Raw genomic sequence first — 56,753 nt, 5'->3', positions numbered from 1 at the left:
GCGGTTGCCGCGCCGCCACCTTTGCAGTCGATCAGCCAGACGTCGTAGATTGGATGCTCGACCGCGTTGAGGCCGGGGCTTGCCGCGAACATCCAGCCGGAAAAGATCTGCTTCACGTCACCCTGCAACGTCACCTCGTCGACCTTGACGAAGGAGTCGGTGTTCGGCGCCTCGGTCGGCGGCCGCGTGTAGCAGACGCGCGGCGTCACCTGCAGCGCGCCGAACTGCACCGTCTCGTTGATCGCGACGTCGAAGGTGATGGTGCGGCCGGTGATCTTGTCGAGGCCGGTGAACACCGCCTTGGGATTTTCGATCTTCTGCTCGGGCGGCCGCACGACGATCTCGTCGTTCGGCTGCGTGTCCTCGCCCGGCAACTGACCCGGCTGCGGCTGGCCAGGCTGGGCCTGGCCCGGTTGCGGCTGGCCTTGCGCCGGCGGCAGTCCGGCATCCTGCGAGCCGCGCAGCGGCTGCTGCCCCTGCGGCGCGGCGGCGCCCGGCGGCGGCGCGAGCGGCTGCGACTGCACGCCGCCCGGCTGCGCACTTGAAGGAAACTGCTGGCCCTGCGGCGGCTGCTGCCCCGGAAATTGCTGGCCCGGAAACTGTTGGCCCTGCCCCTGTTGCTGCTGGTTCTCCGGCAGCAGATCGGGGTTCTGCCATTCCGATGGCGCGCGTTGCGCCGGTGGCCGCAACGACTGGAAAGTCGGCCGCTGCGCGTCGGCCGGCGGGCGCTGCACCGGCTGCTGTTGCGGCGGCGGCGGCGCGTTGCGCACGTCGGCGGGCGGCCGCGGCGGCTCGTCGCGGAAAATGCGGTCGAAAAACTGTGCCGAGGCCGGACCGACCAAAGCCGGCGCAACCGCACAGGCGGCCAGCACAACGGTCACGGACTGGATTGTTCGGCGCAACAAAGTGGTCCTGTGAGGACGCGTCCCTGAACGGCAAAAGCTGTCCGCCATTGGCCGTCCGTCATTTCAGCGCCGTCCGGTTAACATGGCGAATACGGCGGGGAAAGGGCGACAGGGATAAAGCCGCCGTCCAGCCGCCGATCGGGCGTCAAACGGAGCGTTCAGCGGCCGGAAATCACCGGTCGGGAGTCCAAGCCTGATAGTCGCCGGTCGCCTTCGGCCGCCGTCCCGTGGCGAGCGTCGAGCCGCTCGGGCGGTAGGCCTGCGCCGTGCCGGTCATGTTCGGCCGGTGCGGCTTCTGCCAGGACCGGCCGGCGTAGTTTTCCTGCGTCGGCGGCGTATCGACCGTGTGATGAATCCAGCCGTGCCAGGACGGCGGGATGGTCGAAGCCTCGGCATAGCCCGGATAGATCACCCAGCGCCGCTCGAAGCCGAGCGTCTTGTCCACCTTGCCGCCCTTGGTGCGGAAATAGCGGTTGCCGAATTCGTCTTCGCCGACGAACTCGCCATACAGCCAGGTCCAGAACTGCGTTCCGAAGGTCTGGCCATTCCACCAGGTGAAGATCTTGAGCAGGAAGGTTTTCATCGCGGGTGCCGCCGGGCGGCCGACATGCGGGACTGGGATCGCCGCGTTCTGCCACCCTGCGTCCTGAAAGTCCAGCCGCCACCCGGGAGCGTTTTCAAGCGAAGTGGGCACCGGTTCGCGTGAAGAAAACACGACCAAAGGCAGGAGGTGCGTTGCCGAATACGGCGGACGCCGATTATCGTGTGCCCCGCAATGACCGGCCGACCCTTCCCCCTCCCGCTGCACCTGTTCGCCGCCGTGCTTGTCGCGGCCGCGAGCCTGCCGCTTGGCGCACCGCTTCGCGCCCAACCAGCGCAGGCCGACAAGCCCGCGCAAGCAACGCCGTCCAAAGCGCCCAATCCTGCTGAAGCGCAAAAGCCTCCGGAAGCAACCAAGCCCGCGGAAGCGCCAAAGCCTGCCGAGGCGCAAAAACCGGAGACGCCCGCTCCCGGCAAGGCGGCGGAAAAGCCGCTCGACGAAAAAACGCCTGCGGAAAAACCGACCGCGGACAAACCGTGGGTGACGCTCGCGCCGCTGCCGCAGCCGGCGACCGACCTCGCCGGCGTCGCCGTCAACGGCAAGCTTTATCTGTTCGGCGGTCTCGACGGCATCCGTCCGAGCGGCCTCGCCTTCGAATACGACGCGGCCACCGACAGCTGGACGAAGAAAAAGCCGATGCCGGTCAACCTGCATCGCTTCGCGGTCGCCGCCTATGGCGACAGGATCTACCTGTTCGGCGGGTTCAAATATCCCGACAACGGCGCCAATGCGTGGCAGCCGGTCGATACCGCGTGGCGCTACGATCCGGCGAGCGACGAGTGGACCGCGCTCGCACCGATGCCGGGAGGCAAGCGCGGCGCGGCTTCGGCGGCCGTCGTCGACGGCAAGATTTTCGTGATCGGCGGCGCGACGACGCAGCCCGATACCAAGGACACCGCGATCGAGGCGAAGCGCCGCCACGCCATCGTCGGCGCGGTCGAGGAATACGATCCGAAGGCCAATTCGTGGCGCGTGCGCACGGCCCTGCCGACGCCGCGCGCGCAGGCCGCCGTCGCAGTCGTCGCCGGCAAGATCTACGTCATCGGCGGGCGCATCGCGTCCGCCTTCGCCGAGGACGCCAGCGATACCGATGTCGTCGAGGGCTACGACCCGGCGCGCGATCTGTGGAGCCGTCCTCTGGCGAAAATGCCCGCGCCGCGCAGCGCGATGGGCGTCGCCAGCTGGCGCAACCGCATCGTCATCGCCGGCGGCGAGACGACCGACGCCAGAGGCACCGTCAGCGCGTCCGATGCCGTCGCCAGCTACGAGCCTGAAACCAACGCATGGCGCGCCCTCGCCACCCTCCCGGCCGCGCGACGCGGCATCGCCACCGGGCTGATCGGCGACCGGCTTTATGTCGCCGGCGGCGCCGCGATGCCGCTGGCGGCTCCGGCGGCGGGCGATTCCACAAAGAAAATCGAGGCGCCGGCCGGCCGCGCCACGCTCGAGACGCTGCAACTCGACGTTTTGCGCTGATTTCGCAGCACCTTCGCAAAAGTCCCGGATTCACAGGCCGGGCGAGCGCCCGCCGATTTCCGCGGTTTCGGAGCATGACCGCTAACCGGCTGGCGGCATTGCGAGAATCACGGACCGGCGGCGGCGTTTTGCGCCGCTTGTCCAAGTCTTATCCCCGTCGCCGGCCTTAGGTATTTTTGCCGTGGACGGCGCGTAAATCCCGGTTTTGCGGTCATTTTGCTGTCACAGGGCGAGGAAAAAGAACCTAAGTCCCACCCTGGAGAAAAAGGCTTTCCGCTGCCGCCGGATCGCCCAATACTGACCGGGTCAAACGCGTCGCCGGACCCTGAACTTTCCGACTTAGCCACAACAGTTAGTATTTGATTCAGGGATACCGACTACAGCTTGACGTGTGAGACGAGTCCTCATAGCGTTGCGTTTATCCGGTGCGGGTGAGTTTGAGCTCTGCCGCGCCCCCACAACGACGCTGAATTGGCATCCCCCGTCCAAAAAGACGGTCCGGGAGCGGGATTTGTGTCGCTGTTACGGGCCGAACCGCATGTTTTGCGGCCGGGCGGAGAGTAACCGGTGCGGGATCACAGCACCGGACCTACATCAGGTGATGCGTCGCAGAGTTCAGAACGGAAACCAGGCGGACACGGGCAGGTCCGCTGAAGGATAATCGTCGGTGCAAGGTCCAACCTTTCGCACCGGCCGCGACAAGAAGGGGCTTGGAAGACCATGCGGATTGAACGGCGTTACACCAAGGACGGAGCTTCGGCCTACGCGGACATCGCGTTCCGGCTGACGACGAGCGAGATCCGCAATCCGGACGGTTCCGTGGTGTTCAAGCTCGACAATGTCGAGGTGCCGGAATTCTGGTCGCAGGTCGCCTCCGACGTGCTCGCCCAGAAATATTTCCGCAAGGCCGGCGTGCCCGCGCGGCTGCGCAAGGTTGAGGAAAACGACGTCCCCTCCTTCCTGTGGCGCTCGGTCGCCGACGAGGCCGCGCTCGCGCAACTGCCCGAAGCCGAACGCATGATCGGCGAGCATTCCTCCAAGCAGGTGTTCGACCGCCTGGCCGGCACCTGGACCTATTGGGGCTGGAAGGGCGGCTATTTCGACAGCGAGACCGACGCGCAGGCCTTCTTCGACGAGCTGCGCTACATGCTGGCCGCGCAGATGTGCGCGCCGAACTCGCCGCAGTGGTTCAACACCGGCCTGCACTGGGCCTATGGCATCGACGGCCCCGGCCAGGGCCACTTCTATGTCGATTACAAGACCGGCCAGCTCACCTCCTCGACCTCGGCCTACGAGCACCCGCAGCCGCACGCCTGCTTCATCCAGTCGATCTCGGACGATCTCGTCAACGAAGGCGGCATCATGGACCTGTGGGTCCGCGAGGCGCGGCTGTTCAAATACGGCTCCGGCACCGGCTCGAACTTCTCGAACCTGCGCGGCGAAGGCGAGCGCCTCTCCGGCGGCGGCAAGTCGTCGGGCCTGATGAGCTTCCTCAAGATCGGCGACCGCGCGGCGGGCGCGATCAAGTCGGGCGGCACCACGCGCCGCGCCGCCAAGATGGTCGTCGTCGACGTCGATCACCCGGATATCGAGAACTACATCGACTGGAAGGTGAAGGAGGAGCAGAAGGTCGCCGCGCTCGTCACCGGCTCCAAGATCAACCAGAAGCACCTCAAGGCCATCATGAAGGCCTGCGTGAACTGCGAGGGCTCGGGCGACGACTGCTTTACGCCGGAGAAAAATCCCGCGCTGAAACGCGAGATCAAGCTCGCCCGCAAGATGGGCGTCGCCGACAACTACATCAAACGCGTCATCCAGTTCGCGCGTCAGGGCTACAAGGACATCGACTTCCCCGTCTACGACACCGACTGGGACTCGGAAGCCTATCTCACCGTGTCGGGCCAGAACTCCAACAACTCGGTGCGCGTCACCGACGGCTTCCTGAAAGCCGTCGAGGCCGACGGCAACTGGGACCTGACCTACCGCAAGAACGGCAAGATCAGCGCCACCATGAAGGCGCGCGAGCTGTGGGAGAAGATCGGCTACGCCGCATGGGCTTCCGCCGATCCGGGCCTGCAATACCACACCACCGTCAACGACTGGCACACCTGCCCGGCCTCCGGCGAAATCCGCGCGTCGAACCCGTGCTCGGAATACATGTTCCTCGACGACACGGCCTGCAATCTCGCCTCGCTGAACCTGTTGAACTTCCGCGACGAGAAGACCGGCCGCTTCCAGATCGAGTCCTACGAACACGCCGTCCGCCTGTGGACCGTCGTGCTCGAGATCTCGGTACTGATGGCGCAGTTCCCGTCGCGCCAGATCGCGGAACTGTCCTACGAGTACCGCACGCTCGGCCTCGGCTACGCCAATATCGGCGGCCTGCTGATGACGTCAGGCTTGGCTTATGACTCGGCGGAAGGCCGCGCGATCTGCGGCGCGCTGACCGCGATCATGACCGGCGTGTGCTACGAGACCTCCGCCGAAATGGCCAAGGAACTCGGCCCCTTCCCCGGCTACGCCAAGAACCGCGACGCCATGCTGCGCGTGATCCGCAATCACCGCGCCGCCGCGCATGGCCGCAACTCCGGCTATGAGCGCCTGTCGATCGCGCCGGTGCCGCTCGACCATGCCTCGTGCAAGGCCGCGGGCGCCGCTTACGAAGACCTGATCGCGCACGCGACCGCCGCCTGGGACCGCGCGCTCGCGCTCGGCGAACAGCACGGCTATCGCAACGCGCAGACCACCGTGATCGCGCCGACCGGCACCATCGGCCTCGTGATGGATTGCGACACCACCGGCATCGAGCCGGACTTCGCGCTGGTGAAGTTCAAGAAGCTCGCCGGAGGCGGCTACTTCAAGATCATCAACCGCGCGGTGCCGGACGCGCTGCGCGCGCTCGGCTACAGCGAGGCGCAGATCGCCGAGATCGAGGCTTACGCGGTCGGTCACGGCACCATCGCGCAGGCCCCCGCGATCAATACCACGACGCTGCGCGCCAAGGGCTTCACCGACGAGGCGCTGGCGAAAGTCGAGAAGGCGCTGCCGACCGCCTTCGACATCAAGTTCGTCTTCAACAAGTGGACGCTGGGTGAAGAGTTCTGCCGCAACGTGCTGAAGATTTCGGCCGAGGACCTCGCCTCGCCGACGTTCGACCTCCTGGCCGCGCTCGGCTTCGGCAAGCGCGAGATCGAGGCCGCCAACATCCATGTCTGCGGCGCGATGACCGTCGAAGGCGCGCCGCACCTCAAGGCCGAGCACTATCCGGTGTTCGACTGCGCCAACCCGTGCGGCAAGATCGGCAAGCGCTATCTGTCGGTCGAGAGCCACATCCGCATGATGGCGGCGGCGCAGCCCTTCATCTCGGGCGCGATCTCCAAGACCATCAACATGCCGAACGACGCGACCGTCGAGGACTGCAAGAACGCCTACATGCTGTCCTGGAAACTGGCGCTGAAGGCCAACGCCCTCTACCGCGACGGCTCCAAGCTGTCGCAGCCCTTGAACGCGCAGCTCATTGCCGACGACGACGAAGAGGATGATGCGCAGGATTCAGTTGCGGCCTTCCTCGACAAGCCGGCTGCCGCGCGCGTCACCGCGACCGCCGAAAAGGTGGTCGAGCGCGTCGTCGAGCGCATCACCGTGCTGCGCGAGCGCGAGAAGATGCCGGACCGCCGCAAGGGCTACACCCAGAAGGCGGTGGTCGGCGGCCACAAGGTCTATCTGCGCACCGGCGAATATGACGACGGCCGGATCGGCGAGATCTTCATCGACATGCACAAGGAAGGCGCGGCGCTGCGCTCCTTCATCAACAACTTCGCGATCGCGGTGTCGCTCGGCCTGCAATACGGCGTGCCGCTCGACGAATATGTCGACGCCTTCACCTTCACGCGCTTCGAGCCGGCCGGCCCCGTGCAGGGCAACGACTCGATCAAGAACGCCACCTCGGTGCTCGACTACATCTTCCGCGAACTCGCGGTGAGCTACATGGGCCGCTACGACCTCGCCCATGTCGAGCCGAGCGAGAGCCAGTTCGACGCGCTCGGCAAGGGCGTCGAGGAAGGCAAGCCCTCGCCGGCCGAGCGTTACGTCTCGCGCGGCCTCACCCGCAACCGCACCGACAAGCTCGCGGTGGTGCCGGGCAACACCGTGAAGGCGCAAGGGACGGCAACTGGCACGACCGGCGGCACGACCGCTTCGGGCGGCTCGAACGTCACCGCGCTGCACGGCTCAGCGGCCCGCGCCGAAGGCGCGACCGCGCTCAAGGCCGAACTGGAAGCGAAGCTCTCGCCGGCGCAGGAACTCGAAGCGCGCGCCGACCTCAAGATCGAGCCGTCAGCGAAGGCTCTCGCTGCCGAGAAGCGCGCCGAGGCCAAGGCCCGCGGCTACGAAGGCGAAAGCTGCGGCGAATGCGGCAACTTCACCTTGGTGCGCAACGGCACCTGCATGAAGTGCGATACGTGCGGCGGCACGACGGGGTGTTCTTGATACTGCTCTGACTCGTCATGCCCGGGCTTGACACGGGCATCCACGACTTCAAAGGGCGGCCGAAAGGCCGCCTTTTTGTTTGCGGCTGCGCCTACAAGGACCCAGAAAAACACCTATATATTAATCAAGCTTAGAGATTCTAATTTCTTAAGGTGCTTTAATCGTCGAAGCACGCTAAAAAAGCACCACCACACACGCCGCATTGCAATCGGGGTCATGTGTGGTGGTTCACGCCTCTATACCAAGGAGGCAGCTTGTGCCCCTCATCTACGTGTCCCGTGCGAAGGATCGCGTCGAGAGGGTCTTGCCCCGATACAAGTCGGGGTAGCCATTCAGAAGCGGCGTCAGCTTTCGTTGACAGCCGCTTCTTGTTTTTCTTCATCCTCGCTTCCGCCGGCATCAGCTTCATTCGTTCCGCTTTTTGCCGCTTTCGGATACCAAGACAGCATCCCGAAACGGCCATTCGGGAGCTTGTGAAACGTCACCGTGTTCTTCGCTAAGGAGTTCCGCAGCGAGTTCTTCGAGACGTCCTCCGATTTTGTATTGAACAAATAGCCGCCGGCCACGAGCGCCTCGTAGATCTCGTTAATTGAGGCGGCACCCAAATTCTGTTGGCGGCGCATCTCCAAAATCGTTCGGACCGCCGACGCCAGCGGCTGACCGTAAAACTGGTCTGAGCGAATCGCGGTCGGCAGCGCGGCCTGCGCATCTTCGATCTGGTACATCGGTGCGCGGCCGTCGACCGCGCACAACGTGTTCACGGATTCCTTCTTCTTTCTCAGAGCTGCTTCATCCTGCGCGATCTCGTTCGCCAGCTCCGAAATGGCCTGTTCCAACGTCTTCGTCATCGCAACACCTCATCGCTATCGCGCACATTATGTAGAGGCGCCCGCCTCAAGATTCAAGGGTGAAAGATGTGAAACATGAGAACCAATATCAAATTTTTGATATTTGCATTTTTTACTCTGTGAATTCAATTGTTTAGATATCAGAAAATAGAACTAGTACCAAATCGGCCATATCATGGTGAAATGTATTGTCCGATAACGAGAGCGGTTCAACCAAGGCATTGAAATCAAATGCCCTTATTAGCCTTCCCTTTGGGTTTTCCTGGCGTTGTTGAATTTCGCAGATTTCGCATTTGACTTCGGTTGTATTGTGATTATATTCCCATCACCCCGCTCATCGAGGGGCGTCTTCCGGAAGACGTTCCAAAGGCGGAGCAGCCTCTTGTGAGGGCCGATATCGGGTAAACCCGACATCGGTTGAGACGGCCCCGCGCGCGAGGCTCGTAACCTCGCCCCGGGCGATGCCGCACCCCGCCCGGCCGGCACTACGACCGGCCCGCGAGGAGCTCGCTGACGCCGCGCTTCCCTTGAAAGCGCGGATGCAAAGCGCGGGCGGCATCGACAAGAGCCGTGCTGGAGCGCCACAAGGCGCAGCGCGTGTCGCAGACGCGCGCGGGCGAGATCGCAATCGCCCGCTGCGGGATCTCGCACATCCCGCAACGGTGTCCTCGCAAGACACCAGGCGCCTTGTGGCGCTCCACCCCCTCGCCCCTTCGTCCGGCGTCCTCCGCGCCGATCAAACAACAGGAGTGCACCCGCATGTCCGGTTTACCGGATATGCGGCAGTAGAAAGCGCATGTGCGGGCGCATGTCGGGTGTGCCCGATATGCGCATTCAAAGACGTCCGGATATGCGGCACTGGAAAGCGCATGGCCGGCATCGCTCCTCGCCGGCCGCCTCGCAAAGCGCGCAATCCCGCACTACGTGACGTAACGGGCGCAAGCGAAGGTGAGCGGCCATGCCGGTTGTGGAGTCCTCGGCCATCGAGCGCGTCGACTATGACGACGCCACGCGCGCCCTGTTCGTGCGCTTCATGAGCGGCCGGCGCTATCGCTACGACGACGTGCCGCGCGAGGTCTATCGCCGCTTCGTCGCGGCGGCTTCCAAGGGAGCGTTCTTCAACGCCGAGATCCGCGACCGCTACGGTTTCAGCGAAATCGTCTGACGGCCCTGCGACCATTGCGCCGCATGCCTTTCATCGGCGTCCGGTGCGCCTATATCGCGGGGCATGACAATGGCGACCGGAATGGCAATCGGCATGGTGCTGGGCGTTGCGATCGGCACGGCGCTGGACAGTCCCGCGGCGGGCATCGCGCTGGGCGCGGCGGTCGGCGCCGCCTTCGCGAGCGTCGGCGGCGGGTCCGACGGCGGCTCCTGCGGCTGATCCCGGGTTCCCGCGCCTTATGGCTAAAGCCCCGAAATCCTTAAAGTTTTAATCGCCTTTTAACCAAGAGCCGCGAGGGTAGCGCCTTCGCTCGTGCTGGCGCGGCTGTGCGTCCCGCGCCCGTCCGGGCGGGCGTCTTGTGGTGTGTGAGTTGGAATGGCGTTCCGCGTAACCTCGGCGTCCCCGCAAGGGGCGAGACATCAAGCGTTGCCCGCGCGCGCAAGCCGCCGCGGCGACCGCGCGCTCGCCCGCAACGCTCTTCTCGCCGGCGCAAGCCTGTGCAGCCTTGCCGTCATCGCCGCCGGCGTCGCGCTGTCGAGCCGCGGCTCCGCCTTCGATCCCGACGCCGACAATTCCACGCCGCGGGCCGCCTCGTTCCGCATGGCGCTGATCGATCCGGCCGCGCCGCCGGTCGTGCGGCGCGATCCGCGCGCGCCGCTGAAAACACCCGGTCCCTATCTCGCCGCCAACGCAAAGCCGCTCGCGCAAGTGGCCTTCGCCAAACCGCTGCACAAGCTGCCGCCGCACAAGCCGTCGGCGCTGGTCGCGGTCCAGCTCGCGGAAGCCGCCGCAACCAGCCAGCCCGCCCAGGATCCGATCGCGGTCGCCCAGGCGAAAGTCGAGGCCGAAGCCGAAGCCGCCGAGGTCATCAAGGATATCGGCAAGCCGCCTCAGAAATCACTTGAGGCGGCACTTGAGAAAACACTCGAGAAGCCGGAGACGGTAACGGCCGCGCCGCTTGAGCCCGCACAGCCTGTCCTCGCGTCAGCCGCGCCGACTGCCGAACCAACGGCCGAACCCGCGGTCGAAGCGGCGTCTGCGGCGGACGCTCCGGTGAAAACCGCCTCGGTCTATTTCGCCAGCGCCCCGCTCGCCGACAGCATGACGACCGGCTCGCTCGGCACGCTGCTGGACGGCGGCGTCGAAACCGCGAACGGCGAAAAAGCCGCGCCGAAAGCACCCGCTCCGGTGCTCGCCTCCGCGCTCGCCTATGCCGCGCCGGAACCGGCCCGCACGCGGACCGCCGAAAAGCTCGCGCTCGCGCCGGTGCTGCCGCCGAAAAAACCGGACAAGCCGAAGCTCGCGCACAAACTCACGGCCTATGAAAAACTCTACGGCGGCCCGGTGCGGCTCGCCTCGCTTGGTCCCATCAACATCAGCCGCGAAGACACCGGCGAATTGCCGCGCGCGCCGTACGACCGCCGCACCGCGGTCTATGTCATCACCGAGAAAAAGGTCTACCTGCCGGACGGCACCGTGCTCGAGGCGCATTCCGGCCTCGGCGACAAGATGGACAATCCGCGCTACGCCCATGTGCGCATGCGCGGCGTCACCCCGCCGCATGTCTACCGGCTGAAGATGCGCGAGGCGCTGTTCCACGGCGTCGAGGCGATCCGCATGCTGCCGCTCGGCGGCTCGGAAGCGATCCACGGCCGCGACGGCATTCTCGCCCACACCTACATGCTGGGTCCGAGCGGCCAGTCGAACGGCTGCGTGTCGTTCAAGGACTACGACACCTTCCTCGACGCCTTCAAGGACGGCAAGATCGACCGCATCGCGGTGATCGCGAATATCGACTGACGTAATCAGGCCCGCATCACCCACTCGCTTGCTGTCATCGCCCGCGAAGGCGGGCGATCCAGTAAACACCGTCGTTCAGTAGATTACTGGATGCCCCGCTTCCGCGGGGCATGACAATCGAGGATGTGTCACAAAGCTTCTCCTAACTCTCCTTCTCCGTCGTGAAGTAAAGCGGATAGCCCTTCGCCTTCCCCATCTCGGTGGCTTCCTTGGCCTTGGTTTCGGCGACGTCGCGGGTGTAGACCGCGATCACGCAGGCGCCCTTCTGGTGCGCCGTCAGCATCACCTTGGTGGCCTGGGCTTCGTTCATCCGGAACACCGCCTTGAGCACGACGACGACGAATTCGCGCGGCGTGAAGTCGTCGTTGAGCAGGATCACCTTCCACAGCGGCGGCTTCTGGATCCTGGTCTTCGGCCTGGTTTTCGGTTTGACAGTCGGATTGGCGGTCTCGCTCATGCGATGTCGCTCTGGCGTTCGCTCGACAAGTGCCGGTCGCGCATTATAACGCCGATGGCGCCGCGCCGTCGCCTATCCGCCTGCGGCGACGGAACTTTTTCGCGGCCCGGCCGTTATCGCCCTGAAAATTGGGCTGATTCTTGAATTTTGGGGGATTTTCCATGCCGACCAATCGCAATGTTCTGTATCTCATCGTCGGCGCGTTGTGCGTCGCGGTCGTCGGGCTCGGTTACAAGGTCTATCAGGACAACAAGGAGCCCAAGGGCGTTCAGCTCAACATCGGGCCATCGGGTATTTCCGTCGAAAAGAAATAGCGTCGCGTCTTCGCGCTGCATCAATCGCATGACGCATCATCGCGCGTGATCGATTCACGCCGTGGCGCACGGCGTGAATTGATTCAAACGCCAAAGATTTCCGTCGAAAAAACGTCATCATCGTCTGCCAAGGTCGCAAGCAGAGAGGCTGGCGTTGCGTTCCGCTCGACCGGCCCGGCAGAGGGATGGCAGGCGTCGAAACGAGTGCCGCGGAATTTCGCGGCCGAGAGGGAGAGACGGACATGAGCATGCTCACGCGCGACGGCGCCCGGCTGCGCCCGTTCCGCCCCACCATTGAATGTGCCCAGTGCGGAGAGTTGCTGTTCCTGCCCGAGTGGACGGAATACCACGACAACGGCCGCATCAAGCATCTGTGGGCCTGCGAGGCCTGCGGCTACAGCTTCGAGACAACCGTCCGTTACACCGCTGACGCAGCGTGATCGGGTGCGTTACGCCGCTGAAGCGGCGTAATCGGACGCCGCGTCTCGAAAGTCTTTTTGGTGATCGCGTTTTCCTGACGCGAACGATACCCGCTTCGCTTGAAAACGCTTTAGCGCTCCCACCAGAACAGGTCGGGATTTTCACGCTGCCATTGCGCGCGGCGTTCGCGATGCTCGCCGATGATGATGCCGAAGCGCACGCAGGCGCGCCGGTCGCCGCGTTCGCAGGCGTCGCGCAGGCCGTACATCTGCTCGCGGATGTCGTCCCGGCCGGGACCGGGCGGCGGACCCGGCGGACCGCCGAACCCTCGTCCGGTCACCGACAGCGACGAGATCTCGTCGTTGAAACCCTGATTGGCAAGGTTGGTGATGCTGCGGTCGTAGGTCGAACAGCGGCCAGCAAAGCCGTCGTGCTGGCAGACCCGAACGGAGAAGCCCGGCGCGACGGAGATCGACGACACCCGGTCATTCCAGAAATCACCGTATTGGCGGATGCGCGGGACGCTCTGCCCGGCGTGGAAGCACAGCTGGCGGCCGTTGAAGCCGGCATGCTCGTAAACGCAAACCGGGCCGCCGCCTTGTCCCCGGCCCTGCGCCGTTGCCGGCGCGGCGCACAACACGACGACAGACAACGCGCTCGCGAACGCACAAAAGGCATCACGAATCAGCTGCATCGGACGTCCCCCTGAGAAGCGCCCGCTGATACCTCCCGCCTTATTTGCAGACAAGGGCCGCGCTTGCGCAGTTCACACGCGCAACCTTCGCGGCGATGCCGCGCGCGGCGCGGACGTCATGCCGCATGGATAACTTCAAACCGGCGGGGGATTGCTGTTGACAGCACCGAATGCGGCGAACACCGCGCATAGCTTTAAGTGGCGGGCGGTATTGGCAAATCCGGCGCAATCCGCCCCGGCGGCAAAGTCAGTCCTGCGTTTCCTGCAATTGACGAATCGAGGACTGCGTGACGGTATCATTGTCACGATTTTCGACGTTCTGCGGTTGTGCCCAGCCCTGCCCTTCACGTCGGCACGCGCTGGCAGTCGGTTCCTCCCGCGTGGCGTTTAAACTGGGCGGCCGCAGTGGCCGCCCTTTTTCACGAACCGGCTTTCGCGGTGCGCCTGCGTCGCCTCTCATAAAAAAACCGCGCCGGACCCCACAAAAAAAACCGCGCCGGCCTGCCGGCTCAACGCCGGCTCGGCACGGACGCGGTTCGGCAAACCCTTGCGATCAGCCGCAGTAACGGCGCGACACGCGATGGTAGTCGCCGTTCGCGTGGCGGCGCCAGCAACGGCCGTCGTACCAGTAGTAACCGCTGCGCCGCGGCTCCATCTGCGAGCCGATCATCGCACCCGCCGCCGCGCCGATGATGCCGCCGGCAACCGCGCCGCCGGCCTTGCCGGTCGCCGCACCGCCAATGATGGCGCCTGCCGCGCCGCCGAGCAGCGCGCCGCCGACCGTGTTGTTCTGTGCCGATGCCGGCGCCGACGCGAGCGTCAGCGCAACAACCGCCGCGGCAGCCGATGCCGTGAAGGTCCGAATCATGGAGCCACCCCCTGTTGAGAACGCCCGACTCTTACGCAATCGCCCGGGGATTTTCAATTCGGCGCGGATCACGGCCGCCAACCGGCGGTTGCTAGCCGGCCGCGGCCGGCAGCGCTGGCGCCGCGCGCAGCAGGTCGGCGGCGGCTTGCGTCTTTTCCGGGTCGATCGCCTGCACGAGTTGCAGGAAGGACGAGCCCGGCAGCGGCGGCGCGAAAACGTAACCCTGCGCGTGGCGGATTCCGAGGTCGCGCAGATGCATCACCTGCTCGAAATTCTCGACGCCCTCGGCGATGATATCCATCCGCATGTTGTGCGCGAGGTCGACCAGCGTTTCGACGATGGTGGTCGAATTGCGGTCGGTGCCGATCGCATCCACGAACATCTTGTCGATCTTGATGATGTCGACGCCGAGCTTGAGCATGTAGGACAGGCCGGCGTGTCCGGTGCCGACGTCGTCGATGGCGATGCGTGCGCCGAGCCCCTGCAGAGCCGCGACCACGCGGCGCGTCTCGGTGAAATTCTCGATCGAGTCGCGCTCGGTCAGCTCGAACACCACCTGCGACAGCTTGATCGGCGAGCGGGCGAAAATATGCCGGACCTGATCGACGATGATGTCGTTGGCAAACAGCTTGGCGGCGAAGTTGAAGCTTATCTTCATGCCGCGGCGGCGGCCGATCTCCGGCCCCGCCTCCGCGCAGACCGACTTCATCAGTGCGAGCGTCATGTCGTGAATGAGACCGCTCGATTCCGCGAGCGGAATGAACGCGCTCGGCGGAATGATGGTGCCGTCCGGCTTGCGCCAGCGCATCAGCACTTCCGCGCCGCGCAGCTGTCCGGAGCGGATATCCACGATCGGCTGGTAGTAGGGAATGAACTCGCCATTCGCGAGCGCCTGGCGCATGTCGCGCACCGGGTTCTTCTCGTCCCGTCTCGGCCGCAGGCAGACAAAGGCCGCAAGCAGAAGGCCGACCGCGCTCACCGGAATGACGGTCAGCCACCGCAGCTCCGCGCGCCGCGCGTTCCACGCCGCCTGCGGCGTCGCGATGTCGACGGTGTAGCCGAACTTCTCCGATTGGCGCCGCGTGTGATCGTAATCCCGTGCGGCAACCCGGTGCTCGCCCATTCGGGCGATTTCCATGTCACTCGCCGTCGTCATCCGCAGGTGGATGGACGGCCTCTCGTCTTCCGACGACAGCCGCGGCAGGAACAGTTCGCTCGGGATCAGCGCGGCAAGCCCCTCGCCGACGCGGCGAATCCGGATCATGTCGTCGGCCTGATCGCCATCGACATCAATCAGTTCGATCGCGTAGCCGTCGCCGTTGGGCAGACGTTCGCCGGCCAGGATGCGATGGCCGTTTTCCAGCAGGCCATTCGACGTGCAGAGTACGCCGCCGTCATGGCCGAGAACGGAGATTTCCTTCAATGCGGGGCTTGTGAAAACCGCGGCGCGCAGCGTCGTGAGATAGTCCGGCGCGCATTCCGGCTTGCCGAATTGCGCGAGTTGCGAGAGAACGTCCATCGCCTGCGTGGTGCGCTTCTCGGCGAGGGCGAGCACCAGCCGGGCGGTGGCATCGGCATCGCGGCGCGCCTGATGCTCGACAAAGCTTGTCAGCGACTGGTCGAGCGCAAACACGGCGCTGGTGCCGAGCAAAGCACCGGCGACCACCGCAAACAGCTTTTTGCGGGTCATGTCAGGCAGGCCAATCAAGGAAGCAGAATCCCGTCCCCACGCTCTCGCCTCCAGCGTCGGGCATGCGCCTAAAGACCCGCTTAACCCTCAGCCGGCCTCCGCTCCCCGGATGCAAGGATGGTTAGCAACTGGTAAATATCCCGAGATGCGCGCCCGTTTGCGCGTCCAATCCGATGAGGTCTTCATGCGCGCGTTTCTGCCGATAGCCGCCATTGCCCTGCTGTTCGCCGGCCCGCCCGCAACGCGCGCCGACGAGCCGCTCGAAATCTTCGACGCGCATATGCACTACAACCAGGAGCCCAATCCCTTCTATCCGCTCGACAAGGTGCTGGAGCTCTATCGCACCAACCGCATCACCGGCGTGCTGGCGACCAGCCGGCCGAACAAGGGCACGCATCAGCTCATGGAAGCCGCGGCCGCCGGCAAGGCGCCGGGCCTCTGGGTCGTGCCGTTCATCCGGCCCTACCGCGTGCGGCCCGACATCCAGACCTGGTTCAACGATCCGTCGATTTTCGAGCTGATCCGGGAGGAATACAAACGCGGCTACTATCGCGGCATCGGCGAATTCCACCTCTACGGCAAGTCGGCGGACACCGAATGGGTCAAGAAAGCCGTCGACTTCGCGGTCGAGCGCAATCTTTTCCTGCATTGTCATTGCGACGAAGAAGCGCTGCTCATTCTCTTCAGGCACAACGCCAAGGCGCGCATCGTCTGGGCACATACGGGCTTTTCGACCGATCCGAAACGGGTCGGCAAACTGCTCGACGAGCACAAGGGCGCATTGTGGGGCGAATTGTCCTATCGCAGCGGCATCACCACCGGCGACGGCAAGCTGACGGGCGAATGGCGCGCGCTGTTCGCCAAACACTCCGACCGCTTCCTGCTCGGGTCCGACACCTGGATCAACGAGCGCTGGTTCAGCTACGCCGCCATCTTCAAGAGTTATCGTGGCTGGCTCGCACAATTGCCACCCGATCAGGCGAAGCGCATTGCATCCGGCAACGCCGTCGCCATATTCGGACCACGGCGCACCGAATAGTCGCCTGCCGTTTTCGCAAGGAGGTCGTCATGAGCTTTTTTCCCGGTCAGGATCCCGCCGCCGGCAATGCCTGGCAATGCGACGCGATCAAGCAGGTGATCGTGCCGCGCTCGGTCGATCTCGGCGACGGCTTCGCGGTGCGCCGCGCGCTTCCTTCGGCGCAGTCGCGTATGGTCGGTCCCTTCATCTTCTTCGATCATTTCGGCCCGGCGGAGTTTCGCGCCGGCCACGGCCTCGACGTGCGCCCGCACCCGCATATCGGGCTCGCCACCGTCTCCTACCTGTTCGACGGCGAAATCATGCACCGCGACAGCCTCGGCACCGCGCTGCCGATCAAGCCAGGCGAGGTCAACCTGATGACCGCCGGCCGCGGCATCGTGCATTCCGAGCGCACCGGCACCGAGATGCGCGAGACCGGCGGTCCGATCCACGGGCTGCAGATGTGGGTCGCGCTTCCCGCCGCCAAGGAGGAAATGGCGCCGCAATTTGCCCATCACGAGGTCGATGAATTTCCGATCGTGCGCAGCGACGGGCTGTTCGCCCGCGTCGTCATGGGCGAGGCCTATGGCGAAAAGTCGCCCGTGCCGACCACTTACGAAACGCTGTTCGTCAACATGGCGATGCGGCCGGGCGCGAGCGTGCCGCTCGACGCGGGCCACGAGGAGCGCGCGATCTACACCGTGCGCGGCACCATCGAGATCGCCGGCGACCGGTTCGAGCCGGGCCGCCTGCTCGTCTTCAAGCCGGGCGACAAGATCACCGTCAAGGCGATCGACGACGCTCATTTCGCCATCCTCGGCGGCGCGCCGATGGATGGTCCGCGTCACATCTGGTGGAACTTCGTCTCGTCGCGCAAGGATCGCATCGAGCAGGCCAAGGCCGAATGGAAGGCCGGCCACTTCGACAAGGTGCCGGGCGACGAGATCGAATTCATCCCGCTGCCGGACAAGTAACGCGCAACCCGCGCGTTACTTCTTCTCGGGCAAATTCAGCCGGATGTTCAGCTCGCGAAGCTGCTTCGCCGTCACTTCCGACGGCGCGCCCATCAGGAGATCCTCGGCGCGCTGGTTCATCGGGAACAGCACGACCTCGCGCAGGTTCTCCTCGCCGCAGAGCAGCATGACGATGCGGTCGATGCCGGGCGCGATGCCGCCATGCGGCGGCGCGCCGTAGGTCAGAGCGCGCAGCATGCCGCCGAACTTCGCTTCCAGTACGTCCTCGCCGTAGCCCGCGATGGCGAAGGCCTTCTTCATGATGTCGGGACGGTGGTTCCGGATCGCGCCGGACGACAGTTCGATGCCGTTGCAAACGACGTCATACTGGATCGCCTTGATGGCGAGCAGCTTGTCGGCATCGGCCGCTGGATCGAGCGAAAGGAACTCGTCCGCGTCCATGTTCGGCATCGAGAACGGGTTATGGGAGAAGTCGATCTTCTTCTCCTCCTCGTTCCATTCGTACATCGGGAAGTCCACGATCCAGCAGAAGTCGAAACGGTCCTGCTTGATGAGGCCGAGTTCCTCGCCCACTTTCGTGCGCGCAGGACCCGCGAACTTCACGAAGTCCTTGGGCTTGCCGGCGACGAAGAAGCAGGCATCGCCGACGCCGAGCTTCAACTGGTCCGCGATCTGCTTGGTGCGTTCGGGGCCGATGTTCTTGGCGAGCGGACCCGCGCCGCCCTCCTCGCCTTCGCGCCAGAAGATGTAGCCGAGGCCCGGCTGACCCTCGCCCTGTGCCCACGAATTCATGCGATCGCAGAAGGCGCGGTTGCCGCCGCCCGGCGCGGGGATCGCCCACACCGCGCTGTCGGCATTCTCGAGAATCCTGGCGAAGATCTTGAAGCCCGAGCCGCGGAATGCGTCGCTGACGTCGGCCATCTCGATCGGATTGCGCAAATCCGGCTTGTCGGTGCCGTATTTGCGCATGGCGTCGGCATAGGCGATGCGCGGAAACTTTGGCGTCACCGCCTTGCCGCCCGCGAACTCCTCGAACACGCCGCGCAGCACCGGCTCGACCGCGTTGAACACATCGTCCTGCGTGACGAAGCTCATCTCGATATCGAGCTGATAGAACTCGCCGGGCGAACGGTCGGCGCGCGCGTCCTCGTCGCGGAAGCACGGCGCGATCTGGAAGTAGCGGTCGAAGCCCGCGACCATGATCAGCTGCTTGAACTGCTGCGGCGCCTGCGGCAGCGCGTAGAACTTGCCCGGATGCAGCCGCGACGGCACCAGGAAGTCGCGCGCGCCTTCCGGCGACGAGGCCGTCAGGATCGGCGTCTGGAATTCAAAGAAGCCGCCGTCCTTCATGCGGCGGCGGATCGAGTCGATGATTTGCCCGCGCTTCATGATGTTGTCGTGCAGCTTGTCGCGGCGCAGATCGAGGAAGCGGTATTTGAGACGGATCTCTTCCGGGTAGTCCTGGTCGCCGAACACCGGCATCGGCAGCTCGGCGGCCGCGCCAAGCACCTCGACGTCCGAGATATAGACCTCGACCTGGCCCGTCGGCAGTTCGGGATTGTCGGTGCCCTCGGGCCGGCGGCGCACCTTGCCATCGATGCGAACGACCCATTCCGAGCGGAACTTCTCGACCTGCTTGAAGGCCGGGCTGTCGGGATCGGCGACCGCCTGGGTCAGCCCGTAATGGTCCCGCAGGTCGACGAACAGCACGCCGCCGTGGTCTCGGATGCGGTGGCACCAGCCTGAGAGGCGGACCTCCTTGCCGATGTCGCTCTCGCGGAGCGAGCCGCAGCTATGGGACCGGTAACGATGCATGGACGGAATCGCGCTTTTCGGGGGTTGATGGCGCGCGAAAAACGCATGGGGGGTCGGCTTTGTCAAGGCAAGGCGGCGGCCGGCCGAACCGCGGAATATCCCATGCGGCGCAAGCGTTTCCCTGCGCTATAGTGGCTGCGGGCGCAGCCATGTCGGCGCGCCAAGGCCCGACAGCGGGCGGCAAGGAGGCGCCGGAGATGCGAGGTTGGCTCATCCCTCCCGCCGTCGTGCTCACCTTGGCGCTCGCCCTTCCTGCCCAGCCGGCCACGGCCGGGGTCCTCGACCGCGTCAAGGAGACGGGCGTGTTCCGCATCGGCTACCGCGCCGACGCGCCGCCCTATTCCTATCAGGACTCCCGCGGCCGGCCGGCCGGCTACATCGTCGATCTGTGCCGCGAGGTTGCCGCCGCCCTCGGGTCCGGCGTCAAGCCGCAATACGTGCTGGTGCATGCCGGCGAGCGCTTCAAGGCGGTCCATGACGGCAAGATCGACATCCTGTGCGACCCGAGCTCGATCACCCTCGAACGGCGCGCGACGGTCGATTTCTCGATGCCGACATTCCTCGACGGCGCCGGCGTGCTGTCGCGGCAGAGCAAGCCGGTGCAGCGCTTCGAGGACCTCGACAGAAAGCGCGTCGGCGTGCTGATCGGCACCACCACCGAGCGGGTTCTGACGGACGCGCTGAAGTCGCTCGGCGTCAATGCCACCATCGTTCCGGTGCTCGATCATCGCAACGGCATGAAGATGGTCGAGGACACCGATCTCGACGCCTATGTTGCCGATCGCAGCATCCTCGCCGCCATGCTGCGCGAGGGCGGGCGTCCCGGCTTCGAACTCAGCCGGCGCTATTTCAGCTACGAGACCTACGGTCTCGCGCTGCCGCACAACGACAGCGCCTTCCGCCTTCTGGTGGACAAGACACTGGCGCAGCTTTATCGATCCGGGAGAATCAAAGCCATTCTGGCCAAGACTTTCGGCGATGCGCCGTCGGACGAGATGCTCGAAGCCATGTTCGTGATCAATTCGCTGCCTGAAAGGTAATTGTGACGTCAGTGCCGTCAGTTCGAAAAAAGCCGGCCGGGAAGAAACCACCGGCGCGCGCCAAAGCGGTTGAGATGACAACGGGTGAAGCGACGGTTGCCGCGCTCGTCGCCCACGGCCTCGATACGCTTTACGCCCTGCCCGGCGTGCAGAACGATCAGTTGTTCGACGCGCTGTTCAAGGCCTCCGACCGCCTGCGCACCGTCCACACCCGCCACGAACAGGGCGCGGCCTATATGGCGCTCGGCGCCGCGCTCGCGACCGGCAAGCCGCAGGCCTATGCCGTGGTGCCGGGTCCGGGTCTCCTGAATTCGAGCGCCGCGCTGCTCACCGCCTACAGCATGAATGCACAGGTGCTGGCGCTGGTCGGCGAGATCCCCGAGGCCGTGATCGGCCGCAACAAGGGATATCTGCACGAGTTGCGCGATCAGGCCGGCGTCCTCAAGCGGCTGGTAGACTTCTCCAGACGCCTTCGCAATGCCGGCGAGGCCCCCGGTCTTGTCGACAAGGCGATGCGCGCGATGGCGACCGGACGTCCCGGTCCCGCCGCGCTCGAATGCCCGATCGACGTCTGGGGCAAGCCCGGCAAGGTCGCAGCCGTCGGCGCGCCGAAGCCGCTGCCGCGCCCGCGCATCGACGAGGATGCGGTGCGCCGCGCCGCGCGCAAGCTCGGGGCCGCCAAGCGTCCGCTGATCTGCGTCGGCGGCGGCGCGCAGGATGCCTCGGCCGAGGTCACCGCGCTGTCGGAGATGTTGCAGGCGCCGGTCTATTGCGGCTTCCGCCGCGGCCAGGGCGTGCTCGACAGCCGCAGCCCGTTCGCCGTCACCAACCCGCTCGCGCACGAACTATGGGCCAAAGCCGATGTCGTGATCGGCATCGGCACGCGGATGTTCTTCCCGCTGGTCAACTGGGGCACCGACCGCGACCTTACCGTCATTCGCATCGACGCCGACGCGGCGGAAACCAAACGCCACGGCAAGCCGGACGTGGCGCTGATCGGCGATGCTGCGCCCATTCTCCGGCGGCTGCTCGACGTACTGCCCGCGTACAACAATGCGCGGCCATCGCGCCGCGAGGAGATGCAGGAGCGGCAAGCGAAGATGCGTGCGCGGTTCGAGTCGCAGATCGGCCCGCAACTCGGCTGGCTCGACGCGATCCGCGCCGAACTGCCGGAAGACGGCATCTTCGTCGACGAAGTGACGCAGATGGGCTTTGCCGCCCGCCTCGCCTTCCCGGTCTACAAGCCGCGCACGTTTCTCTCGCCCGGCTATCAGGACAATCTCGGGTGGGGCTTTGCCACCGCGCTCGGCGCGCAGGACGCGCGGCGCGACGTGCCGGTGGTGTCGATCAACGGCGACGGCGGCTTCATGTATACGGCGAACGAGATGGCGACCGCGGTCCGCCACCGCATTCCGCTCACGGCCATCGTCTTCAACGACGGCGCCTTCGGCAATGTCCGCCGCATCCAGGAAGAGGATTACGGCAACCGGCTCATCGCCAGCGACCTCGCCAATCCGGACTTCGTGAAATTCGCCGAAAGCTTCGGCGCCGCGGCCGAGCGTGCGCGCACGCCGGACGAGCTTCGCGGCGCGCTGCGGCGCGGCTTCGCCCGGCGCGACGGCCCAACCCTGATCGACGTGCCGGTCGGCCCCATGCCAAGCCCCTGGGAATTCATCCTGATGAAGCGGGTGCGCGGCACATGAAACCGATCACCGACACTGCGGAACTCACCGCTGTCTGCGAGCGGATGGCGAAGCACCCCTTCGTCACCGTCGATACCGAATTCCTGCGCGAGACGACCTACTATCCACTGCTCTGCGTCGCCCAGATGGCAACGACCGACGAAGCCGTCGTCATCGACGCGCTGGCCGAGGGTATCGACCTTACGCCTTTCTTCGAACTGCTCTCGAACGAAGCCGTCGTGAAGGTGTTCCATGCCGCGCGGCAGGACATCGAAATCGTCTGGAACATGGCGAAGTCGATCCCGCATCCGATCTTCGACACCCAGGTCGCGGCCATGGTGCTCGGCTATGGCGACTCGATTTCCTACGACCAGCTTGTCCAGCGCATCACCGGCGACACGCTCGACAAGTCGAGCCGCTTCACCGACTGGACGCGGCGGCCGCTGTCCGATCACCAGCTGAAATACGCGATCTCCGACGTCACCCATCTGCGCGACGTCTATCTCAAGCTCTCCGCCGACCTCGCCGCGCGCGGCCGCACCGACTGGGTCGAGGCCGAGATGAACGTGCTCACCTCGCCCGAAACCTATCGCATGGAGCCTGAGCGCGCCTGGGAGCGGCTGAAGAGCCGCGTCCGCAAGCCCAAGGAACTGTCCGTTCTGATCGAGGTTGCCGCCTGGCGCGAGCGCGAGGCGCAGAGCCGCGACGTGCCGCGCGGCCGCGTCATCAAGGATGACGTGATCGGCGACATCGCCGTGCAGGCGCCGACCAGCATCGAGCAACTCGGCAAGCTGCGCTCGCTGCCGAAGGGCTTCGAGCGCTCGCGCTGGGGCGAGGACATCATCGCCGCCGTCAAGCGTGCGCTCGAGCGCGATCCCAAGGACCTGCCGCGGCTCGACCGGTTCCGCCCGGCGCAGAACGGCGCGGCGACCGTCGAACTCCTCAAGGTGCTGCTGCGCATGGTCGCCGAGAAAAACGGCGTCGCCGCCAAGGTCATCGCAACGGTGGACGATCTCGACCGCATCGTTGCCGACGACAATGCCGACGTGCCGGCGCTCAAGGGCTGGCGCGGCGAACTGTTCGGCGCCAAGGCGCTGGCGCTCAAGCACGGCAAACTGGCGCTGGCGCTCGAGAAGGGCCGCGTCATTTCGATCGAGAAATAGTCCCTATTCGCCGATCATCGGCTCGCGGCCGATCAGCCGCGCGAGCTGCCGCAGCCTGCTGGCCACGCGGTCGCTGGCAAGCTTGGCATAGGGACCGGGCAGCCGCAGCACCAGCTTGCCGCGGGACACGGCCATCGGCGTCTTCAACAGCACGCCGCCCTCGCCCGCGGTCAGCAGATAGGCGACCCGCATCACCGCGCCGAGCACGCGGGCGCGGTCGAGCATCCGCGTGGTCGCAAGCTCGCGAAGGCGTGGCGACAGATCTTCCTCGCCGAGCCCCATGTGACGGAAGAACACTGTCAGCGCGAGGAAGGCCCGTCCCGGATGATCGATGCCGACAAAGGCGCCATGCGCGATGATGTTCATCGACTGCTCGCCACGATAATCGGGATGCGCACGCCAGCTGACGTCCGCAAGCAGACAGGCCGCATGGCGCAACCGGATTTCTTCCGCCGACTCGTCGAGACCGGACGAGGCAAAGAATTTGTCCGTCCACTTGATCAGCTCTTCGCCATGCAGCGGCGAGCGGGAGCGCAGCAGGTTCAATTCGGACGCCGCCGACAGCAGCGGATCGCGCTTCTGATCCTTCGCCTTGAGTTGCGAGTAAAGCAGCCCTTCGCGGACGCCCATCACGGAGATCACCACGTCACGGGGTTCGATCGCCCGCACGAGGTTTTCCAGCACCAGCGCCGCATAGGCCAGCAACGGACGCCGCGCCGCGTTGACGACGTCGATCTGCGACAGCGTCTCGGTGTCGACCCGGTGCACCAGCCGCGCAAATTCGAGCGCCTCGCGCGCCGAGATGCGATAGTTGTGCATGACATGGAACGGATAGCCGGTCTGCCACATGTGCAGCCGTGCCAGTGCGCGCCAGGTTCCGCCGACCGCGTAGAAGGTCCGGCCGCGCCCGCGCTTGAGAAGATCGACCTTGCCGATCGCCTGCTCGACGATCCGCTCGGCCTTCTTCACCGAACGGCCGGTCAGGTCCTGTAGCGCGAGGCCACCAAGCGGCAGCGTGAGCCCCGAGCGAAACCGCCGTCCGGAAATCTCCACCAGTTCGAGCGAGCCGCCGCCAAGGTCGCCGACGATGCCGTCCGGCTCATGGATGCCGGAGATCACGCCGAGCGCGGTCAGCTGCGCCTCGCGGCTGCCGGACAGGACCGAGATTTTGGTGCGGCAGATTTTCTCGGCCCGCGCGATGAATGCCGCGCCGTTGCGCGCGTCGCGGCAGGCGGCCGTCGCGATCGCCCACACTTTGCGCACATGCAGCGTGTCGCACAGCGCGCGGAACCGCGTCAGGGCGCCGATCGCCTTCTCGATAGCGTCGGCGGCCAGCAGCCCGGTCGACTGCACCTCGCGGCCGAGGCCGGCCAGCACTTTTTCGTTGAAAACCGGGGTCGGGCTGCGGACCAGCCCCTCGTAGATCACGAGACGGATCGAGTTCGAGCCGATATCGATGACGGCGACAAGCGGGCCGTGATCGAGCCGTCCCTGCGCGGAAGCGACCTTCGCCCTGCGCCTACGCGCTTTCGAGGCGCCGGATGAGGCTGCGCGGCTGCGATTCCTTGAGCGATTTGCCACGACCCGACAGGCTCGGATTGGTCATAAAGTAGTTGTGGGCGTTGAACGGTTCCTCGCCCGGTTCCGCCTTTATGCGCACAGAACTGCCGTCGGGCAAGAGGTCCCAGCTCTGCTCGTTATCGTTGAAATTCGCCACCATGATCTGCCCAAGAACCTGCTCGTGCACCGTCGGATTGAGAATCGGGCACAGCACCTCGACGCGGCGGTCGAGGTTACGCGGCATCATGTCGGCCGACGAGATGTAGACGCGCGCGGCCGGGTGCGGCAGCGCGTGACCGTTGCCGAAACAGTAGATACGGCCGTGTTCGAGAAAACGGCCGATGATCGATTTCACTCGGATGTTGTCCGAGAGACCCGGCACGCCGGGCCGCAGGCAGCAGATGCCGCGCACGACGAGATCGATCTCGACGCCGGCACGCGAGGCGCCATAAAGCGCGTCGATGATGTGAGGATCGACCAGCGCGTTCATCTTCATCCAGATCGCGGCCGGCTTGCCCGCTTTCGCGTTCGCCACCTCTTCCTCGATATGCTCCATGATCCGGCTGCGCAAATTGATCGGCGATACCGCGAGGCGCTTGAGCTCGTCGGGTTCCGCATAGCCGGTGATGTAGTTGAATACGCAGGCGGCGTCGTGCGCGATATCGGGGTCCGCCGTGAAATAGGACAGGTCGGTGTAGATGCGCGCCGTCACGGGGTGATAATTGCCGGTGCCCGCGTGAACATAGGTCGTCAGCGATCCGCCCTCCCGGCGTACCACCAATGACAGCTTGGCGTGCGTCTTCAGTTCGATGAAGCCGAATACGACCTGCGCGCCGGCACGTTCGAGATCGCGCGCCCAGCGAATATTGGCTTCCTCGTCGAACCGCGCCTTGAGTTCGACCAGCGCGGTCACCGACTTGCCGGCCTCCGCCGCCTCGACCAGCGCCTTGACGATGGGCGATTCCGCGGACGTCCGGTACAGCGTCTGCTTGATGGCGACCACATTGGGATCGCGCGCGGCCTGTTGCAGAAACTGCACCACCACGTCGAACGACTCGTAAGGATGATGGACGACCAGATCCTTCTGCCGGATCGCGGCAAAGCAGTCGCCGCCGTGGTCGCGGATGCGTTCCGGGTAGCGCGGATTGTACGGAACGAATTCGAGGTCGGGCCGGTCGAGCTGCGTCAGCTGCGACAACTCGTTGAGCGCCAGCACGCCGTCGACGAGGAAAACCTCGTCGTCCTGCACGGCAAACGCGCCCTGCACGAAGCGCCGCAGGTCCGCCGGCATGTCGGCCGTCATTTCGAGACGGATCGCCGAACCGCGGCGGCGGCGCTTCAGCGCCGTCTCGAACAGGCGGACGAGATCCTCGGCCTCTTCCTCGATTTCAAGGTCGGAGTCGCGGATGATGCGGAACGCGCCCTGCCCCTTCACGGCATAGCCGGGGAACAGCCGCGCGATGAACAGTGTCGTCGCCTGCTCCAGCGCGATGATGCGGATCGTCTGGTCCTGATCGTTCGGCAGCCGGATGAAACGCTCGATCTTCTGCGGCATGCGGATCAGCGCGTTCATCGCCTTGCCGTCCGGCTTGCGGGCAAGCTGGAGCGCCAGCGAGAAGCCGAGATTGGGAATGAACGGAAACGGATGCGCGGGGTCGATCGCGAGCGGCGTCAGCAGCGGAAAGATGCGCTGAAGGAAATGGTCCTCGAGCCAGCCGCGATCCGCCTTGCTCAGGTCCTTGACGTCGACGAGCACCACGCCGGCTTCGGCGAGCGCAGGCCGCAATTCGAGCCAGCGCTGCTGCTGGTCGCGCGCCAGTGCGGCAACCGCCTCGGTCAATTTGGCAAGCTGCTCGTGCGGCGTCAGGCCGTCGGGGCTGCGTTCGGTAATGCCCTCGCGGGTCTGCCCCTTGAGGCCCGCAACGCGCACCATGAAGAACTCGTCGAGATTGTTCGCCGAGATCGACAAAAACCGGACGCGCTCGAGCAGCGGGTGATTTTCGTTTTGCGCTTCTTCCAGAACGCGCCGGTTGAAGTGCAGCCAGGACAGTTCCCGGTTGATGAAACGCTCCGGACGCTCCGCGATCGACGGCTCAACCGATGAGAGCGCGGCCGGCGGTGTCGTCGGGGCAGCTTCGGGACGGGTTGCGGGTTTCTGACGCTGGCTCATGGACGGAAATGAATACGCGAGGCCGCACACTGTCCGGCTTTTGTGACAATGCCATGACGTATCACAAAACCCTGAATCTTGTCCTATCGCGGCGTTTCGTCGCGAAACAGCTCTGCCGCCAGCGCCCGCGTCACCGGCCGCTTTTGCTGCATGGCGGCATGATCGAGCCGCGCGATCGCCTGCTGGATGCCGGCGAACGAACGCTCCAGCCGGACGATCAGATAGTTAACCACGCTGTCGTCGAGGTCGAGTTGCCGGTCGGCCGCCAGCTTGATGAGCAGCGCCCGCAACAGCTTCTCGTCCGGCCGCGCCAGGCCGACGACCGGCAAGGCCCGCAGCCGCGACGCCAGATCGGGCGTCTGCAGCGCCCATCCGGCCGGCAGCGAGCGCGCCGTGATGAGCAGAGAGGCCCGCTCCTCGCGGACCAGATTGAGCAGATGGAACAGCGCATGTTCGTCGAACCTGTCGCCGGGTTCCAGATTTTCGATCACCAGCGCACCCGGCGAGAGCAAATCCGGCAAATCGGCTTTGCCGAGCGCAGCCGCCGCGAGGCCGCGCGCGCCGGAGCGCGCCGCCCAGATCGCAGCCAGATGCGATTTGCCGGATCCCTCCGGCCCGACCACGACGACAGCGCGGTCCGGCCAGTCCGGCCAGCGGTCGATCAGCGCGAGCGCCGCGGCATTTGCCTCGCCGCGAATGAAATCCTCGCGCGCAAAACTCGCGTCATGGCCGAGATCGAGCACGAGCTGGCGCTGCGCGGCGCTCGCCGACATACCCATTACTCCGCGCGGGTGCCGGTATAGAGGCTGCTGTCGAGGTAGCGCCGCAATGCAAAGCGGACCAGCACGCCGATGGTGGCGGCAAGCGGTACCGCAACCAGCAAGCCGACAAAGCCAAGCAGGTAACCGAAGGCGAGCAGCGCGAAGATCAGCCACACCGGATGCAGGCCGACGCTGTCGCCGACCAGTTTCGGCGAGAGGATATTGCCCTCGATGAACTGACCGACGAGGAAAATGCCGAGCACGACGACGATCCAGGTCCATTCCGGCCAGAACTGCGCGATGGCGACGGCGAGCGACAGGAACAGTCCGGTCATCGAGCCGACATAGGGAATGAAGGTGATGAGGCCGGAGACGAGGCCGATCAGCAGGCCGAAGTTCAGCCCGGCGAGCGACAGCGCGACCGCATAGAACGAGCCGAGGATCAGGCACACGGCGGACTGGCCGCGCACGAAACCGGCGATCGCACGATCGACCTCGCCGGCAAGTTGGCGGACGGTGTCGCGATGGTGCACCGGTATCCAGGAGTCGACCTTGGCCACCATGCGATGCCAGTCGTAGACGAGATAGAAGCTGACCACCGGCGTGATGACGATCAGCGAGAACAGCGACACTAGCGAGCGTCCGCCCGACCACAACGATTTCAGGAACGTCGTCACCCAGCCGACGCCCTGCCCGACCAGATCGGAAATCGACTTGTTGGCTTCGAACCCCTCGCCGAGGAATTTCTTGAGCCAAGGAAGTTGCGGATCGCTGACAAAGGTCTGGATCAACTGCTGCAGCCGCGCGACGTAGTTCGGAACGTTGCTGATGAATGCGCCGAGCTGGCCGCCGAGCACCGGCGCGATCAGCAGGATCAGGATGACGAAGACCAGCACCATCAACGTGATCATGAGAAGCGCGGCGACGAGCCGCGGCACGCCCAGTCGCTGGAGGCGGTCGGTTAGCGGGGTCAGAAGATAAGCGATGGCAAAGCCGACCACGAAGGGAAGCAGAATATCGGCGAGCAGCCAGAGCAGCAGAACGATGACGACGAAGGTCGCGAGCCAGAACAACGCCTGACGTTCGATCGCTGCTGCGCTGATCGAGGGAGTCTTCGGGCGTGGCTTGGTCGGACTCACTGACTTCACTCACTCGCTCGTGTTCACTCGCTAGCGTTGACCGGCCTGAAGCCGGCTGCCTCGGCTTATTTGCCGGCGGCAACCGAGTTCATGTGCCGGACCCACTCGGCCAGATAGGCCGCAACCGACAGCAGCGTCGTCACGGCGACCACGACCATCATCGCGGTGATGGCCGCCTCGGCGCGGAACGAAAAGCCGAGCGCGGCAAGCACCAGGCAGGCGAAGGCAATCTGGGCCACTGTATTGAGCTTCGACACCAGCAGCGGCTTTACCTTCAGGGGGCTGCCGATCAGCCACGACAGCATGACCGCGCCGACGATCATGATGTCACGGGACACCACCAAAATAACCAGCCAGCGCGGGATCGTCCCGGCAATCCCCAGGGTCACGTAAATCGAGACAATCAGCGCCTTGTCGGCCAGCGGGTCGAGATAGGCGCCAAGCTCGGAGGTCATGTTGAAGCGCTTGGCGAGGTAGCCGTCGACCGCATCGCTAAGGCCCGCGACCAGAAACAGGCTGAAAGCCAGCAGCATTTCGCCCGCGGCAATAGCCCATACCACCACGGGCACCAGCAGAATCCGGCCCAGCGTAATCAGATTTGGAATACTCAACGTCGGCGCCCCGGATCGCCTCTTCCACGCAGATTGCCGCCCGCCCGGAGGCGACCGTCAAGTGACAGAGTTGAGTATAGCGGCCGGCGCGGCATTGCGCATGCTGCGATTCCGCCGTACGACCCCCCGGCGAATGGGGAACAAAGGATGGCCGACCGGAAACAGGGCCTGACTTACGCGCAGGCCGGGGTCGATATCGATGCCGGTAACCGCATGGTCGACCTGATCAAGCCGCTGGTCCGGGCGACCGCCCGGCGCGGCGCCGACGCCGAAATCGGCGGTTTCGGCGGCCTGTTCGACCTCAAGCGCGCCGGCTTCACCGATCCGGTGCTGGTGGCCGCGACCGACGGCGTCGGCACCAAGGTCAAGATTGCGATCGAGACCGGCCGCCATGCCACCATCGGCATCGATCTCGTCGCCATGTCGGTCAACGATCTGGTGGTTCAAGGTGCCGAGCCCCTCTTTTTCCTCGACTACTTCGCCTGCGGCAAGCTCGACCCCGCGATGGGCGCCGCCGTCGTCGAGGGCATCGCGGCCGGCTGCCGTGACGCCGGCTGCGCGCTGATCGGCGGCGAGACCGCGGAAATGCCGGGCGTCTATCACGGCGGCGACTACGACCTCGCGGGATTCGCCGTCGGCGCGGCCGAGCGCGGCGAGTTGCTGCCGAAGCCGGACATCGGCGCAGGTGACGTGCTGATCGGACTTGCCTCCTCCGGCGTCCACTCGAACGGCTATTCGCTTGTGCGCAAGGTCGTCGAGAAATCCGGCCTCGCCTGGGACGCGCCCGCGCCGTTTGCAAAAGCCGTTTCGCTCGGCGAAGCGATGCTGACGCCGACCCGCATCTACGTGAAGTCGTGCCTCGCCGCGATCCGCGGCACCAAGGCGGTGAAGGCGCTCTGTCACATCACCGGCGGCGGATTTCCGGACAACATTCCGCGCGTGCTGCCGGACGGCTGCGGCGCGCGCGTCGATCTCGCCAAGGTTCAGGCGCTGCCGGTGTTCAAATGGCTCGCGCGTGAAGGCGGCATCGCGCAGAACGAGATGCTGCGCACCTTCAACTGCGGCGTCGGCATGATCGTCGTCGCGGCGGCGAAGGATGCCGAAACGGTGCGCAAGGCCTTCGAAGCCGCCGGCGAAACAGCGGCCATTATCGGCGAGGTCACCGCTTCCGCCGCCGAGCCGCGCGTCGCCTATACGGGCCAGCTCGATCTTTCGTGACAGGTTTAGGTGCAAAACTTGGATCAACGATGAGCCGCAAGCGCGTCGCCGTTCTGATCTCGGGTCGCGGCTCCAATATGACCGCGCTGATTGCAGCTGCCAAACGGGCGGACTATCCCGCCGAGATCGCGCTGGTCGTTTCCAACCGTCCCGATGCCGGCGGACTTGCCACCGCGCAACACGAAGGCATTGCGACAGAAGTCGTCGACCACAAACCGTTCGGCAAGGATCGCGCCGCATTCGAGAACGCGATCCAGGCGGTTCTCGAGCGTCACCGCATCGATATCGTCTGCCTCGCCGGCTTCATGCGGATTCTCACCGGCGATTTCGTCAACCGCTGGTACGGCCGCATGCTCAACATCCATCCCGCTCTGCTGCCCGCCTTCAAGGGCCTCGACACCCACCGGCGCGCACTTGACGCCGGCGTGGCCGAGCATGGCGCAACGGTGCATCTCGTGGTCCCCGATATGGATTCAGGGCCGATTCTCCTTCAGGGCTCCGTCATTGTGCGGCCGGGCGACACGGAGACCGACCTTGCTGCCCGGGTGCTGGCGGTCGAGCACCGGATCTATCCGGAAGCCTTGAAAATGCTGGCGGAAGGCCGCTTCGCGCCATGAATTGTCCACCGGCCGCCGTTCACAAACGCGTGCCCTGAATTGTTCCAGCCCGGCAGGTGGTAATAATCGGGGTTGCCGCCACCGCCGGGTGGGGCTCAACACATGAGGTTTGCGATGAACGGGGGCGGAACGAGACTGATCTTCCCGGGCCTGTCCGGGTTTTACGCGTCGATGGAGCCTGTCGCCTACGCGATCATGCGCGTTGTGTTCGGCTGGATCATGATCATGCACGGCTGGCCGAAGTGGACGCGCGGCGCCGAAGCGATCGGCAACGCCTTCGCCAACAATTACGGTCTGCCGCGCGGCCTCGCCTATCTCGCCATCTTCTTCGAGGTGGTCGGCGGTGCAGCGCTCATCCTCGGCCTGTTCACCCGCTTCTTCGCCTCCGCGCTCGCGATCGAACTGCTGATCGCGATGTTCGCCGCGCACTGGGCGAAAGGCTTCTCCGTCGGCGGCGGCGGCTACGAATACGTGATGTTCCTCGGCTTCGTCTGCTTCTTCATCGCGATCCGCGGCGGCGGCATCTATTCACTCGACGCCAAGATCGGCAAGGAGCTTTGAGAGCTTCGAGGCTGTGACGACGCGCCGGGCGGACTTCGGGGTCAGGCCCGGCGCACCCACACCTTGTTGTCGTGGAAGGCCGCGCCGCCGTAAGGCGCGGATGCGTCTGCGCCAGTCAGCGTGTTGATGCCCTTGCCGTCCGGATAGGCCTCGTTCGGCCAGATCGATTCCGCAATCAGCACGCCACGCCGCACGCCGTCGAACAGGCGTAGATGTAGGCGCACCTCGCCACGCCGGTTGCCGAGCACGACCGCATCGCCGTCGGACAACCCAAGCTTCGCCGCGTCGTCGGGATGCATCATCACATCCGGCCGCCCCTCCTTCGCGCGCGCGGTCGGCGTCTCGTTGAAGGTGCTGTTAAGGAAGCTGCGCGCCGGCGAGGTCGCGAGGCGGAACGGATGTTCGGCATCCGCTTCCTCGATCACCGTCCAGTGATCCGGCAGAACCGGCATCGCGTCGATCGGCCCGTCGCGCACCATCGAGCGGAACGGCACGTTCGGCCAGTCCGGCTTGAAACGGAATTTCTTGTCGGGCCAGGCGAAGCCGTCGAGATAATGCGACTGCTCGAATGACGGCTGGCAGTCGATCCAGCGTACCACCTCAAGTCCCTCGATCGTTCCCCAGCCTGAGTTCTGCAGCGTCCAGTCGATCAACTCGCGCACGGTCATGTCGAAGCCCGGATGCGAGGCGCCGACGCGCGCGGCCAGTCCGCAGATCACCTCGTGGTTCGAACGGCACTCCCCCGGCGGCTCGACCAGCTTCGGACCGAGCTGAATATATTGGTGCCCGCCACCCTGATAGATATCGTCGTGCTCGAGAAACGTCGTCGCCGGCAGCACGAGATCGGCCACCTGCGCCGTCTCGGTCATGAACTGCTCGTGCACGCAGGTGAACAGATCCCCACGCGCGAAACCGCGCTTCACCACCGTCTGATCCGGCGCAACCGACACCGGATTGGTGTTCTGGATCAGCAAGGCCATGACCGGCGGGCCGCCGCGCAAGGCCTCCGGGTCGCCGGTCAGGATCGGGCCGATCCGCGACTGGTCGAGCATCCGCACCGACGGATCGCGAGCATCGAGTCCCTCGATCATCGTCTTGTTCCAGTGGTAGATGTCGGCGCTGTTGTGAAACGCGCCGCCGCCTTCGTACTGCCATGCGCCGGTGACGGTCGGGATGCAGCAGGCCGCGTGCATGTTGGCCGCGCCGTTACGCGAGCGCGAAAAGCCGTAGCCGAGCCGGAAATAGGCGCGCTTGCGCTCCCCGATCAGCCGCGCGAACTCCTCGATGGTTTCGACCGGCGCGCCGGTGATCGCCGAAGCCCACTGCGGATTGCGGCTGCGCAAATGGGCCTCAAGCTCGCGCGGCGCGTCGCTGTAGCGGTCGAGATAGTCCCAGTCCGCCTTGCCGTCTCGGAACAGACAATGCATCACCGCGCAAGCCAACGCGCCATCCGTGCCGGGCCGCACCAACACCGGCAGATCGGCCTGCTCCATCGTACCGTTCATGTAGACGTCGACCGCCGCGATCTTCGCGCCGCGTTCTTTGCGCGCGCGGATCGCGTGCGTCATCACGTTGACCTGCGTGTTGACCGGGTTGGTGCCCCAGATCACCACGAGGTCGGACTTCGCCATCTCGCGCGGATCGGGTCCGGCGACGCGGCCGGTGCCGGCGGCATAGCCGGTATAGGACAGCGTGACGCAAATGGTGGAATGGAAGCCGGAATAACGCTTAGCGTGACGCAAACGGTTCATGCCGTCGCGCATCACGAGGCCCATCGTGCCGGCGTAATAGTACGGCCACACCGCCTCGGAACCGTATTGCCGCTCGGCGGCAAGGAATTTCTCGGCGACGAGATCGAGCGCGTCGTCCCACGAGATCGGCGCGAAGCCGCCTCCGCCCTTTTCGCCGCGCCGTATCAGCGGCGTCAGTACGCGGCCGGGATGGTGCTCTCGCTCGGCATAGCGCGCGACTTTTCCGCAAATCACGCCGGCGGTGTAGTCGTTGTCGCGCGCGCCGCGGATGCGGCCGATGGTGCGCTCGTCGAGGATTTCGACGTCGAGCGCGCAGGTCGACGGGCAGTCATGCGGGCAAGCCGAATGGCCGATGCGAACGGACTTGGTGTCCCGGACGGCCCGGTTCATGGCTCCTCCGCTGCCGCGGCGTCAAACCTCGCTATGCGCCGCGCGGCGTCTCCGCAACATCCACCAGCCGAACAGCACGACGAACAGTGCGCCTGCCACTGCGGCAAGATTGACCGTCAGCGGACCGAGGTGGAAGTGATGGATCGCCTCGATCGCCCCCGGCGACAGCACATGGGACAGGATATTGTCCTTCACCATGATGTCGCCCGCAACCCAGCCGAGCAGCGCGCCACCGGCCCAGACCAGGATCGGATAGCGTTCGAGCACGGCCATCAGCATGGCGCTGCCGGCGACGATCAGCGGAACGCTGGTCGCCAGGCCGAAAATGATGAGCGTGGTTTTGATCGCCGCCGCATGGGCGAGATCGACCCGCGCCGCCGCGGTCTCGGCCGACGCCGCGATCGCGATCACGTTGTCGAGGCTCATGACGATATCGGCGATGGCGACGATGCGCACCGCGCGCCACAGCGTTTCGGCGGCTTCGACCTTCTCGCCGCCCTCTTCCTCCGGGACGACAAGCTTGACCGCAACCCACAGCAGCAGGAGGCCGCCGACGAATTTCAGCGCCGGATACTCCATCGCCTGCGACACGACCAGCGTGAAGATGACGCGCAACAGCACCGCGACGCCGGCGCCGAGGATCATGCCCCAGAGCCGCTGCTTCGGCGGCAGATGCATGCAGGCGAGCGCGATCACGACCGCATTGTCGCCGGACAGGATGACGTTGACGCCAATGATCTGGCCGGCCGCGATCCAGAACGGCACGTTGAACAAGTCATTCAGCAGAAAGTCCACCGCCCGTTCCTTTCCCGCGGCCGTTGTTGCGCGGCCATTCTATCGTGCGACGCGGCCCTTCGGCCGCATCGAGCGTTTCCTACCCAAATGTAACGGCCGGACAAGCCGCCTGACCAGCGGCTTAAGGCCCTTTTGCACGCCGTTAGCCGGCGATGTCGTTATCCGAGAAGAACTGCGCGATCTCGCGCGCCGCCGTATCCGGCGCATCCGAGCCGTGCACGGAATTTTCGCCGATCGACTTGGCGTGCACCTTGCGAATGGTGCCGGCCGCCGCCTTCGACGGATCGGTCGCGCCCATGATCTCGCGGTACTTGGCGATGGCGTTGTCGCCTTCGAGCACCTGCACGACGACCGGGCCGGAAATCATGAAGTCGACGAGTTCGCCGAAAAACGGGCGTTCGCGATGAACGCCGTAAAACCGCTCGGCCTGCTCGCGCGTGATCTTGACGCGGCGCTGGCCGATGATGCGCAGGCCGGCCTGCTCGATCATGGCGTTGATTGCGCCGGTGAGGTTCCGCGCGGTGGCGTCCGGCTTGATGATGGAGAAGGTACGCTCGATGGCCATCGACTTTGATCCCTGCATCGCAAATTTGTGTGACGTGTCGCGGGCTTATAGCGGCGCGGCCGCGGGGCGGCAAGCCGGACGGGCGGACCGGACGCCCGATCCGAACGCCAGTTCCGAGTGTCTTGCATCGCACCAAGGCTTCGGCCAGAACGGCACGCATGCTGACCATCGACGACCTGACCGTGCGCGTCGCCGGCCGCGCGCTTATCGAGCGCGGCTCCGCGCAGATTCCGCCCGGCTCCCGGGTCGGGCTGGTCGGCCGCAACGGCAGCGGCAAGACGACACTGTTTGGCGTCGTCGCCGGCGACACCGCGTCCGAACAGGGCCGCATCACCATGCCGGCGCGCTGGCGGATCGGCCGGCTCGCCCAGGAAGCGCCGGGCGGGCCGGAACCGCTGATCGATGTCGTGCTGCGCGCCGACACCGAGCGCACCGCCCTGCTCGCCGAAGCCGACACCGCAGCCGATCCGCACCGCATTGCCGAGATCCAGACCCGCCTTGCCGATATCGGCGCCTACGCCGCCCCGGCGCGCGCGGCCGCGATCCTGTCCGGTCTGGGATTTTCGCACGACGACCAGCGCCGCGCCTGTTCCGAATTCTCCGGCGGCTGGCGGATGCGGGTGGCGCTCGCGTCCGTGCTGTTCGCGCAGCCCGACCTGTTGCTGCTCGACGAGCCGACCAACTACCTCGATCTTGAAGGCACGCTGTGGCTGCAGGAGCATCTCGCGCGTTATCCGCATACGATGATCGTCATCAGCCATGATCGCGATCTGCTCGACACGTCGGTGAACCACATCCTCGCGCTCGAGAACCGCAAGCTGACACTGTATCGCGGCGGCTATACCGCCTTTGAAAAGGCGCGCAACGAGCGCATCGCGCTCGACCAGAAGCTCGTCAAGAAACAGGACGCGCAGCGCAAGCATCTGCAGGCCTTCGTCGACCGCTTCCGCGCCAAGGCGACCAAAGCCCGTCAGGCGCAGTCGCGGCTCAAGATGCTGGCGAAACTGCAACCCATCGCGGTCGATGCCATCGAGGAGGTGCGGCCGATCGCGATCCCCTCGCCCGACAAGCAGTTGTCGCCGCCGATCATCGCCCTCGACGGCGTTTCCGCCGGCTACGAGCCGGACCGGCCAGTGCTGCGCAACCTGACCCTGCGCGTCGACGACGACGATCGCATCGCGCTGATCGGCGCCAACGGCAACGGCAAATCGACGCTGGTGAAGGTGATCGCCGGCCGTCTTGCGGCGATGTCCGGCGGCATCACACGCGCCGACAAGATTCGCATCGCCTATTTCGCTCAGCATCAGCTCGATGAACTCGAGCCCGGCGGCACGCCCTACACGCATGTCCGCAAGCTGATGCCGGACGCAAGCGAAGCCTCGGTTCGCGCGCGCGCAGGGTCGATCGGATTTTCCGGCGCCGCCGCAGACACCACCGTCAATCGCCTCTCGGGCGGCGAGAAGGCGCGGCTGCTGATGGGGCTCGCGACCTTCGAAGGCCCGCACCTCCTCATTCTCGACGAGCCGACCAACCATCTCGACATCGACAGCCGTTCGGCGCTGATCGAGGCGATCAACGATTTCTCCGGCGCGGTTGTTCTTGTCTCGCACGACCGGCATCTGCTCGACGCCTGCGCCGACCGGCTGTGGCTGGTGGCCGACCGCACGGTCCGCGCCTTCGACGGCGACCTCGACGACTACCGGCGCGACGTGCTCACCGAGCGCAGCCAGGATGGCGGGAAACGCGACGATACGAAAACGCCGGCCGGCCGCGACCGCGCCGACATCCGCCGCGCCGCGGCAGCAAAGCGCGCCGAAACCGCGCCGCTGCGCCAGCGCGTCACCGCCGCCGAAGCGAAGATGAAAACGCTCACGCAGGCGATCGAGACAATTGACGGTGCGCTCGCGAACGGTGCGCTGTTCGCCAAAGATCCGGCGAAAGCCGCGCAGCTTGCGAAGGACCGCGCGGCACATGCCACGGCGCTGGCGCAAACCGAGGACGAATGGCTGACGGCGAGCGCCGACTACGAAGCGGCGAACGCCGACGGTTAGCTCACCGCGTCGCGGTCTTCGGCTTGGGCTTTGCGCGCTTGCGCACCGGTTTCTCGGGCTTCGGCGGCTCCGGCGCTTTTTCGATCACCTTCAGCCGCCCCGACGAGAAGCGGTAGACGCCCGGAAGGGCTCCGGTGACATAAGTGAGCACCGTCACGCGGTCGCCGCCTGGATCGGCGCTGATGGCGACGTTGCCGGGCGCTCCTGCGCGGCGCACCACCTGACACTCGGTCATGCCGAGCCCCACGCCGCCGAGCAGCGGCAATTGGCCGGGGTCGGCCGACTGGACCGCGACAGGCGCCCCGGCGGGCGATGCCGTCGCCTCGACACCGCCGACTGCGCCATCGGTGCCGCCCGGCTGCGTCTCGGCGACGCAATGACCGGAGGGATCGACCAATTGCTCCGGCGGCACTGGACCGTGGCCAAACCGCGCGTCTTCGGCCGGCAAGACCGTAGAGTCCGCCACCTTGATGGTGAAGAGGTCGGCGGTCTTGGACAGCTTCATCTCGGACAGCGCCTCGCCCGTTCCGGAGCACCCCGCAACGGCGGACGCCAACACAACGGCGGAGAGCCCGCCGATCACACGTCGAATTCGCACCTCACCACCCCGGTCTTCAACGATCCGTTTGTTACGTCTAAGGAATTGAGAATTGTCCGGATTTTGCGTCAGCATCACGGCGCGGGCAAGGCCAAGGCGACGGCGAAGCCCGCAGCGGGCCTTTCAGGCCTTGCGCTGCCAGCGTCCCTGCTCGTCCGGCTGCCAATAGGTCGCGGAGAGCCCCTTCGCCTTCGCCGCCGTCCAGTGCCCGCGGGCGGAAACCACCGCCTCCTCGTCGTCGCCGTCGAAGATCAACACGATCCGCTCGTAGGTCTCGACGTCGTTGGGAACCGGAGCGCCGTCGATCAGGAAGCGGACCGCCGCCGCATTGGGGTTGCCGTCATTGATGGTGAGCAGCACCGGCTGCATGGCCGCCTCGCCGTCGCGCCAGGTGCCGTGCGGCAGAAAGCCGTCATCGCGGTAGGTCCACAGATGCGCGTCCAGCGCCTCGATGCGTTCTTCCGACGCGCCGTGCACCACAACGCGCCACCCGCGCTCCAGCGACTTCTCGAGCAAAGGCGGCAGCACGTTCTCCGGCTTCTGACCTTGCAGATGATAGAACAGCATTTCGGTCATGCCGCCGGCGTCCGCTATTTCTCGTAATGATCCGCCACCAGCCGGTCGAGCAGCCGCACGCCCCAGCCCGATCCCCAGCTCCGGTTGATCTCGCTCTGACGGGAGTCGAAGCCGGTGCCGGCGATGTCGAGATGCGCCCACGGAATCTTGTCGGCGACGAAGCGCTGCAGAAACTGCGCGGCGGTAATCGCGCCGGCCCAGCGCCCCGAGCCAGTGTTCTTGACGTCCGCGAATTTTGAATCGATCAGCTTGTCGTATTCGGGCGCAAGCGGCATCCGCCACACCGGCTCGCTGATGGCAAGGCCGGACTTGGTCAGCTGCTCCGCCAGTTTGTCATCGTTACTGAAAAGTCCGGCGTTTTCGTGACCGAGCGCGACGATGATCGCGCCGGTCAACGTCGCCAGATTGATCATGAACTTCGGCTTGAATTTCTTTGCCGTGTACCAGAGCGCATCGGCCAGCACGAGACGGCCTTCGGCGTCGGTGTTGATGATCTCGATGGTCTGACCCGACATCGACGTCACGATGTCGCCCGGACGCTGCGCATTGCCGTCGACCGCGTTCTCGACGATGCCGATAACGCCGACGGCGTTGACGCGCGCCTTGCGCGCGGCGAGCGCGTGCATCAGGCCGACGACGCAAGCCGCGCCCGCCATGTCGCCTTTCATGTCTTCCATGCCGCCGGCCGGCTTGATCGAAATGCCGCCGGTGTCGAAACACACGCCCTTGCCGAGAAAGGCGACCGGCGCATCGGTCTTGCGCCCGCCGTTCCAGCGCATCACGACCATACGGCTGTCATGCGCGGAGCCCTGCCCGACGCCGAGCAGCGCGTGCATGCCGAGCTTGCGCATCGCGGCGACGTCGAGAACCTCGACCGCGACCTTCAGCTTCCGCAACGCGGTCGCGCGGCGCGCGAACTCGGCCGGATAAAGAACATTGGCCGGCTCGTTGACGAGATCGCGCGCGATAATGACGCCGTCGGAGATCGCCTCGCAGGGCGCAAAAGCCTTGCGGGCTTCCGCCACATCGGCGACCGCGACGGAGATTTTTTTGTCCGCCGGCTTGTCGTCGTCCTTGCGCTTCGTCTTGTAGCGATCGAACACATAGTTGCGCAGCTTCATTCCCATCGCGAGGTCGGCGGCCTGTCGCGCGCTCATCGCGCCGTCCGGCAACTCGGCGAAGACGACGGCGTCGGACGCCGACGCCGGCAATTTTCCCATCGCGATGCCGCCGAACTTCGTGATGTCGCTCGGCTTGAGAGCGGACGCCTTGCCGATGCCGACCACGATCAAACGATCGACGCCGAGTTTTTCCGGGACCGGAAGATCGAGCACGGTTCCGCTCCTGCCGGTATAGCGCGCCGCCTTCGCGGCCCGCTCGATCAGGTTTCCTGCAGCGCCGATGACCTTGCGGCTCGCCGGTCCAAACTTGAGTGCATCGCCGCAAAACAGGACGAGCACGCCCTTGGTCGTCGCCGGCATCGCGACAAAGCCGAGCCTGAGGGCACCTGACATCGTGGACGATCTCCTGAACGCGTTACCGGCAGCCTGTCCGCCAGCCGGCCCATATGGCTCCGGCGCAACGGCGCTGGAAAGCCTCAAGGAACGGATTTTCCAGACAATTTTGGCGGGCGGCCGGCAGGCCCAGTGACTGAGTCGGCCAAAGACCGACTGAATGGCAAAAACCGTCCGGAAGCGCCCGAAACGACTGCTGCCGCGCCCGGCGTGATTAACAAATTATTGTTCATAATCAATAGCTTTGCCTTCCGGCAGCCATTTTGTCAGGAGATCAAGTGACCCGTAAGTGGGGCCGGTTTACCTTGCAAGTGTCGGAGCCGACGGGGAAATCGGGCCGGCCGGCGGGAGCGTTTGGGGGACGGCAAAGCGGATGGGGTCGATCGGCCGCTATATTTTTCGCACGACTTTCGGTGCGTTCCTGACGATTTCCGTCAGCCTGACCGCTTTGATCTGGATGACCCAGGCGCTGCGCGAGATCGACCTCGTCACCAATCAGGGCCAGTCGGTGCTGACCTTCGCCAGCATCACCGGAATGCTGCTTCCGCTGCTGTTCATGTTTATCGCGCCGGTCGGTCTCTTTATCGCGATCATGCACACGCTGAACAAGTTGTCGGCGGATTCCGAGATCATCGTGATGTCCGCCGCCGGCATGACGCCGTGGCAAGTGTTTCGCAGTTACGTCGTCGTCGCGGGCGTTGTGTCGCTGATCATGGTCGCGCTCACCACGTATCTGTCGCCGAAGGGTCTTCGGACCCTGCGCGATCGCATCATCGAGGTTCGCGCCAATCTTGTCGGCACCATCGTCCAGCCCGGACGCTTCGTCAGCGTGGAATCCGCGGTCACGTTTCACATCCGCGCCCGTTCGCCGGACGGGCAGTTGCTCGGCGTGTTCATGGACGACCGCCGCAATCCGGCGGAGCGCGTGACGATCATCGCGGACTCCGGCAGCGTGCTCGAAAGCGATACCGGCACCTTCCTTGTGCTGCGGACCGGAACGATCCAGCGCTACGAGATGACCAACCGTGAGCCGAGCACGGTCGCGTTCGACCGTTACGCGATCGATCTGTCGCGGTTCTCCGGCGGGCAGACCAAGGTTCGCTATTCGCTGCGCGAACGCTATCTGTGGCAATTGCTGTTCCCCGACCCGAAGGATCCGATCCTGCTCGAACAGCCGGGCCTGTTCCGCGCCGAATTGTTCGACCGGCTGCTGCAGCCATTCTATCCCTTCGCTTTCGCCGTCATCGCCTTTGCCTATCTCGGATCGCCGCGCACGACGCGCCAGAACCGGACCCTGTCGATCGCGGGCGCGGTCGGCGCGATGGTGCTGCTGCGCATCGTCGGTTTCGTGTCGACGGTGTTCGGCGCCAACGTGCCGATCCTGCTGTCGGTCCAGTACATCGCCGTTGCCGGCACGATCATCGTCGGCCTCGTCGTCATCATGCGCGGCGTCGTCATCGAACCGCCCGCGTTCGTCGTCGAGGCCTTCACCAAGCTCGCCGATCGTCTGTCACGCCGATACGCAACCCCTTAAGGCCGCACGACGATGACGGGAGGCGTTCTCGCAAGATACTTCGGCCTGCGCTTCCTGAGCGCGGTGCTGATCGTCTTTGCCGGGATCTTCTCGCTGGCCGCGCTGATCGATTATGTCGAACTGACCCGGCGCGCCTCCGACATTCCCGGCGTCTCGGCCCTGCTGATCGCCAAGACCGCGCTCTACCGGATCCCGCTGCTCACCGAAAAGCTGATGCCGTTCTGCGTGCTGATCGGCGCGATGTCCTGCTACCTCAACCTGTCGCGCCGCCTTGAGCTGGTCATCGCGCGCTCCGCGGGCCTGTCGGCCTGGCAGTTCGTCGCGCCGGCGATCTTCACCGCCTTCGTGCTCGGCATCCTGGCGACGGCGATTTACAACCCGGTCTCCGCAATCATGCAGGAGCAGGCCAAGCGTCTTGAGGCCAGCATCTTCGGCGACAATTCGGCCTCGCGGGAAACCGGCGGGCGATTCTGGATCCGGCAGCGGGCCAATGACGGCGAGGCCATCATCAGCGCCCGGTCGAGCAGCAACCAGGGCGTCGAGCTGTCCGGCGTCACGATTTTCACGTTCCGGACCGACGGCCAGTTCAAGGAGCGGATTCAGGCGCGGTCGGCGGTGCTGCAGCCCTCGGCCTGGTCGATCGTCGATGCCCGGGTGTTCCCGATCAATCAGGCCCCGCGCAATGTTCCGGAGATGAGGCTGGCCACCAACCTGACGCCCGAGCAGGTTCGGGAAAGCTTTGCGACGCCGGAAACCGTCCCGTTTTGGGATTTACCGCAGTATATCACCATCGCTGAACGCGCCGGTTTGGTCGCGGCCGGCTATCGATTGCAGTTCCAGAAGCTTTTGTCCCGGCCCTTCTTGCTCGCCGCCATGGTTATTCTTGCCGCAGCCGTCAGTTTACGGTTTTTCCGCTTCGGCGGTGTTCAAAAGATGGTTTTAGGTGGCATTTTGGCGGGTTTTATGCTTTACGTGCTGCAGAAAATTACCGAAGACATGGCGAAAGCCGAGCTGATGCACCCGGTGGCAGCGGCTTGGTTTCCCGCGTTGGTCGGTGGGGTAACCGGGTTCGTGGCGTTGCTATTCCAGGAGGACGGGTGATGGCCAGTTTGCCGACCGCTCGTCCGGTCAGTGGCGGCTTCGTCCGTCCGGCAACACTTATCGCGGCATTGCTCGCTTTTGCGCTGGCATCGGTGGTGCCGGCGACGGTGGCGCACGCCCAGCTCCTGACCTTCCCGACCGTTCCGAAGCAGCAGAAGAAGCCTCGCCTGCCGCAACGCGCCGGGCAGGATCAGATGCTCGTTCAGGCGCAGCGCATCGACTACGACTACATCAACCACCGCGTCGCCGCCGTCGGCAACGTCCAGATTTTCTACCAGGGCTCAACGCTCGAGGCCGACCGCGTCGTCTATGACGAGAAAACCAAGCGCCTTCACGCCGAGGGCACCGTCCGCCTCACCGACGAATACGGCAACGTCACCAACACCAATTCGCTCGATCTGAACGAGAACTTCCGCGACGGCTTCATCGACTCGCTGCATGTCGACACCGCGGACCGCACTCGCATGGCCGCCGCGAGCGCAACGCGCACCGCCGGCACCTACACGGTGTTCGAGAGCGGCGTGTACACCGCCTGCGAGCCCTGCAAGGACAACCCGAAGAAGCCGCCGCTCTGGCAGGTCAAGGCCGCCCGGATCATCCACGATCAGGGCGAGAAGATGATGTATTTCGAGTCGGCCCGCTTCGAGCTGTTCGGATTCCCGATCGCCTATTTCCCCTACTTCTCCGCCCCCGATCCGACGGTGAAGCGCAAGACCGGATTCCTCGTCCCCACTATCCGGCACAACTCGATCTACGGCGCCGCGGTCAGCGTCCCCTATTACTGGGCGCTGGCGCCGAACTACGACGCGACCTTCGCGCCGATGATCACGACCAAGCAGGGCGTGCTGCTGCAGGGCGAATTCCGCCAGCGGCTCGCCAATGGCAGCTACGCCATCCGCGCCGCCGGCATCTCGCAGCTCGACAAGGACTACTTCGACGCCGGCGCGCCCGGTCACCGGACCAATCGCGGCAGCATCGAAAGCACCGGCCGCTTCGCGCTCAATCAGCAATGGGTCTGGGGCTGGCAGGGCGTGCTGCTGAGCGACCGCTCGTTCCTGGCCGACTACAAACCGAGCCTGTCGGCCTACAAGAACAACACCGATCCGACCAATCTCGGCCTGCCCGGCCTGAGCGAAGCGACGTCGCAGATCTACATCACCGGCCAGGGCGACCGCAGCTACTTCGACGCGCGCGCCATCCACTACTACGGCTTCTCGAACCAGGACTCGCAGAAGCAGCTGCCGATCATCCATCCGGTGATCGATTACAACTACACCCACAAGAATCCCGTTCTCGGCGGCGAACTCAGTCACCGCTTCAATTTCGTCAGCCTGACGCGTTCGAACGCCGATTTCGACGCGGTCTCCTCGTTCGCTTCGCAGACCGGCGCCTGCTCGCAGACGGCCGATCCCGCGGTCAAGAATCGCAGCAACTGCCTGCTGCGCGGCGCACCGGGAACCTACAACCGCTTCTCGGCGGAAACCTCGTGGAAGAAGACGATCATCGACTCCTACGGTCAGATGTTCACGCCGTTTGCCTCGGTCCGCATGGATGCGTCGGAGCGCCAGACCGACAATGAGATCGGGGTCTCCAACTACCTGACCACCGGCGACAGCACGCTCGTCCGCGGCATGCCGACCATCGGCATGGAGTATCGCTACCCCTTCATCAGCGTGCAGTCGTGGGGCTCGCAGACCTTCGAACCGATCGCGCAGGTCATCGCCCGCCCCAACGAGACGCAGATCGGCAAGTGGCAGAACGAGGACGCGCAGAGTTTCACCTTCGACGACACCAATCTCCTCAAGGTCGACAAATTCTCCGGCTGGGACCGCGCCGAGGGCGGCGGGCGCGCCAACGTCGCCGTGCAATACACCGCGCAGGCCAACAGCGGCGGCACGTTCAGCGCCCTGTTCGGCCAGTCCTATCACCTGTTCGGACAAAATTCCTTCGCGCAGACCGACCCGACCAACACCGCGCTGCAGAGCGGCATCGACACCGACCGGTCCGATTACGTCGCCCGCTTCTCGCTGCAGCCGAACCGGACCTATAAATTCACGTCCCGCTTCCGGTTCGACCACGACGACTTCGCGGTTCAGCGCATGGAGCTGGAAGCCAGCGCCTCGTTCGACCGCTGGTCGTTCTCGGCGCTTTATGGCGATTATGCGGCGCAGCCGGCGCTCGGCTTCCTCGAGCGCCGTCAGGGTCTGCTCGGCACGGCGCGCTACAAGCTGACCGAGAACTGGGTCGCCTACGGTTCGCTGCTGTACGACCTGAAGGCCGAGAAGTTCAATTCGACATCCTTCGGCGTCGGCTATATCGACGACTGCGTCATCCTGGCACTCAACTACGCGACCAGTTATTCTTATGATGTGAACGGCAGCAATCCGCAGCGCGTCAGCACGGTGATGCTGCAGCTGAGCTTCCGCACCTTGGGCGGCAGCGCTGTGTCACAAAGCACGAGCCACACGAACTCGAACTACACGTACTAGCGGCCGGCCTGCCGAACCCGGGGGCGCTGTTCGAACCTGCAGCCGGCCATCGAACGGAACGGGATATGTCGAAATCCAGCGCCATGAGCATCAAGATCCGCCTTCTCGCATTTGCGGCGTTCTTCGCCGCCGCCATCCTCGCCGCGCCGGGCGTCTCGCACGCGCAGATCGTCGTCATGGTCAATGGCTCGCCGATCACAGCGCTCGATATCGAGCAGCGCATGAAATTCGAGCGGCTGACGACGCGCAAAAATCCGAGCCGGGATGATGTCATCAAGCTGCTGATCGACGACCGGCTGAAGGTCTTCATCGGCAAGCGCTACGGCCTCGATGTCAGCGATTCCGAGGTCGACCAGGCCGTTCAGAACATGGCGAAGCGAACGCAGTCGACGCCCGCCCAGCTCGAGCATTCGCTCGCCCAGCAAGGCATTTCCATCAACACGCTGAAGGCGAAGGTGCAGGCCGATCTGTCCTGGTCCCAGCTGGTCCGCGGCCGCTACGGCGCCTCGCTCAAGATCGGCGACGCCGAGATCAACAGCGTGCTGCGCTCGCGCGGCATCGATAAGACGGAAACGGTTGGCTACACCTACAAGCTCTATCCGATCACCGTGGTGGTCCCGCGCGACGCCAGCGCTTCGACCGTCGACAGCAAGCGCCGCATCGCCGAGAGCCTGCGCAGCCGGTTTCAGACCTGCAACGAGGGCCTGCGGCTGGCCCGCTCGGTGCGCGATATCGTCGTCAGGGAGCCGATCACGCGCAACAGCGCGGAACTCAACCAGCAACTTCAGGATCTCCTGAACAAGCTCGAGGTCGGCCACGCCACCCAGCCGGAGAAGACGGCCGGCGGCTTCCAGATGTTCGCCCTCTGCGAGAAAAAGTCATCGTCGACCGAGACGGCGGAAAAGCGCGAGATCCGCGAGGAAATCTTCAGCAAGCGTTTCGAGGAGCGCGGCAAGAAGTTTCTCGACGAGGTCCGGCGCTCCGCGATGATCGAGTATCGATGAACCGTTCCGCGGCACAGGGCCACCCGGCTTTCGGCGATCGCCCTCTCGCGGTGAGCATCGGCGAACCTGCCGGGATCGGCCCCGATATTGCACTGCTCGCCTGGCGCGACCGCGCGAGCCTGCGGCTGCCGCCGTTCTACGTGATCGGCGATCCCGCGCTCCTCGCGCGGCGCGCAAGAGAGATCGGCATCGACGTTCCGGTTGCCGCGGTCGAGCCGGAAGCGGCCACGGCTGCCTTCTCGACCGCGCTTCCCGTCGCCGCTCTGGCGGAGACCTCCGCCGCCAGCCCCGGCCGCCCGGACAAGGACAGCGCGCCGCTCGCGATCGCCGCCATTCGCCGTGCGGTCGCCGACGTAACGGCCGGGCACTGCGCAGCCATTGTCACCTGCCCGATCGCCAAGAGCGTTCTTTACGACGCCGGCTTTGCCGATCCCGGCCACACCGAATTTCTGGCAAAGCTCGCCCGCGAGGCCGGCCACACCGGCGTGCAGCCGGTCATGATGCTCTGGTCGCCTGAACTCGCAGTCGTTCCCGTCACCGTCCATCTCGCCCTGGCGGACGCGATCGGACGCCTGACCACCGACCTCATCGTCTCGACCGCGCGGATCACCGCTCAGGCGCTGCGGATGCAATTCGGCATTGCAGCGCCGCGCCTTGCGGTTTCGGGCCTCAATCCGCATGCCGGCGAAGACGGTTCGCTCGGTTCCGAGGAAGAGCGCATCATCGCGCCGGCCATTCGCCAGCTTGCCGAGAGCGGCCTCGATATTCGAGGCCCGTTGCCCGCCGACACGATGTTTCACGCATCGGCGCGCGCGACCTATGACGCCGCGCTCTGCATGTATCACGACCAGGCGTTGATCCCGATCAAGACGCTGGCCTTCGACCGCGCCGTCAACGTGACGCTCGGGCTGCCCTTCGTGCGCACCTCGCCCGACCACGGCACCGCCTTCGACATCGCCGGCACCGGCCGCGCCGACCCGGCGAGCTTCGTCGCCGCGCTCAACCTCGCGGTACGGCTGTCGGGCGCGGTGCCCGCCGCCGCTGCGTGATGAGCGCGCCCGACGACCTGCCGCCGCTGCGCGACGTCATCAGACGTTACGATCTTCGGGCCAAGAAATCGCTCGGCCAGAACTTCCTCCTCGACCTCAATTTGACCGGGCGGATCGCCCGCGGTGCCGGCCCGCTGGATGACGTTACCGTTCTCGAGATCGGACCCGGACCCGGCGGCCTCACGCGCGCGTTGCTGACGCATGGCGCACGGCATGTGATCGCCGTCGAGCGCGACGAGCGCGCTGTCGCGGCGCTGGCGGAGGTGGCCGAGCGCTATCCGGGCCGGCTGGAGGTCGTTTCGGGCGACGCGCTCGCAATCGACGGTGCAACGCTCACGCGCGAACGCCCGCTGCGCATCGTCGCCAACCTGCCCTACAATATCGCGACGCCGCTGCTGATCGGGTGGCTCACCGCCGAGCCGTGGCCGCCGTGGTTCGACCGCATGGCGCTGATGTTCCAGCGCGAGGTCGCGGAACGCATCGTCGCCGCGCCCGGCTCGAAGGCTTATGGCCGCCTGTCTGTGCTCGCCGGCTGGCGAACACGCGCGAAAATTCTGTTCGACGTGGCGCCGACCGCTTTCGTGCCGCCGCCCAAGATCACGTCGAGCATCGTCGAACTCGTGCCACGCACGGAGATCGCCGCCTGCGACGCCACGGCGCTCCAGCGGGTGACCGAGGCGGCTTTCGGCCAGCGGCGCAAGATGCTGCGCCAGAGCCTGAAGTCGCTCGGCAAGGACCCGCGCCAATTGCTCGAAGCCGCCGGCCTCGACGAAACGGCGCGCGCCGAAGACATCGCCGTCGAGGGGTTCGCAGCTCTCGCGCGCGCGTTTGCGGCCGCTAAGGGATAATCTTTTTCAGGTCGCCGAGCAGGCCGCCGACGAAGGTTTCGACATCGAGCATCTTCACGCGCTTCAGCCGCTCCGCTGTGAGGATGGCACGCAGGCGCGCGAAGCTCTTGTCGAGATCGCGGTTGACCAGAATGTAATCGTACTCGTTCCAGTGGGCGATTTCCTCGATCGCATTCTGCAGACGGCGCTTGATGATCTCGGCGCTGTCCTCGGCGCGCCGTTCGAGCCTCGCCCGCAGCTCGTCCGCCGATGGCGGAAGCACGAAGACGGTCACCACGTCGTCGCGCATTTTCTCGAGCAACTGCCTCGTACCCTGCCAATCGATGTCGAACAGCATGTCGCGGCCTTCACTCAGGGCCTTTTCGACCGGCTCGCGGGGCGTTGCGTAGTAATTGCCGTGTACCTCGGCCCATTCGAGCAATTCGCCGCCGTCGCGCATCGCCTCGAAATGACGCTTGCTCACGAATTGATAATGAACACCCTCGATCTCGCTCGGCCGCCGGTCGCGCGTGGTGACGGACACCGACAGGGAGACATTCTCCTCCTCGCGCAGCAGGTTGCGCGTCAGCGTCGTCTTGCCGGCGCCCGACGGCGACGACACCACCAGCATGATGCCGCGGCGATTGATCTCGCGCGGCTTGTCGGAGCCTTGCGTCATTCGAGGTTCTGCACCTGCTCGCGGAACTGCTCGACCACGGTCTTCAACTCGAGACCGATATTGGTCAGCTCGACATCGTTCGATTTCGCGGTCAGCGTATTCGATTCGCGATTGAGTTCCTGCGCCAAAAAGTCGAGGCGGCGGCCGACCGCACCGCCATCGCTCAGGAGCTTTCGTGCCTGCGCGACATGCGCGCCAAGCCGGTCGAGTTCCTCGCGAATGTCGGCGCGCGCCGCCAGCATCAGCGCTTCCTGGTGCAACCGGTCGGGATCGAACCGGCTTCCGGTCTCAACCAGCGCGGCGATCTGGGCGGCAAGCCGCGCCTTGACGGCCTCCGCCTTGCGCCCCGGCGCTGCATCGGCGCGCGCGGCGAGCGACGCGATTTCGCTCAGCCGGTCGCCGAGAATTCGGCCGAGCGCCTCGCCCTCGCCGCGGCGCACCGCGACAAGCTGCGTCATTGCCTGTTCAAAGCCTTTGGAAAACGCGGCTTCCGCCGCGCGGCGGTCATCGTCACTTTCCTGGGTCTCGCCGACTTCGATCACGCCCTTGAGTGCGAGAATGCCGTCGAGCGTCGGCGGAGCAGCATCGAGCCGGCCCTGCAAGGATTTCAGCGTGGCGAGCACCGCAGACAGCACCGGCTCATTGACATTGACGACCGGCGCGACGCCTTTGCGCTCCGCCGTCAGCGTCGCATAGACGGTGCCGCGCACCAGCGCTTCGCTCGCGTATTTGCGCGCCGGGACTTCCACGGCGTCCCATCCCGGCGGCATCCGCAACCGGAAATCGAGTCCCTTGGCATTGACCGATTTGATTTCCCACGACCACACGTAGTTGCCGACGGCCCCGTGGCTGCGGGCAAAGCCGGTCATGCTCGATAACGCCATCGGATAAGGATCCCCTGTCCGGCCGCATGCGCCGCTGCCGCGCGCGACCTTAACGGCGCGGTTTGCGCCCCTCAAGCCTGCAACGGAGAACGACAAAAAACGGAGGGTCTAGCGCCGCAAGCCCGGTTGGCCGTTCTGGCCGTTGGCGGGCGGCGCAGGTTGCGCAGGCGTCGGCTGGGCATCGCCGCGCTCGATTGCGCGCAGCTTGGCGACGTTCTTGCGATGCTGGTCGTAGTTGTCCGAAAAGACGTGGCCACCGGTGCCGTCGGCGACGAAATAGATTTCCTTGGTCCGGGCCGGATTGGCCGCGGCTTCAAGCGACGCACGGCCGGGATTGGCGATCGGCCCCGGCGGCAGTCCATCGATGACATATGTATTGTAGGGCGTCGCCTGCTCGATATCGGCCTTCGAGAGCGGGCGGCCCAGCGAACCCTTGCCGCCGACCAGGCCGTAGATGATCGTCGGGTCGGATTGCAGCCGCATCTTCTGCTTCAGTCGATTGACGAACACCGCGGCGACGCGGGTACGCTCGTCGGGACGGCCGGTTTCCTTCTCGATGATCGAGGCGAGCGTCACCAACTCCTCGGGACCCTTCAGCGGCAGATCGGACGTGCGCCGCTCCCAGACCTCCTGAATGATCCTGCGGCTCGCCTGCTCCATGCGATTGAGAATGTTCTGCCGCGACACGCCGCGCGTCACCTTGTAGGTCTCCGGCAGCAACGTGCCTTCGCGCGGAACTTCCTTGATCGTGCCGATGAGCAGGTCGCTTTCCAGCAGCCGGGCGACGATCTGCTCCGACGTCAGGCCCTCGGGGAAGGTCAGCGTGTGCTGGACGACGCGCCCCTCGACGATGATGTCGACGACGTCGCTGATGCTGGCCGATTTCGGAAAATTATACTCGCCGTATTTCAGGCCTTCCTTCGCCTTCAGCACCACGACGCTGCCGATGAAGACCCAGGGCTGGTTGATCACGCCCTCGCGCGACAGCAGATCGGCGATGTCGCGGGTGCCGAGCCCCTTCGGAATGTTGACGGTCTTGTCTTCGGTCAACGGCCCCGGCGCATCGAAGCGTTGCTTGCCGACGAACAGCGCGGCGCCCGCGACGATGGCGATCAGGATCAGCAGCGTGAAGACAGCGTTGCCGGCGACCACCAGCGGATGGCGGACCCGCCGCGAGCGGCGCGCCGGCAACGGCACACGCTCCGGTTCGAGTGCCGCGCGCGGACTGCGCGGCGCAAAGGGACGGAACGACCGCGGCCGGGCCGCGCTGTCAGACTGCCCCGGTGGAGTCGATGCCGAACGGGAGTCCCGGCCGGCGACCGGCGGAACGAAAGACCCATTGCCGTTGTCTGCCCCGCCGTTGCGATCGCTCACGCCTGTCGTCCCGCCTTTCGTGGTGGGTTTGCTGGGTTCGTGCGCCCCGCCGCCGGCGGCGTCTCTGCGCCGGCGCACCCGTCATGACTTCAAGTCTACCGCTTTGCCGCCCCATCCGCCGCGCCCGCCCGAAAGGCGGCCACGGCCCGCAGGTTAGAAGCAAATATGGCGAAAGCAGGGGCTCCGCCACAAGCGAATCGTCAGCTTGCGTAGCGCCGGAATACCAGCGAGGCGTTGGTGCCGCCAAAGCCGAACGAGTTGGACAGCGCGAGATTGACCTCACGCTCCCGCTTCTTGTGCGGCACGAGGTCGATCGGTGTCTCGACGGAGGGGTTGTCGAGGTTGATGGTGGGCGGCACGACGTTGTCGCGAATGGCGAGGATCGAGAAGATCGCCTCCGCCGCGCCGGCCGCGCCGAGCAGATGCCCGATGCACGACTTGGTCGACGACATCGAGATGCGTCCCGCCGAATTGCCGACCACGCGCTCGACCGCGCCCAGCTCGATGGTGTCGGCCATCGTCGAGGTGCCGTGCGCATTGATGTAGTCGATCTCGCCCGCCGTCGCACCGGCGCGCTTGAGCGCCGCGCTCATGCAACGGAACGCGCCGTCGCCGTCCTCGGACGGCGCGGTGATATGGAAAGCGTCGCCCGACAGGCCGTAGCCGACGACTTCGGCATAGATCTTTGCGCCGCGCGCCTTGGCGTGCTCGAGCGACTCCAGCACGACAATGCCGGCGCCCTCGCCCATCACGAAACCGTCGCGGTCCTTATCGTAGGGGCGCGAGGCCTTGGTCGGCGTATCGTTGAAGCTGGTCGCCAGCGCGCGGCAGGCCGCGAAGCCCGCGAGCGCCAGCCGGTTGACCGGCGACTCGGTGCCGCCCGCCACCATCACGTCGGCATCGCCGAGCGCGATCAGCCGCGCGGCGTCGCCGATCGCATGCGCGCCGGTCGAGCAGGCCGTGACGACAGAATGGTTGGGGCCCTTGAGCCCATGTTCGATCGAGACATAGCCCGAAGCGAGATTGATGATGCGGCCGGGAATGAAGAACGGCGACACCCGGCGCGGTCCCTTTTCCTTGAGCGTGATCGCGGTCTCCGCGATGCCTTCGATCCCGCCGATGCCGGACCCGATCAGCACGCCGGAGCGCGTCTGATCCTCGTAGCTTTTGGGATGCCAGCCGGCGTCGTCGAGCGCCTGGCGCGCGGCGCACATCGCGAAAACGATGAACTCATCGACCTTGCGCTGCTCCTTCGGCTCCATCCACTGATCGGCGTTGTAGGTGCCGTTGGTGCCGTCGCCGCGCGGGATCACGCAGGCGATCTTGCACTGCAGATCCGAGACATCGAAATGCTCGACCTGCCGCGCGCCGCTCTCACCGTTGAGGAGACGCTTCCATGTATGCTCGACGCCGCATCCCAGCGGCGTCAGCATGCCCATTCCGGTAACGACGACGCGATTCATGGCGACGTTTTGATCCTTGCTCTGATGATCGCGACGCTCTTGACGATGTTGTCGCCTTCGCGATTCACGGACCGGGCGTCATGCGGCCCGATCCGGAACAATCGTCGCGACCCAGGCACGCCAGCGCGCCAGATCGGCTCGATCAGCTTTTGGCGTTTTTCTCGAGGAACTTGACCGCGTCGCCGACGGTCAGGATCGTCTCGGCAGCGTCGTCCGGGATTTCGCAGCCGAACTCTTCTTCGAATGCCATGACGAGTTCCACGGTATCGAGGCTGTCGGCCCCGAGATCGTCGATAAAGCTCGCGCCCTCGGTCACCTTTTCAGGTTCCACCCCGAGGTGCTCGACGACGATCTTCTTAACCCGCTCGCCAATGTCACTCATTGTCCAAACCTCTGCGTTCTAAGCCTGACCACGGCCTTGACGGATGTTCACCGTTGTTGCGGTGCGGCCGTTTCGTTGTTGACAGTGGCGAGGCACATCCCAAACCACGGCTGACATCGGAAGACAATGTCAGGACCGTTTCAGGGCCGCCCCCCGCCGGGCCGAATTTCGGTTACCACACTTCATTTCCGTTGACTAGCGCGCCCCCGCGTCGTCCCCGGCAGATGGAAAAGCCCCGTTTTCCAGCTAAATCATGGCCATCCCGCCGTTCACATGCAGCGTCTGTCCGGTCATGTAAGCGGCCTCGTCGGAGGCGATATAGACCACCGCCGCGGCGACGTCATCCGGGGTTCCCAGCCGCCCGGCGGGCACGCGCGACAGGATCGCCTCGCGCTGCTTGTCGTTGAGCTTGTCGGTCATCGGGGTGGCGATGAAACCCGGCGCGACGCAGTTCGCGGTCACGCCGCGCTTGGCATATTCCTGCGCGATCGACTTCACCATGCCGATCATGCCCGCCTTGGCCGCCGTGTAATTGCTCTGCCCCGGATTGCCGGTGACGCCGACCACCGAGGTGATGCCGATCAGCCGGCCGAAACGGCGGCGCATCATCGTCTTGGTCGCCGCCCGCATCAGGCGGAACGTCGCGGTGAGATTGATCGCGATCACCTGGTCCCAGTCTTCGTCGCGCAGCTGCACGAACAGATTGTCCTTGGTCACGCCGGCATTGGCGACGAGGATGTCGAGCTTCTGCATCGCGGCTTCGGCCGACGGCACCAGTTTCTCGACATCGGCGGCATCGGCGAGATTGCACGGCAACACATGCACGCGGCTGCCCAGTTCGCCGGCGAGTTGGTCGAGCACGTCGCGCCGCGTTCCCGACAGCGCGACGGTCGCGCCCTGCTTGTGCAGCATCCGCGCGACGGTGCCGCCGATGCCGCCGGTCGCGCCGGTGACAAGCGCGCTCTTGCCGCTGAGATCGAACATGGCGCTCTCCCCTGAATCCTTGCCTTGCTTCAGCCGCGCGAAGCCTTGAAAGCCGCGATGTCATCGGGCGTGCCGACGGCGCTTGCAGTTGCGCCCTCGGCCAACCGCTTGGCAAGTCCGGTCAGCACTTTTCCAGCGCCCGCTTCATAGAACGTCGTCACGCCCGCGCCGGCCATGAAGCCGACGCACTCGCGCCAACGCACGGTGCCGGTCACCTGCGCGACCAGCGAGCGCACGATTTCGGCCGGGTCGCTGATCGGCTTCGCCAGCACATTGGCGACGACCGGCACCACCGGCGCCTTCACCGTCACCTTGGACAGCGCCTCGGCCATCACGTCGGCGGCCGGCTGCATCAGAGCGCAATGGAAGGGTGCGGACACCGTCAGCAGCATCGCGCGCTTGGCGCCTTTAGTTTTGGCGAGTTCGACCGCGCGTTCGACCGCGGCCTTGTCGCCCGACACCACCACCTGCCCGCCGCCATTGTCATTGGCGGCCTGACAGACCTGGCCCTGCGCAGCCTCCGCGGCCACGGCAGCTGCCGTATCGAAATCGAGCCCCAGCAGCGCCGCCATCGCGCCGGTGCCGACCGGCACGGCCTTCTGCATGGCACGGCCGCGAATACGCACCAGCCGGGCGGTATCGGCGACCGTCAGGGCCCCGGCCGCGGCCAGCGCGGAATATTCGCCCAGCGAATGACCGGCGACGAAGGCGGCGTCCCGCTTCAAGTCAAGCCCGGCCTCGGCCTCCAGCACCCGGATGACTGCGAGCGAGACCGCCATCAGGGCCGGCTGGGTGTTCTCGGTCAGCGTCAGGGTCTCGGCCGGCCCCTCGAAGATGACGGCGCTCAGCTTCTCGCCCAGTGCTTCGTCGACCTCCTGGAACACGGCCTTGGCCGGCCCGAAGGCGTCCGCCAGAGCCTTGCCCATGCCGACCGTCTGGCTGCCCTGGCCGGGGAATACGAATGCGACCGACATTTTCGCCCTTGAATCTGCTCGGAAACCCGTTAATCGCGGCGAAAGACACCCCGCCGGGAAATGTGTCAAGTTTTACCGATCTCCATAAGGCCGTTGAAATGACCGTCATGGTAGGTTTTCCACGATCTGGAGGCCTTGGGGGGCCGCAATGGCCGAATTGGTAACCGACGAAGACTTGGTACGGGCCCGGACGGACCCGGATTTCCGCCAGAAATTCATGGCGGACCACCTCGACCGGCTGCTCGAGGCGCTGAACGTCGCCCGCAGGTCGGCCAGCAACCCCGTGCGCGCCAAGCAGATCCGCGAAGGCGTCGACCTCGCGGTCAAACTCGCCGAAATCCTGAACAATCAGGGTAGCCGGCCCGGCACCCGGGCGGCCTGACGCCACGTCGACGGGCCTCCAAAGGCCCATAAATCCCTGCCCTTTCCTTCTCGTTTTCTTGCCTTTTCGGCCAGACGTCGTATAACCCGCGCGCTCCGTTGATCCCGGCTGGGAGCTGAACGGACGGCCGCTTTTCACAGATCATTCTGAGGAAACTGGCAGGGCCCCGTGGCCCGTCGTCCCGTGCTTCCACCTTCAGAGCATTCGAGCCTTTCCCGAAGGGCTCGAGGGGCTTGGCGCCGGGATCAGGGACATTGGGACCAACAGGAAAGGGCAATCATGCCGCTTTACGAACACGTCTACCTTGCGCGCCAGGATCTGAGCGCGCAGCAGGTCGAGGAACTGACCACGCAACTGTCCAACATCGTCGGGCAGATGGGCGGCACCGTCGCCAAGTCGGAATACTGGGGCGTGAAGTCGCTGTCCTACCGCATCCGCAAGAACCGCAAGGCCCACATGACCTTGCTCAACATCGACGCGCCGCCGGCCGCTCTCAACGAGATCGAACGCCAGGAGCGCATCAACGAAGACGTGCTGCGCTACCTCACCGTGCGCGTCGAAACGCATGAGGAAGGCCCCTCCGCGATGATGCGCAAATCGGATCGCGACGAGCGCCGCGGCGACCGCTTCGGCGGCGACCGTTTCCGCGACGAGCGGCCGCGTGACCGCGACCGCGGCGAGCGCCGCCCGCGCGACGACGGCGACGACTCGTCTTCTCAGGCATCGAGCTCGGAGGAATAAGCCATGGCAGCTCCCGCTTCCGGCGGCGCACGCCGTCCATTCTTCCGCCGTCGCAAGACCTGTCCGTTCTCCGGCGCGAACGCGCCGAAGATCGACTACAAGGACGTCAAGCTCCTGCAGCGCTACGTGTCCGAGCGCGGCAAGATCGTCCCGAGCCGTATCACCGCGGTGTCGGCCAAGAAGCAGCGTGAACTCGCCCAGGCGATCAAGCGCTCGCGCTTCCTCGGCCTGCTGCCTTACGTGATCAAGTAATTCGACATTCAAGAGGCCCGCGGGTCATACCGCGGGCCGATGGTTGGGGCGGACAACGATCCGCCTCTAACCGCTCCGAAACCCGGGCGGGACAGCTGGTGATGATGCAGATTGGTTTCATTGGAATTGGAGCTGGCGCGGCCTCCGCGCTGCTGTTCGCGTCTGTCGCGTCCGGCTCGCTCCTGTCCATCCTCCTCTTCTATCTCGCGCCGCTGCCGATCATGATCGCCGCGATCGGCTGGAGTCATGTCGGTGCCGCGCTCGCCACCGGCGTGGCCGCCATCGGCCTCGCGCTCTCGCTCGGCAGCACGTTTTGCTTTGCCTATCTCGTCGGCACCG

At 65.3% G+C, this 56,753-nt stretch carries 52 protein-coding genes (2 of these 52 only partly in view); 26 read left to right on the top strand and 26 right to left on the bottom strand.

Going from position 1 to position 56,753, the window contains the following annotated elements:
• Together AB7F10_RS04730 and AB7F10_RS04725 are read right to left on the bottom strand one after the other, a co-directional pair.
• Positions 1–881, bottom strand: the 5' portion of a protein-coding gene (locus tag AB7F10_RS04730) for a DUF2155 domain-containing protein (RefSeq protein ID WP_428557427.1). It extends 133 nt beyond the left edge of the window; the window shows 881 of its 1,014 coding nt (coding positions 1–881); the start codon lies at positions 879–881; its stop codon lies beyond the left edge, outside the window.
• Positions 882–1,077: 196 nt separating this feature from the next.
• Positions 1,078–1,488, bottom strand: a complete 411-nt coding sequence (locus tag AB7F10_RS04725; protein ID WP_428557428.1) for an NADH:ubiquinone oxidoreductase subunit NDUFA12 — start codon at positions 1,486–1,488, stop codon at positions 1,078–1,080.
• 192 nt (positions 1,489–1,680) lie between these two features.
• On the opposite strand from AB7F10_RS04725, the gene AB7F10_RS04720 reads away from it, so the two are divergent.
• Both AB7F10_RS04720 and AB7F10_RS04715 read left to right on the top strand, forming a co-directional pair.
• Positions 1,681–2,982: a kelch repeat-containing protein gene (locus AB7F10_RS04720; protein ID WP_428557429.1), complete on the top strand. Its 1,302-nt coding sequence runs from the start codon at positions 1,681–1,683 to the stop codon at positions 2,980–2,982.
• Between the two features lie 720 nt (positions 2,983–3,702).
• A complete protein-coding gene (locus AB7F10_RS04715) occupies positions 3,703–7,470 on the top strand; it encodes a vitamin B12-dependent ribonucleotide reductase (protein WP_428557430.1) in 3,768 nt (1,255 codons plus the stop codon).
• A gap of 344 nt (positions 7,471–7,814) precedes the next feature.
• On the opposite strand, the gene AB7F10_RS04710 is transcribed toward AB7F10_RS04715, so the two are convergent.
• The gene (locus AB7F10_RS04710) at positions 7,815–8,318 is read right to left on the bottom strand and encodes a hypothetical protein (RefSeq protein WP_428557431.1); all 504 of its coding nucleotides are present in this window, start codon (positions 8,316–8,318) and stop codon (positions 7,815–7,817) included.
• 958 nt (positions 8,319–9,276) lie between these two features.
• Between AB7F10_RS04710 and AB7F10_RS04705 the strand changes: the two genes are divergently transcribed.
• From AB7F10_RS04705 to AB7F10_RS04695, 3 genes are all read left to right on the top strand, one after another.
• Positions 9,277–9,483, top strand: coding sequence for a KTSC domain-containing protein (locus tag AB7F10_RS04705; protein ID WP_428557432.1), 207 nt, complete (start codon positions 9,277–9,279; stop codon positions 9,481–9,483).
• A gap of 69 nt (positions 9,484–9,552) precedes the next feature.
• Positions 9,553–9,702, top strand: coding sequence for a hypothetical protein (locus tag AB7F10_RS04700; protein WP_428557433.1), 150 nt, complete (start codon positions 9,553–9,555; stop codon positions 9,700–9,702).
• A gap of 207 nt (positions 9,703–9,909) precedes the next feature.
• Positions 9,910–11,283, top strand: a complete 1,374-nt coding sequence (locus tag AB7F10_RS04695) for a tlde1 domain-containing protein (RefSeq protein WP_428557434.1) — start codon at positions 9,910–9,912, stop codon at positions 11,281–11,283.
• A 142-nt stretch (positions 11,284–11,425) separates the two neighbouring features.
• Here the strand turns inward: AB7F10_RS04695 and clpS are convergent, their stop codons facing one another.
• A complete protein-coding gene (clpS, locus tag AB7F10_RS04690) occupies positions 11,426–11,740 on the bottom strand; it encodes an ATP-dependent Clp protease adapter ClpS (protein WP_428557435.1) in 315 nt (104 codons plus the stop codon).
• Between the two features lie 161 nt (positions 11,741–11,901).
• Between clpS and AB7F10_RS04685 the strand changes: the two genes are divergently transcribed.
• Positions 11,902–12,054, top strand: a complete 153-nt coding sequence (locus AB7F10_RS04685; protein ID WP_428557436.1) for a hypothetical protein — start codon at positions 11,902–11,904, stop codon at positions 12,052–12,054.
• 242 nt (positions 12,055–12,296) lie between these two features.
• Positions 12,297–12,494: a hypothetical protein gene (locus AB7F10_RS04680; RefSeq protein WP_428557437.1), complete on the top strand. Its 198-nt coding sequence runs from the start codon at positions 12,297–12,299 to the stop codon at positions 12,492–12,494.
• Positions 12,495–12,604: 110 nt separating this feature from the next.
• Here AB7F10_RS04680 and AB7F10_RS04675 read toward each other — a convergent pair whose 3' ends face one another.
• The 3 genes from AB7F10_RS04675 to AB7F10_RS04665 all read right to left on the bottom strand — a co-directional run bounded on the left by AB7F10_RS04675 (position 12,605) and on the right by AB7F10_RS04665 (position 15,726).
• On the bottom strand, positions 12,605–13,168 hold the full coding sequence (locus tag AB7F10_RS04675) for a peptidase inhibitor family I36 protein (protein WP_428557438.1): 564 nt from the start codon (positions 13,166–13,168) through the stop codon (positions 12,605–12,607).
• Between the two features lie 553 nt (positions 13,169–13,721).
• Positions 13,722–14,036: a glycine zipper domain-containing protein gene (locus AB7F10_RS04670; RefSeq protein ID WP_428557439.1), complete on the bottom strand. Its 315-nt coding sequence runs from the start codon at positions 14,034–14,036 to the stop codon at positions 13,722–13,724.
• Between the two features lie 91 nt (positions 14,037–14,127).
• Positions 14,128–15,726 carry an EAL domain-containing protein gene (locus tag AB7F10_RS04665; RefSeq protein ID WP_428557440.1) on the bottom strand — a complete coding sequence of 533 codons (1,599 nt, stop codon included), beginning with the start codon at positions 15,724–15,726 and terminating at the stop codon, positions 14,128–14,130.
• 184 nt (positions 15,727–15,910) lie between these two features.
• Between AB7F10_RS04665 and AB7F10_RS04660 the strand changes: the two genes are divergently transcribed.
• Together AB7F10_RS04660 and AB7F10_RS04655 are read left to right on the top strand one after the other, a co-directional pair.
• The gene (locus AB7F10_RS04660; RefSeq protein ID WP_428557441.1) at positions 15,911–16,765 is read left to right on the top strand and encodes an amidohydrolase family protein; all 855 of its coding nucleotides are present in this window, start codon (positions 15,911–15,913) and stop codon (positions 16,763–16,765) included.
• Between the two features lie 29 nt (positions 16,766–16,794).
• The gene (locus AB7F10_RS04655; RefSeq protein WP_428557442.1) at positions 16,795–17,718 is read left to right on the top strand and encodes a pirin family protein; all 924 of its coding nucleotides are present in this window, start codon (positions 16,795–16,797) and stop codon (positions 17,716–17,718) included.
• A gap of 15 nt (positions 17,719–17,733) precedes the next feature.
• Here AB7F10_RS04655 and aspS read toward each other — a convergent pair whose 3' ends face one another.
• On the bottom strand, positions 17,734–19,533 hold the full coding sequence (gene aspS / locus AB7F10_RS04650; RefSeq protein ID WP_428557443.1) for an aspartate--tRNA ligase: 1,800 nt from the start codon (positions 19,531–19,533) through the stop codon (positions 17,734–17,736).
• A gap of 197 nt (positions 19,534–19,730) precedes the next feature.
• Here aspS and AB7F10_RS04645 point away from each other — a divergent pair, with 197 nt between their 5' ends.
• The 3 genes from AB7F10_RS04645 to rnd all read left to right on the top strand — a co-directional run bounded on the left by AB7F10_RS04645 (position 19,731) and on the right by rnd (position 23,418).
• A complete protein-coding gene (locus tag AB7F10_RS04645; RefSeq protein WP_428557444.1) occupies positions 19,731–20,573 on the top strand; it encodes an amino acid ABC transporter substrate-binding protein in 843 nt (280 codons plus the stop codon).
• Between the two features lie 74 nt (positions 20,574–20,647).
• Positions 20,648–22,276, top strand: coding sequence for a thiamine pyrophosphate-dependent enzyme (locus AB7F10_RS04640; RefSeq protein ID WP_428557445.1), 1,629 nt, complete (start codon positions 20,648–20,650; stop codon positions 22,274–22,276).
• Complete coding sequence (gene rnd, locus AB7F10_RS04635; protein ID WP_428557446.1) at positions 22,273–23,418, top strand: ribonuclease D; 1,146 nt, start codon at positions 22,273–22,275, stop codon at positions 23,416–23,418. The genes AB7F10_RS04640 and rnd overlap by 4 nt, the downstream gene beginning before the upstream one ends.
• A gap of 3 nt (positions 23,419–23,421) precedes the next feature.
• Here the strand turns inward: rnd and ppx are convergent, their stop codons facing one another.
• The 5 genes from ppx to AB7F10_RS04610 all read right to left on the bottom strand — a co-directional run bounded on the left by ppx (position 23,422) and on the right by AB7F10_RS04610 (position 29,659).
• Positions 23,422–24,999, bottom strand: coding sequence for an exopolyphosphatase (gene ppx, locus AB7F10_RS04630; protein WP_428557447.1), 1,578 nt, complete (start codon positions 24,997–24,999; stop codon positions 23,422–23,424).
• Positions 24,938–27,148 carry an RNA degradosome polyphosphate kinase gene (locus AB7F10_RS04625; protein WP_428557448.1) on the bottom strand — a complete coding sequence of 737 codons (2,211 nt, stop codon included), beginning with the start codon at positions 27,146–27,148 and terminating at the stop codon, positions 24,938–24,940. Before AB7F10_RS04625 ends, ppx begins: the two co-directional genes overlap by 62 nt.
• 83 nt (positions 27,149–27,231) lie before the next feature.
• Positions 27,232–27,921, bottom strand: a complete 690-nt coding sequence (locus AB7F10_RS04620) for an HdaA/DnaA family protein (protein ID WP_428557449.1) — start codon at positions 27,919–27,921, stop codon at positions 27,232–27,234.
• Between the two features lie 5 nt (positions 27,922–27,926).
• A complete protein-coding gene (locus AB7F10_RS04615; RefSeq protein ID WP_428557450.1) occupies positions 27,927–29,057 on the bottom strand; it encodes an AI-2E family transporter in 1,131 nt (376 codons plus the stop codon).
• A 56-nt stretch (positions 29,058–29,113) separates the two neighbouring features.
• A complete protein-coding gene (locus AB7F10_RS04610; RefSeq protein ID WP_428557451.1) occupies positions 29,114–29,659 on the bottom strand; it encodes a CDP-alcohol phosphatidyltransferase family protein in 546 nt (181 codons plus the stop codon).
• 147 nt (positions 29,660–29,806) lie between these two features.
• On the opposite strand from AB7F10_RS04610, the gene purM reads away from it, so the two are divergent.
• The 3 genes from purM (at position 29,807) to AB7F10_RS04595 (ending at position 32,055) form a co-directional block, all read left to right on the top strand.
• A complete protein-coding gene (gene purM, locus AB7F10_RS04605) occupies positions 29,807–30,877 on the top strand; it encodes a phosphoribosylformylglycinamidine cyclo-ligase (protein ID WP_428557452.1) in 1,071 nt (356 codons plus the stop codon).
• A gap of 29 nt (positions 30,878–30,906) precedes the next feature.
• Positions 30,907–31,494, top strand: a complete 588-nt coding sequence (gene purN, locus AB7F10_RS04600; RefSeq protein WP_428557453.1) for a phosphoribosylglycinamide formyltransferase — start codon at positions 30,907–30,909, stop codon at positions 31,492–31,494.
• Between the two features lie 114 nt (positions 31,495–31,608).
• Positions 31,609–32,055, top strand: coding sequence for a DoxX family protein (locus AB7F10_RS04595; protein WP_428557454.1), 447 nt, complete (start codon positions 31,609–31,611; stop codon positions 32,053–32,055).
• A gap of 41 nt (positions 32,056–32,096) precedes the next feature.
• Here AB7F10_RS04595 and AB7F10_RS04590 read toward each other — a convergent pair whose 3' ends face one another.
• The 3 genes from AB7F10_RS04590 to ndk all read right to left on the bottom strand — a co-directional run bounded on the left by AB7F10_RS04590 (position 32,097) and on the right by ndk (position 35,556).
• A complete protein-coding gene (locus AB7F10_RS04590) occupies positions 32,097–34,196 on the bottom strand; it encodes a molybdopterin-containing oxidoreductase family protein (RefSeq protein WP_428557455.1) in 2,100 nt (699 codons plus the stop codon).
• Positions 34,197–34,217: 21 nt separating this feature from the next.
• Positions 34,218–34,991 (bottom strand): TerC family protein, encoded by a 774-nt coding sequence (locus tag AB7F10_RS04585; RefSeq protein ID WP_428557456.1) that lies wholly within the window; start codon positions 34,989–34,991, stop codon positions 34,218–34,220.
• A gap of 142 nt (positions 34,992–35,133) precedes the next feature.
• Positions 35,134–35,556, bottom strand: coding sequence for a nucleoside-diphosphate kinase (gene ndk, locus AB7F10_RS04580; protein ID WP_428557457.1), 423 nt, complete (start codon positions 35,554–35,556; stop codon positions 35,134–35,136).
• A 158-nt stretch (positions 35,557–35,714) separates the two neighbouring features.
• On the opposite strand from ndk, the gene AB7F10_RS04575 reads away from it, so the two are divergent.
• Positions 35,715–37,607 (top strand): ABC-F family ATP-binding cassette domain-containing protein, encoded by a 1,893-nt coding sequence (locus AB7F10_RS04575; RefSeq protein ID WP_428557458.1) that lies wholly within the window; start codon positions 35,715–35,717, stop codon positions 37,605–37,607.
• Position 37,608: 1 nt separating this feature from the next.
• Here AB7F10_RS04575 and AB7F10_RS04570 read toward each other — a convergent pair whose 3' ends face one another.
• The 3 genes from AB7F10_RS04570 to AB7F10_RS04560 form a co-directional block, all read right to left on the bottom strand.
• Entirely contained in the window at positions 37,609–38,112 is a 504-nt protein-coding gene (locus tag AB7F10_RS04570; protein ID WP_428557459.1) for a hypothetical protein, read from the bottom strand.
• A gap of 216 nt (positions 38,113–38,328) precedes the next feature.
• Complete coding sequence (locus AB7F10_RS04565; RefSeq protein WP_428557460.1) at positions 38,329–38,781, bottom strand: DNA polymerase III subunit chi; 453 nt, start codon at positions 38,779–38,781, stop codon at positions 38,329–38,331.
• 14 nt (positions 38,782–38,795) lie between these two features.
• Complete coding sequence (locus AB7F10_RS04560) at positions 38,796–40,295, bottom strand: leucyl aminopeptidase (RefSeq protein ID WP_428557461.1); 1,500 nt, start codon at positions 40,293–40,295, stop codon at positions 38,796–38,798.
• A 373-nt stretch (positions 40,296–40,668) separates the two neighbouring features.
• Here AB7F10_RS04560 and lptF point away from each other — a divergent pair, with 373 nt between their 5' ends.
• The 6 genes from lptF to rsmA all read left to right on the top strand — a co-directional run bounded on the left by lptF (position 40,669) and on the right by rsmA (position 48,320).
• On the top strand, positions 40,669–41,829 hold the full coding sequence (gene lptF / locus AB7F10_RS04555) for an LPS export ABC transporter permease LptF (protein ID WP_428557462.1): 1,161 nt from the start codon (positions 40,669–40,671) through the stop codon (positions 41,827–41,829).
• A 12-nt stretch (positions 41,830–41,841) separates the two neighbouring features.
• Positions 41,842–42,930 (top strand): LPS export ABC transporter permease LptG, encoded by a 1,089-nt coding sequence (lptG, locus tag AB7F10_RS04550; protein WP_428557463.1) that lies wholly within the window; start codon positions 41,842–41,844, stop codon positions 42,928–42,930.
• On the top strand, positions 42,930–45,419 hold the full coding sequence (locus AB7F10_RS04545) for an LPS-assembly protein LptD (protein ID WP_428557464.1): 2,490 nt from the start codon (positions 42,930–42,932) through the stop codon (positions 45,417–45,419). Before lptG ends, AB7F10_RS04545 begins: the two co-directional genes overlap by 1 nt.
• A gap of 65 nt (positions 45,420–45,484) precedes the next feature.
• Positions 45,485–46,423 (top strand): SurA N-terminal domain-containing protein, encoded by a 939-nt coding sequence (locus AB7F10_RS04540; protein ID WP_428557465.1) that lies wholly within the window; start codon positions 45,485–45,487, stop codon positions 46,421–46,423.
• Positions 46,420–47,472: a 4-hydroxythreonine-4-phosphate dehydrogenase PdxA gene (gene pdxA, locus AB7F10_RS04535; RefSeq protein WP_428557466.1), complete on the top strand. Its 1,053-nt coding sequence runs from the start codon at positions 46,420–46,422 to the stop codon at positions 47,470–47,472. Before AB7F10_RS04540 ends, pdxA begins: the two co-directional genes overlap by 4 nt.
• On the top strand, positions 47,472–48,320 hold the full coding sequence (gene rsmA, locus AB7F10_RS04530) for a 16S rRNA (adenine(1518)-N(6)/adenine(1519)-N(6))-dimethyltransferase RsmA (RefSeq protein ID WP_428557467.1): 849 nt from the start codon (positions 47,472–47,474) through the stop codon (positions 48,318–48,320). The genes pdxA and rsmA overlap by 1 nt, the downstream gene beginning before the upstream one ends.
• Here rsmA and gmk read toward each other — a convergent pair.
• The 7 genes from gmk to fabD form a co-directional block, all read right to left on the bottom strand.
• Positions 48,310–48,978, bottom strand: a complete 669-nt coding sequence (gene gmk / locus AB7F10_RS04525) for a guanylate kinase (RefSeq protein WP_428557468.1) — start codon at positions 48,976–48,978, stop codon at positions 48,310–48,312. The genes rsmA and gmk overlap by 11 nt on opposite strands.
• Entirely contained in the window at positions 48,975–49,862 is an 888-nt protein-coding gene (locus AB7F10_RS04520) for a YicC/YloC family endoribonuclease (RefSeq protein WP_428557469.1), read from the bottom strand. Before AB7F10_RS04520 ends, gmk begins: the two co-directional genes overlap by 4 nt.
• 108 nt (positions 49,863–49,970) lie before the next feature.
• Positions 49,971–51,053, bottom strand: coding sequence for an endolytic transglycosylase MltG (gene mltG, locus AB7F10_RS04515; protein WP_428557470.1), 1,083 nt, complete (start codon positions 51,051–51,053; stop codon positions 49,971–49,973).
• A gap of 383 nt (positions 51,054–51,436) precedes the next feature.
• Complete coding sequence (fabF, locus tag AB7F10_RS04510) at positions 51,437–52,699, bottom strand: beta-ketoacyl-ACP synthase II (RefSeq protein ID WP_428557471.1); 1,263 nt, start codon at positions 52,697–52,699, stop codon at positions 51,437–51,439.
• A 142-nt stretch (positions 52,700–52,841) separates the two neighbouring features.
• Positions 52,842–53,081, bottom strand: coding sequence for an acyl carrier protein (locus AB7F10_RS04505; RefSeq protein WP_428557472.1), 240 nt, complete (start codon positions 53,079–53,081; stop codon positions 52,842–52,844).
• 246 nt (positions 53,082–53,327) lie between these two features.
• On the bottom strand, positions 53,328–54,065 hold the full coding sequence (fabG, locus tag AB7F10_RS04500; protein WP_428557473.1) for a 3-oxoacyl-[acyl-carrier-protein] reductase: 738 nt from the start codon (positions 54,063–54,065) through the stop codon (positions 53,328–53,330).
• 29 nt (positions 54,066–54,094) lie between these two features.
• Entirely contained in the window at positions 54,095–55,039 is a 945-nt protein-coding gene (gene fabD / locus AB7F10_RS04495; RefSeq protein ID WP_428557474.1) for an ACP S-malonyltransferase, read from the bottom strand.
• Positions 55,040–55,187: 148 nt separating this feature from the next.
• Here fabD and AB7F10_RS04490 point away from each other — a divergent pair, with 148 nt between their 5' ends.
• The 4 genes from AB7F10_RS04490 to AB7F10_RS04475 all read left to right on the top strand — a co-directional run.
• A complete protein-coding gene (locus AB7F10_RS04490) occupies positions 55,188–55,421 on the top strand; it encodes a hypothetical protein (RefSeq protein ID WP_428557475.1) in 234 nt (77 codons plus the stop codon).
• 279 nt (positions 55,422–55,700) lie between these two features.
• Positions 55,701–56,162, top strand: coding sequence for a 30S ribosomal protein S6 (gene rpsF / locus AB7F10_RS04485; RefSeq protein WP_428557476.1), 462 nt, complete (start codon positions 55,701–55,703; stop codon positions 56,160–56,162).
• 3 nt (positions 56,163–56,165) lie between these two features.
• Entirely contained in the window at positions 56,166–56,414 is a 249-nt protein-coding gene (gene rpsR / locus AB7F10_RS04480) for a 30S ribosomal protein S18 (RefSeq protein WP_428557477.1), read from the top strand.
• A gap of 101 nt (positions 56,415–56,515) precedes the next feature.
• A protein-coding gene (locus AB7F10_RS04475; RefSeq protein ID WP_428557478.1) for a DUF2232 domain-containing protein crosses the window boundary here: on the top strand, positions 56,516–56,753 show its 5' portion. 728 nt of this gene lie beyond the right edge of the window; 238 of the gene's 966 nt are visible here — the first part of the coding sequence; its start codon is at positions 56,516–56,518; its stop codon lies beyond the right edge, outside the window.

Origin of the sequence: Pseudolabrys sp. (assembly GCF_050250095.1) — a bacterium.
Lineage (GTDB): Bacteria > Pseudomonadota > Alphaproteobacteria > Rhizobiales > Xanthobacteraceae > Pseudolabrys.
The sequence above is the reverse complement of the archived record's forward strand: the minus strand, read 5'-3'. Positions and strand labels throughout refer to the sequence as shown.

Coding starts and splice junctions, on each gene's coding strand:
- AB7F10_RS04725 (WP_428557428.1), bottom strand. CDS start 1,488: ATGAAAACCTTCCTGCTCAAGATCTTCACCTGGTGGAATGGCCAGACC.
- AB7F10_RS04720 (WP_428557429.1), top strand. CDS start 1,681: ATGACCGGCCGACCCTTCCCCCTCCCGCTGCACCTGTTCGCCGCCGTG.
- AB7F10_RS04715 (WP_428557430.1), top strand. CDS start 3,703: ATGCGGATTGAACGGCGTTACACCAAGGACGGAGCTTCGGCCTACGCG.
- AB7F10_RS04710 (WP_428557431.1), bottom strand. CDS start 8,318: ATGACGAAGACGTTGGAACAGGCCATTTCGGAGCTGGCGAACGAGATC.
- AB7F10_RS04705 (WP_428557432.1), top strand. CDS start 9,277: ATGCCGGTTGTGGAGTCCTCGGCCATCGAGCGCGTCGACTATGACGAC.
- AB7F10_RS04700 (WP_428557433.1), top strand. CDS start 9,553: ATGGCGACCGGAATGGCAATCGGCATGGTGCTGGGCGTTGCGATCGGC.
- clpS (WP_428557435.1), bottom strand. CDS start 11,740: ATGAGCGAGACCGCCAATCCGACTGTCAAACCGAAAACCAGGCCGAAG.
- AB7F10_RS04685 (WP_428557436.1), top strand. CDS start 11,902: ATGCCGACCAATCGCAATGTTCTGTATCTCATCGTCGGCGCGTTGTGC.
- AB7F10_RS04680 (WP_428557437.1), top strand. CDS start 12,297: ATGAGCATGCTCACGCGCGACGGCGCCCGGCTGCGCCCGTTCCGCCCC.
- AB7F10_RS04675 (WP_428557438.1), bottom strand. CDS start 13,168: ATGCAGCTGATTCGTGATGCCTTTTGTGCGTTCGCGAGCGCGTTGTCT.
- AB7F10_RS04670 (WP_428557439.1), bottom strand. CDS start 14,036: ATGATTCGGACCTTCACGGCATCGGCTGCCGCGGCGGTTGTTGCGCTG.
- AB7F10_RS04665 (WP_428557440.1), bottom strand. CDS start 15,726: ATGACCCGCAAAAAGCTGTTTGCGGTGGTCGCCGGTGCTTTGCTCGGC.
- AB7F10_RS04660 (WP_428557441.1), top strand. CDS start 15,911: ATGCGCGCGTTTCTGCCGATAGCCGCCATTGCCCTGCTGTTCGCCGGC.
- AB7F10_RS04655 (WP_428557442.1), top strand. CDS start 16,795: ATGAGCTTTTTTCCCGGTCAGGATCCCGCCGCCGGCAATGCCTGGCAA.
- aspS (WP_428557443.1), bottom strand. CDS start 19,533: ATGCATCGTTACCGGTCCCATAGCTGCGGCTCGCTCCGCGAGAGCGAC.
- AB7F10_RS04645 (WP_428557444.1), top strand. CDS start 19,731: ATGCGAGGTTGGCTCATCCCTCCCGCCGTCGTGCTCACCTTGGCGCTC.
- AB7F10_RS04640 (WP_428557445.1), top strand. CDS start 20,648: ATGACAACGGGTGAAGCGACGGTTGCCGCGCTCGTCGCCCACGGCCTC.
- rnd (WP_428557446.1), top strand. CDS start 22,273: ATGAAACCGATCACCGACACTGCGGAACTCACCGCTGTCTGCGAGCGG.
- AB7F10_RS04625 (WP_428557448.1), bottom strand. CDS start 27,148: ATGAGCCAGCGTCAGAAACCCGCAACCCGTCCCGAAGCTGCCCCGACG.
- AB7F10_RS04620 (WP_428557449.1), bottom strand. CDS start 27,921: ATGTCGGCGAGCGCCGCGCAGCGCCAGCTCGTGCTCGATCTCGGCCAT.
- purM (WP_428557452.1), top strand. CDS start 29,807: ATGGCCGACCGGAAACAGGGCCTGACTTACGCGCAGGCCGGGGTCGAT.
- purN (WP_428557453.1), top strand. CDS start 30,907: ATGAGCCGCAAGCGCGTCGCCGTTCTGATCTCGGGTCGCGGCTCCAAT.
- AB7F10_RS04595 (WP_428557454.1), top strand. CDS start 31,609: ATGAACGGGGGCGGAACGAGACTGATCTTCCCGGGCCTGTCCGGGTTT.
- AB7F10_RS04590 (WP_428557455.1), bottom strand. CDS start 34,196: ATGAACCGGGCCGTCCGGGACACCAAGTCCGTTCGCATCGGCCATTCG.
- ndk (WP_428557457.1), bottom strand. CDS start 35,556: ATGGCCATCGAGCGTACCTTCTCCATCATCAAGCCGGACGCCACCGCG.
- AB7F10_RS04575 (WP_428557458.1), top strand. CDS start 35,715: ATGCTGACCATCGACGACCTGACCGTGCGCGTCGCCGGCCGCGCGCTT.
- AB7F10_RS04570 (WP_428557459.1), bottom strand. CDS start 38,112: ATGAAGCTGTCCAAGACCGCCGACCTCTTCACCATCAAGGTGGCGGAC.
- AB7F10_RS04565 (WP_428557460.1), bottom strand. CDS start 38,781: ATGACCGAAATGCTGTTCTATCATCTGCAAGGTCAGAAGCCGGAGAAC.
- AB7F10_RS04560 (WP_428557461.1), bottom strand. CDS start 40,295: ATGTCAGGTGCCCTCAGGCTCGGCTTTGTCGCGATGCCGGCGACGACC.
- lptF (WP_428557462.1), top strand. CDS start 40,669: ATGGGGTCGATCGGCCGCTATATTTTTCGCACGACTTTCGGTGCGTTC.
- lptG (WP_428557463.1), top strand. CDS start 41,842: ATGACGGGAGGCGTTCTCGCAAGATACTTCGGCCTGCGCTTCCTGAGC.
- AB7F10_RS04545 (WP_428557464.1), top strand. CDS start 42,930: ATGGCCAGTTTGCCGACCGCTCGTCCGGTCAGTGGCGGCTTCGTCCGT.
- AB7F10_RS04540 (WP_428557465.1), top strand. CDS start 45,485: ATGTCGAAATCCAGCGCCATGAGCATCAAGATCCGCCTTCTCGCATTT.
- pdxA (WP_428557466.1), top strand. CDS start 46,420: ATGAACCGTTCCGCGGCACAGGGCCACCCGGCTTTCGGCGATCGCCCT.
- rsmA (WP_428557467.1), top strand. CDS start 47,472: ATGAGCGCGCCCGACGACCTGCCGCCGCTGCGCGACGTCATCAGACGT.
- gmk (WP_428557468.1), bottom strand. CDS start 48,978: ATGACGCAAGGCTCCGACAAGCCGCGCGAGATCAATCGCCGCGGCATC.
- AB7F10_RS04520 (WP_428557469.1), bottom strand. CDS start 49,862: ATGGCGTTATCGAGCATGACCGGCTTTGCCCGCAGCCACGGGGCCGTC.
- fabF (WP_428557471.1), bottom strand. CDS start 52,699: ATGAATCGCGTCGTCGTTACCGGAATGGGCATGCTGACGCCGCTGGGA.
- AB7F10_RS04505 (WP_428557472.1), bottom strand. CDS start 53,081: ATGAGTGACATTGGCGAGCGGGTTAAGAAGATCGTCGTCGAGCACCTC.
- fabG (WP_428557473.1), bottom strand. CDS start 54,065: ATGTTCGATCTCAGCGGCAAGAGCGCGCTTGTCACCGGCGCGACCGGC.
- fabD (WP_428557474.1), bottom strand. CDS start 55,039: ATGTCGGTCGCATTCGTATTCCCCGGCCAGGGCAGCCAGACGGTCGGC.
- AB7F10_RS04490 (WP_428557475.1), top strand. CDS start 55,188: ATGGCCGAATTGGTAACCGACGAAGACTTGGTACGGGCCCGGACGGAC.
- rpsF (WP_428557476.1), top strand. CDS start 55,701: ATGCCGCTTTACGAACACGTCTACCTTGCGCGCCAGGATCTGAGCGCG.
- rpsR (WP_428557477.1), top strand. CDS start 56,166: ATGGCAGCTCCCGCTTCCGGCGGCGCACGCCGTCCATTCTTCCGCCGT.